The sequence below is a fragment of the Serratia symbiotica (Periphyllus acericola) genome (assembly GCF_964019515.1).
Classification (GTDB): domain Bacteria; phylum Pseudomonadota; class Gammaproteobacteria; order Enterobacterales; family Enterobacteriaceae; genus Serratia; species Serratia symbiotica_D.
Window position 1 is genome coordinate 1,614,801 of record NZ_OZ026452.1, and the last position, 57,671, is coordinate 1,672,471.

Genomic DNA, 57,671 nt, shown 5'->3' on the forward strand with positions numbered 1-57,671 from the left:
TCGCCCAGCATCTGCGTAGCCGCCAGAAGGCGACCTTTTTGGTGGTCAACAAGACTGATGGCCTAGATCCGGACGTGGTCACCGCTGACTTCTACTCGCTGGGCCTGGGTGATGTGTATGCCATAGACGCCTCACACGGCCGTGGTGTCAGACAACTGATCGAGCACGTACTGGTGCCGTTCCTTCCTGAAAAAGAGGAAGAAGTAGAACTGACCCAAGAAGAGGTCAACGCCGCTTATTGGGCCGAACAGAATGCTGAGAACCTCGAAGGGCAAGAGGATGAACTGGAAGATGACTTCAACCCTCAGGATCTGCCTATCAAGCTGGCGATTATCGGGCGCCCCAACGTAGGTAAATCTACGCTGACTAACCGTATCCTTGGCGAGGAACGCGTGGTGGTGTACAACATGCCGGGTACCACCCGCGACAGTATTTATATCCCAATGGTACGTGATGAGCGCGAATATGTGCTCATCGACACCGCCGGCGTGCGCAAACGCGGGAAAGTAACCGAAACGGTAGAGAAATTCTCGATAATCAAAACATTACAGGCGATTGAAGACGCCAACGTGGTACTGCTGGTAATCGACGCACGCGAAGGGATTTCTGATCAGGATCTGTCGTTGCTTGGCTTTATCCTCAATAGTGGCCGCTCACTGGTGATTGTGGTCAATAAGTGGGATGGCATAAGCGAGGAAGAGCGCACACATGTGAAGGAAATGCTCGATCTGCGTCTGGGCTTTGTCGATTTCGCCCGTGTGCACTTTATCTCCGCACTGCATGGCAGCGGTGTCGGCAACCTGTTCGAATCGGTGCTAGAAGCATATGCTTATGCGACCCACCGTGTGAACACCTCAATGCTGACCAAGATCATGCACATGGCCGTTGATGATCACCAACCGCCGCTGGTGCGTGGCCGACGTGTGAAGCTGAAATATGCACACGCTGGTGGGTATAACCCACCGATTGTGGTAATCCACGGCAATCAGGTGAGTGATTTGTCCGATGCGTACAAACGTTATCTGATGAACTATTTCCGCCGCTCGCTGAAAGTGATGGGAACGCCGATCCGCATCAAATTCAAAGAGGGCGACAACCCGTTCGCTGGCAAACGCAATCTACTTACGCCAAACCAACTACGCAAGCGCAAGCGCCTGATGAGTCACCTGAAGAAAAACAAATGATGATTTACTAATAATCATCAGCTTTCGAAAAGTCCAGAAGCCCGCATTGTGTCGGGCTTTTTTGTTATCAAGGACTATTACAACGACGCATCACCGCTCATCATTCAGTTGTACCCATGTGTGTACTCAGTAGGTTTTGCTTTGTTTTGGGTACAAAGATGAGTACTCATTTATGATCAAGCCCGCATTGGGTACAACTGGAGGCCGATTATGCCGAAGCTAACTTAAAGCATGGATTAAAGCGAATGAACGATTTGAAGGGCGCTCGGATGGTGGAGGGTTTTACCTTCGCTATCTCTGCCCTGCCATAGCACAGAGAACGGAGAGACTCCTTTCTGACTGGGCGTAGTGGCTTTTGGCAAACAGGCCAAAGCGCTGGCACGTTACGGTAAAGGTGAGTTGAACAGTGTTTCCGGCACCATGCAGATCAATCAGTGGACGGCGAAGGATGGCAGCACGTCAAGCGGTTATCAGGTGGTGGCGGATTCGATTATCAGTGCGCTAACGGTACGACCAGCAGGCCGTAATGGCCGGTTGGGTAAGCCAGTGATGCGCCACAGCGAGCCAGAGAGCAGCCCCTGCCCGCGCCCCGTGACTGGGATGTTTACCAAAAAACCCGACGACGTGGACCGAACACCGCCGTATGACGAGCCTTTTTGAGAAGGGATGTCATGTAGGGTGCAGGTGATAGAGCGTGATGTTTGGCAAGCGGGCTTAGATGCCAAAAGCTCTGTTTATGCGTCCAGTCATGGGACTTTATGCGGCGGTTTATTTGATTTATCCAAATGGTGTTTTTTGAGATTTTGAGATATAATTTATATATTATTGTTTTAATATTCTATGATTTAATGGTTTTTTTGAGATACTGATAAGCCACTAGTTAAGATAGGTTAACTTTAATGCCACGATTTACACACTTTGATCTTAGCTTGCTCAATCCGAGCTTTGATTCTCCCTTGTTTGATGTCTTGACTGAGCTTGATTTGCTACGACACTTACGGCTTTAGACCGATGTTCATCCGTTATTATTCGTACAGCTCAAGGCCATTTTTCACATGCTGGAAAGCCTGGTGTCTGCTCGTATTGAAGGAAATCACACTACGCTGGCAGATTATGTTAAAAGCAAAGTCGAAGGTAACTGAGTCATCCAGCGACCAACTAAAAGAGATTGGCAACATTGAGAATGCTATGAGATTCATTGATGAGCATCTGAATTCTGTGGGAAGGCGTTGTTGAATAAATCGAACATTTGGCCGGCACGAGGATCAGATCACTCTCCTTCTGTCAAAATAGCGACATTCCGTGGCCCAGCAAAAGTTCAACATCACCAACTGGAAGGCTTACAACAACGCCATTATCACTCGGGGTTCACTCACTTTCTCGGTGTATGAAACGGCACTTCACGCCTGGTACTGCGAGGCAAAACCTTCTCTGCGTGGTCGCCGACAACATTATTCCGATATGGCAATGACCAGCGTAATGGCAATCACCAGCGTATTGATGCTGAAACGGATTTTCGGCCTGACACTTCGCGCCCTCCAGGGCTTCGGCGACTCCATTGTCACACTGATCAAAGTGCCGTTGAACTGCCCGGACGACACCTGCATCAGTAAGCGGGCAAAGTCCGGCCATGTCCCGTTTAAAACCGCAACGCCGGGTGAAATTGCGCACCTCGTTATCGACTCTAGCGGGCTCAACGTGTTGGGTGAAGGGGAGTGGAAAGTAAAAAAATACGGTCAGGAAAAACGGCGGATCTGGCGAAAATTGCATTTGGCCGTAGATACAGAAACACATGAGGTCATCTGTGCTGACCTTTCCTTGAGCAATGTCACCGATACCGAAGCCTTCCCAGGTCTCATCCGCCAGAGGTACCGTAAAATCAAAGTCGCCTCGGCGGATCGGGCTTAGGATACGCGAGTGTGTGATGATGAGTTAAGGGGCAAGAAGCTCAAGGCGTTAATACCGCACAGCAGCGGAGCCCGTTATTGGTCGGCAGACTATGCAGAGCGAAATCAAGCGGTGGCGAACCAGCGCGTTACCAGAGACAACACATTGTGGAAAAGTATCACAGGCTACCACCGACGTTCGATAGCGGCAACAGCGAAGTACAGAGTAAAACAGCTATTTGGTGGTCACCTGTCGCTGCGAGATTATGATGGGCAAGTTGCAGAGGCGCTGGCCATGATCTGTTCACTAAACAAGATGACGCTCGCCGGTATGCCAGAAAGTGTACGCCTTACCTGAAAGCTGCCCATTCAGGGGACTCTTTATTCCAAATCCGATTTCCGATTTATTCAACAACGCCGATACTCACCTGAAGAAAAAAATAATCAGTGCAAGGTGGGCGGTAGTAATACTGCCCCCATATTCTATCGAAAGGGCTGAGAGGTTATAGATTTGACGAATAAATACTGCGCTCAAACAGTCTCATTGGATCGCGAATTTTAGCGGTGGTGATGCTCTTCACTTAACTCTCTATCTAGCCATCAAGTAAAAGGGTTTCTAGCCGTTTGCCGAGTTGAGCCTTTTTAGTGCTTTTCAGCAGCTCGCAGCATGGGCTTTGTGTCACGCTGTAGCCGCGCGCCAGCGGGCTTACCGCTTCAAGCTGGCTACAGGCCATACCGAAGCGCTGGCAGCAAGCATTAAGCTGGCGATCCAGCGCCTGCTGTAAGCGGTACTCCTGCTGCTGCACATGCTGTTGATAGCTGTGAATGTGGTTCTGCGGCTGTATCTGCGCCAACCGTTTCTGGGCGCGTTCGTTGCGCTGCGAGGCCAGGCGCAACTGATTTTGCGTGCCCTCTTCTAGACGGCGTTGTAATTTGAACAGCAGTGTATTCTGGTGCGACAGCCGCAGGTGCGGATGTTGCTGCTGCAAAAGGTGGTGAATGCGCGTGAACTGCTGTTGACGCCGGACCAGATAGTAATCCAGCGCCATTTCCAACCGTTGTTGCTGCGACTTCAACTGACGCACTAGCTCAAGCTGATTGCGGCTGACTAGTTCAGCGGCAATCGGCGACAGAGTCAGCGATGGTCACATCGGTTTCATGGCCGACTTTGTCGCCGATCGGGATCTGGCTGGCGAATATCGCGCGTGCTACGCGTTCATTATTGAAACTCCACAGATCTTCCATCTAACCTCCACCCCGGCGACCGATCAGCACATCACATTCATCACGGCGGTTGGCGGTTTCGATGGCGCGCACGATAAACAAGCACTCAATTGTCCAATACTACATGGCTAAAAAAGGTAATCAAGGGTTTTTGCAAGAAAGTGCTAGAGGCAAACGATTACGCTCTGTATAATGCTACGGCAATATTTTATCCCTTTCACAGCCCACCCTGGTGAGATATTGCCCATGCTACGTATTGTTAAAGAAGCGTTGACGTTTGACGATGTACTCCTGATACCTGCCCATTCGACGGTTCTACCTAATACCGCAGAACTCGGCACGCAGCTGACTAAAAATATCCGCCTGAATATCCCTATGTTGTCCGCCGCCATGGATACCGTAACCGAATCTAGCCTGGCTATCGCGCTGGCGCAGGAAGGTGGCCTAGGTTTTGTTCACAAAAACATGTCTATCGAACGCCAGGCTGAAGAAGTCAGCCGGGTGAAGAAACATGAAAGCGGTGTAGTGACCGACCCACAGACCGTCATCCCAGCAACCACCTTACAAGAAATTAAAACGCTCACTGCTCGCAACGGCTTCGCTGGCTACCCGGTTGTTACCGAAGACAATGAGTTAGTGGGGATCATTACCGGGCGCGACGTGCGCTTCGTTACCGATATGAACCAGCCTGTCACCGCAGTGATGACGCCGAAAGCACGGCTGGTCACGGTGAAAGAAAATGAAGCGCGCGAAATCGTGCTACAAAAAATGCACGAAAAACGCGTTGAAAAAGCGCTGGTGGTGAATGACAGCTTCCACCTGCTGGGCATGATCACCGTTAAAGACTTCCAGAAAGCAGAACGCAAGCCCAACGCTTGTAAAGACGAGCATGGTCGGTTACGTGTAGGTGCGGCGGTTGGTGCGGGTGCCGGTAATGACCAGCGCGTTGATGCGCTGGTCGCCTCAGGTGTTGACGTGCTTCTGATCGACTCCTCACACGGCCACTCCGTAGGTGTGCTGAAACGTATTCGAGAAACCCGTGCCAAATACCCCGACTTGCCGATCGTCGGTGGCAACGTTGGCACCGACGTCGGTGCCAAAGCCTTAGCTGAGGCGGGGGTGAGCGCGGTGAAAGTGGGCATTGGCCCTGGTTCTATCTGCACCACCCGTATCGTCACTGGTGTAGGCGTACCACAGATCACGGCCATTGCTGATGCGGTTGACGCGCTGAAAGGGACTGGTATCCCGGTTATCGCCGATGGTGGCATCCGTTTCTCTGGCGACATCGCCAAGGCGATCGCGGCGGGTGCCTCCTGCGTCATGGTTGGCTCCATGCTGGCAGGTACCGAAGAATCACCGGGTGAAATCGAGCTGTACCAGGGACGTTCGTTCAAGTCCTATCGTGGCATGGGATCGCTGGGTGCGATGTCCAAAGGTTCTTCTGACCGTTACTTCCAAACCGATAACGCCGCTGACAAACTAGTGCCAGAAGGTATCGAAGGCCGTGTAGCCTATAAAGGCATGCTGAAAGCCATCGTGCATCAGCAGATGGGGGGGCTGCGCTCCTGCATGGGTCTGACTGGCTGTGCGACCATCGACGAACTGCGCACCAAGGCAGAATTTGTGCGCATCAGTGGCGCTGGTATTCAGGAAAGCCATGTACACGATGTGACTATCACCAAAGAGTCGCCGAACTACCGCATGGGTTGATTTCAAGGGGGCATGGCTCATTGGACTTAATGTCAACGGCGTATAGGGTACGGCTGGTGACAACTTACTGGGTGGGGCCTTGCCCCAGACGATTTTATTTTTCCTTTATTTTTGTTGCTGGAATTCGTTTTATTATGAAAAAAAATATCCATAAGCATCGCATTCTTATTCTGGATTTCGGTTCGCAATATAGCCAATTAATTGCCCGTCGCGTGCGCGAAATCGGCGTTTACTGTGAGCTATGGGCATGGGATGTGAACGAAGAACAGATCCGTGAATTCAATTCCAGCGGCATCATCCTTTCCGGTGGCCCGGAAAGCACTACCGCAGACGACAGCCCGCGCGCCCCTGAGTACGTGTTTACTGCTGATGTGCCGGTGTTGGGTGTGTGCTACGGCATGCAGACTATGGCGATACAGTTAGGTGGTTGTGTGCAGGGGGCTAACGAGCGTGAGTTCGGCTACGCTCAGGTGGAAGTCGTCAATGAGTGCGCGCTGTTGCGTGGCATCGAGGACATCACCAGCCCGCTGGGCAAACCGCTATTGGACGTGTGGATGAGCCACGGCGATAAAATTACTGCCATCCCATCTGACTTTGTGACCATCGCAAGCACCGATAGCTGCCCGTTCGCCATTATGGCTAATGAAGAAAAACGTTTCTACGGCGTGCAGTTCCACCCGGAAGTGACTCACACCCACAAGGGCAAGCACATGCTAGAACGTTTTGTTCTGGACATTTGCCAATGTGAAGCCCTGTGGACTCCGGCCACCATCATTGAAGATGTGGTTGAACGTATTCGCCAGCAAGTAGGGGAAGACCATGTGATCCTCGGCCTGTCCGGCGGTGTTGACTCTTCCGTAACCGCGATGCTGCTGCACCGTGCCATTGGCACACGACTGACCTGCGTGTTTGTCGACAACGGCTTGCTGCGCCTGAATGAATCTGATCAGGTCCTTGAAATGTTCGGCGACCGTTTCGGCTTGAATATCGTGCATGTGGCGGCGGAGAATCGCTTCCTGAGCGAGTTGGCTGGCGTTGACGAACCAGAAACCAAGCGCAAGATCATTGGCCGCGTGTTCGTGGAAGTGTTCGACGAAGAAGCATGCAAGCAATCCGACGTTAAATGGTTGGCGCAGGGCACCATTTACCCTGACATGATCGAATCCGCCGCTTCCGCCACTGGCAAATCACATGTGATCAAATCGCATCACAACGTGGGTGGCCTGCCACAAGAGATGAAGCTGGGGCTGGTCGAACCGTTGAAAGAACTGTTCAAAGATGAAGTGCGCAAGATCGGTCTGGAACTGGGCCTACCGTACGATATGCTGTACCGGCACCCATTCCCTGGGCCTGGTCTGGGCGTGCGCGTGCTTGGTGAAGTCAAGAAAGAGTATTGCGACCTACTGCGTCGTGCAGATGCCATCTTCATTGAAGAGTTGCACAACGCTGACCTGTATAACAAGGTGAGCCAGGCGTTCACCGTATTCCTGCCGGTACGTTCGGTGGGCGTAATGGGCGATGGCCGTAAATACGACTGGGTTGTTTCACTGCGCGCAGTGGAAACTATCGACTTTATGACCGCGCATTGGGCGCATTTGCCCTATGACTTTCTCGGCCGCGTCTCCAGCCGCATTATCAACGAAGTAAACGGCATTTCCCGCGTGTTATACGACATCAGTGGCAAACCTCCAGCGACCATTGAGTGGGAATGATCCACGAGCGTTTTTCTACGATTAATATCCATTCAAAATAATACGAACCATCTTATTTGTAGTCGTTTTTTTTATTTTTAGCCATTAGTATCTATCAGGTACTATCGGTTATTTTTAACGGTAAGTCCGACTGTATAAGAATCTTTTTGTTAGTATTACAGGCTTTGTTGAATAAATCGAACATTTGGCCAGCACGAGGATCAGATCACTCTCCTTCTGTCAAAATAGCGACATTCCGTGGCCCAGCAAAAGTTCAACATCACCAACTGGAAGGCTTACAACAACGCCCTTATCACTCGGGGCTCACTCACTTGCTGGGGGGATGAAACGGCACTTCACGCCTGGTACTGCGAGGCAAAACCTTCTCTGCGTGGTCGCCCACCACATTATTCTGATATGGCAATCACCAGCGTATTGATGCTGAAACGGATTTTCGGCCTGACACTTCGCGCCCTCCAGGGCTTCGTCGATTCCATTATCACACTGATCAAAGTGCCGTTGAACTGCCCGGACGACACCTGCATCAGTAAGCGGGCGAAGTCCGGCCATGTCCCGTTTAAAACCCCAACGCCGGGTGAAATTGCGCACCTCGTTATCGACTCTACCGGGATCAACGTGTTGGGTGAAGGGGAGTGGATGGTAAAAAAACACGGTCAGGAAAAACGGCGGATCTGGCGAAAACTGCATTTGGCCGTAGATACAGAAACACATGAGGTCATCTGTGCTGACCTTTCCTTGAGCAATGTCACCGATACCGAAGCCTTCCCAGGTCTTATCCGCCAGAGGTACCGTAACATCAAAGTCACCTCGGCGGATCGGGCTTAGGATACGCGAGTGTGTGATGATGAGTTAAGGGGCAAGAAGCTCAAGGCGTTAATACCGCCTAAAAGCGGAGCCCGTTATTGGTCGGCAGACTATGCAGAGCGAAATCAAGCGGTGGTGCACCAGCGCGTTACCGGAGACAACACACGGTGGAAAAGTATCACAGGCTACCACCGACGTTCGATAGCGGCAACAGCGAGGTACAGAGTAAAACAGCTATTTGGTGGTCACCTGTCGCTGCGAGATTATGATGGGCAAAAGGCTGCCCATTCATGGGACTCTTTATTCCAAATCTGATTTATGCAACAAAGCCCCTATTTAGGCGTATGCTGCTATCAAGCGTTTCAAATATGTGCGATATGTCGATCAGTGATTAAAAATGGCTTGCCATCTAATACAGAGTATGTAATAACGCTTCTCGGTAAAACGAGGTACAGTTCTGTATATGTGTGGCATTTTCAGTAAAGAAGTTCTGAGTAAAAACGTTAGCGTTGAATACCACTTCTTCTGTCGATCCTTATCTTAGTGCCTCAAGCAGTAACGACTCTAGTTTGTCTATGTAACGCCTACGGGCGATTTAAACAATCCAAAGGAAATACTCAAGATGGCAAAGATTAAAGGTCAAGTTAAGTGGTTTAACGAGTCTAAAGGTTTTGGTTTCATCACCCCGGCTGACGGCAGCAAAGATGTGTTTGTGCACTTCTCTGCAATCCAAGGGAATGGCTTCAAGACTCTGGCTGAAGGCCAGAATGTAGAGTTCGAAATCCAAGATGGTCAGAAAGGCCCGTCAGCAGTAAACGTTATTGCTGTGTAATCAGCGTAAGCGATATAAAAAGCCCGTGCCTTAATGGTGCGGGCGTTTTTGTTGTGCGCCATTTGGTGATGGCAACGCCGAGCGCTTCGAGCTGATATTGTATCGACCTGATGCCTCCCCTAGACTATTCCCGCCCTTTTTTCTGGAACCCAAGTTATATCTTATCAGTGTCCCCCGTGTCATCAGCCGCGCCATTGCTCTCAACTGCAATGGCGTTGCCACAGTAACCACCAGTTTGACTGTGCCAAAGAAGGGTACGTCAATCTGTTGCCAGTGCAGCACAAGCGTTCAAAGTTGCCTGGAGACAGCGTGGAGATGATGCAGGGGCGTCGCGTGCTTCTTGATGCTGGTTAACCGGCGCCATTACAGTAACGGGTTGTGGAACGTCTGGAACCGTTGCTGAGAGCCGATTCAATGGCATAGCTGGATATTGGTTGTGGGGAAGGCTATTACACCGCTGAATTAGCTGCACGACTGGAGCAGCGGTACAATGTAGCAGTATATGAATTAGATGTCGCCTGATACCGCTAAGCCGCCTGACAGCAGCGCGGACAAGCGGCTGCAAAAGAAGCCAGTGTGCATTGCTAAGGTGGCGATCCGATACGCGGCAGTTTCTTTTTGCGTTGCCTCCAGCCACCGCCTGCCGTTTGCTGAACGCTCAATGGATGCGGTATTACGCATCTATGCGCCATGCAAGGCGGGTAAACTGGCGCGGGCGGTGAAGCCTGGTGGTATTCTGATGACCGTTTCCCCAGGGACTCGCCATATGTATCATTTGAAGGCACAGGTGTATCAGCAGATGCAACTGCATGATGAGCAGGAGGAGCGGCTTGAGGGTTTTGACTGTGAGAGCCGCGAAGCACTGGCTTATACCATGGCGCTGTCGGGGGGGGCAGGCCGCCAATCTGCTACAGATGACGCCTTTTGCCTGGCGCGCCTCGCCAGAGGCAAAGGACTCGCTGGCAGCGAGTCCTTTGCCTCTGAAACGGATTTTGTCATCGCAGTGGCTTTGTTGAATAAATCGGATTTGGAATAAATAGTCCCGTGAATGGGCATCTTTTAGGCAAGGCGTACACTTTCTGGCATACCGGCGAGCGGCATCTTGTTTAATGCATAGATCATGGCCAGCGCCTCTGCAACTTGCCCATCATAATCTCGCAGCGACAGGTGACCACCAAATAGCTGTTTTACTCTGTACCTCGCTGTTGCCGCTATCCAACGTCGGTGGTAGCCTGTGATACTTTTCCACCGTGTGTTGTCTCCGGTAACGCGCCGGTTCGCCACCGCTTGATTTCGCTCTACATAGTCTGCCGACCAATAACGGGCTCCGCTTTTGGGCGGTATTAACGCCTTGAGCTTCTTGCCCCTTAACTCATCATCACACACTCGCGTATCCTAAGCCCGATCCGCCGAGGCGACTTTGATTTTACGGTACCTCTGGCGGATAAGACCTGGGAAGGCTTCGGTATCGGTGACATTGCTCAAGGAAAGGTCAGCACAGATGACCTCATGTGTTTCTGTATCTACGGCCAAATGCAGTTTTCGCCAGATCCGCCGTTTTTCCTGACCGTATTTTTTTACCTTCCACTCCCCTTTACCCAACACGTTGAGCGTTGAGCCCGCTAGAGTCGATAACGAGGTGCGCAATTTCACCCGGCGTTGGGGTTTTAAACGGGACATGGCCGGACTTTGCCCGCTTACTGATGCAGGTGTCGTCCGGGCAGTGCAACGGCACTTTGATCAGTGTGACAATGGAGTCGACGAAGCCCTGGAGGACTTGAAGTGTCAGGCCGAAAATCCGTTTCAGCATCAATACGCTGGTGATTGCCATATTGGAATAATGTGGTGGGCGACCACGCAGAGAAGGTTTTGCCTCGCAGTACCAGGCGTAAAGTGCCGTTTCATCCACCGAGAAAGTGAGTGAACCCCGAGTGATAAGGGCGTTGTTGTAAGCCTTACAGTTGGTGATATTGAACTTTTGCTGGGCCACGGAATGTCGCTATTTTGACATAAGGAGAGTGATCTCATCCTCGTCCCGGCCAAATGTTCGATTTATTTAAAAACGCCGATCTTTACCTGCCATACAAACCGAAACGCCGCACCCGTGGGCAGATAGCTATCGAATCTGGTCTGGAACTGTTGGCAGATAGCTTGTGGCAACAGCAGCCGGAACAGCTAGCCGAGCGCTACGTCAACGCCGACAAAGGTATGACGGACGTAAAAGCTGCCCTTGATGGCGCACGCTACATCCTGATGGAGCGTTTTGCCGAAGACGCCACCCTGCTTTCCAAGGTACGCAGCTACCTGTGGAAAAACGCCCATCTGGCGTCCAGGGTGGTGGAAGGAAAGGAAGAAGAAGATGCTAAATTCCGCGACTATTTCGACCACCGTGAACCTATTGCTCAGGTGCCTTCGCACCGTGCGCTAGCGATGTTCCGTGGCCGCAATGCAGGCGTGCTGCAATTGGCGCTGAATGCCGATCCACAGTTTGAAGAAACGCCACGCGAAAGTCAGGCGGAGCTGATTATCATTAACCACCTTGACCTACACCTGAACAACGCCCCAGCCGATGCCTGGCGCAAAGAGGTAGTCAACGGGACTTGGCGGATCAAGGTGCTGCTGCAATTGGAAAGCGAACTGATGAACACGCTGCGCGAGCGTGCATAAGATGAAGCAATCAACGTTTTTGCCCGCAACATGCAGGATCTGCTAATGGCTGCCCCAGCGGGCATGCGCACCACCATGGGACTCGACCCTGGCATGCGCACCGGGGTGAAGGTGGGAGTAGTGGACGCAACCGGTAAGCTGATCGCCACCGACACCGTTTACCCACATACGGGCCAAGCGGCAAAAGCCGCCGCTAGCGTGGCGGCGCTGTGCAGCAAGCATAAGGTAGAACTGGTGGCCATCGGCAACGGCACCGCCTCACGCGAGACCGAGCGTTTTTATCTCGATCTGCAAAAGCAGTTTAGCGAGGTAAAGGCACAGAAGGTGATCGTCAGCGAAGCGGGTGCCTCAGTTGTATTCTGCCTCCGAGCTGGCAGCGCTGGAATTCCCCCACCTCGACGTGTCGCTGCGCGGCGCGGTGTCCATCGCCCGCTGTCTAAAAGATCCGCTGGCGGAGTTGGTGAAGATCGACCCGAAATCCATCGGCATTGGCCATTACCAACACGATTTCAGCCAAAACCAACTGGCCAGGAAACTGGACTCGGTAGTTGAAGACTTCGTGAACGCCATTGGCGTCGATTTGAATACTGCCTCAGTACCGCTGCTGACCCCCGTAGCCGGCCTGCCGCGCATGATGGCGCAAAATATCGTCAACTGGCGGGATTAGAATGGCCGTTTCAGCAATCGCGAGCAGCTACTGAAAGTCAGCCGCATAGGGCCGAAAGCCTTCGAACAATGCGCTGGCTTTCTTCGCATTAACCATGGCGACAACCCGCTGGATGCCTCCACCGTTCACCCAGAAACCTACCCGGTAGTGGAGCTCATTCTGGCCGCCACCCACCAGAACAGGACTTGATGGGCAATGCGTCGGCGATGCACAACCTGAAAGCCAGCGATTTCACCGACGAGAAGTTTGGCGTGCCAACGATAACCGACATTCTGAAAAAGCTGGAGAAACCGGGCCGTGACCCACGGCCGGAGTTCAAAACTGCAACCTTTGCCGAGGGCGTTGACACCCTCAATGATTTGAGACCAGGGATGATCCTGGAAGGTTTAGTCACCAACTTCACCAATTTCGGTGCCTTTGTGGATATCGGCGTACATCAGGACGGCCTGGTGCATATCTCCTCGCTGGCAGACAAGTTTGTCGAAGATCCGCACACCATGGTGAAAGCCGGTGATATCGTCAAAGTAAAAGTGATGGAAGTCGATTTACAGCGCAAACGCATCTCGCTAAGCATGCGTTTAGAGGAACAAGCCGGTAAAGGTTCAGCGCGCCGTGGCGGCAACCCAGCGGCATTAGCTCAGAATAACCTTAGCTGCACAGCGGCGAAAACGGCCAAACCACGCAGCAGTCCCCCGGCTAGCAAAAGTGCCATGGGCGATGTCCTATCGGCGGCATTCGGCAAAAAACGTTAAATAGGACTATTAGGGCGCCGCGAGTTGCGCCCTTGCCTATAAACTATCTCGCGCTTTTTTTCGACACGCCATCCATAATGCCAATCGGCAAATATATCCCGCTCGCCATTTATACCGGCGTTGTTGAATCAATCGAACTTTTGGCCTGGACGAGGATGAGATCACTCTCCTTCTGTCAAAATAGCGACATTCCGTGGCCCAGAAAAAGTTCAACATCAGCAACTGGAAGGCTTACAACAACGCCCTTATCACTCGGGGTTCACTCACTTGCTGGGGGGATGAAACGGCACTTCACGCCTGGTACTGCGAGGCAAAACCTTCTCTGCGTGGTCGCCCACCACATTATTCCGATATGGCAATCACCAGCGTATTGATGCTGAAACGGATTTTCGGCCTGACACTTCGCGCCCTCCAGGGCTTCGTCGACTCCATTGTCACACTGATCAAAGTGCCGTTGCACTGCCCGGACGACACCTGCATCAGTAAGCGGGCAAAGTCCGGCCATGTCCCGTTTAAAACCCCAACGCCGGGTGAAATTGCGCACCTCGTTATCGACTCTAGCGGGCTCAACGCTCAACGTGTTGGGTAAAGGGGAGTGGAAGGTAAAAAAATACGGTCAGGAAAAACGGCGGATCTGGCGAAAACTGCATTTGGCCGTAGATACAGAAACACATGAGGTCATCTGTGCTGACCTTTCCTTGAGCAATGTCACCGATACCGAAGCCTTCCCAGGTCTTATCCGCCAGAGGTACCGTAAAATCAAAGTCGCCTCGGCGGATCGGGCTTAGGATACGCGAGTGTGTGATGATGAGTTAAGGCGCAAGAGGCTCAGGGCGTTAATACCGCCCAGCAGCGGAGCCCGGTATTGGTCGGCAGACTATGCAGAGCGAAATCAAGCGGTGGCGAACCGGCGCGTTACCGGAGACAACACACGGTAGAAAAGTATCACAGGCTACCACCGACGTTCGATAGCGGCAACAGCGAGGTACAGAGTAAAACAGCTATTTGGTGGTCACCTGTAGCTGCGAGATTATGATGGGCAAGTTGCAGAGGCGCTGGCCATGATCTGTGCATTAAACAAAATGCCGCTCACCGGTATGCCAGAAAGTGTACGCCTTGCCTGAAAGATGCCTATTCACGGGACTCGGACTCTTTATTCTAAATCCGATTTATTCAACAATGCCGAGATGATGACAAAAAGAGAGAGTATTACATTGCTTGGATCATAATACTGATGTGAAAGGGAATTAGTTGAAGGTATGAGAGGTCGGCAGGAGCGATCCCGCCTCCTATTCGAGAGTTGATGATAATTAAATTATTGATTTATATTGCTATGTCTAGGTGGTTAAGTTACCTCTACCAGATCTGGCAGCACTTTGTCAGTAGCCTGAGGCGCAGCCATGCGCCCTTTTTACTGGCGGAGGATCAGGTATATTTCACCGTCAAGGTGGTGCTTCCGAGGTGGTGGAAATGCAAATTAAAGCCCACCAGCGCCCCACTACTACCTTCATCTACGTCTAACGCATGTATGGTGAACTGATAAAGGTGGCTCTCGCCCTGCGGAGGTGTTGCGCCGCTGTAACCGGTTGAGCCGAAGTCAGTACGGGTTTGAATGGCACCGGCTGGCAGCGAAGCCTTACCGGAACCTGTGCCCTGCGGAATATTTGCTACCACCCAGTGCCACCAACCGGAATAGGTTGGGGCATCGGGATCATAAAGGGTGATCACGAAGCTTGTGCTGCGTTAAGGTACGCCATCCCAGGCCAAGTGTGGCGATAGGTTGCTGCTCTGGTAGCCCATGCCATTGAATATCTGTTGTGCGGGCATTTTTGCGCCGTCTTGCAAATCGTTGCTGTAAAAGCGAAAAGCCATAATGCCCTACAGTAGTCGGTAAGAATGGAGCTTTTAAGTTAGGTCGTTTGGCTAGAACAATGCAAGTCCATCGTCGGCAATAGGCTATAGACGAGGGTTATCGGCAGCCGAATCTGTTGCTTCAGCGCACTGCGGCCGCTACCGCCGCAGTCAGACGGCTGAGCGGCTCAGGCTCGATAATGTAGGGAGGCATCAGATAAATCAGCGTGCCGAACGGCCGTAGCCACACTCCGCGCTTGACGAACTCGCGCTGTAACTGCGCTACATCTACCGGTTCGCGCATTTCCACCACTCCAATGGCCCCTAATACCCGTACATCCGCCACTTTTGGCTGTGCAGCCAAGGGCAACAACTGCTGTTTAAGCTGCGTTTCGATAGCGTTTACCTGTGCCTGCCAGCGATTTTCTGCCAGTAGCGTCAAGCTGGCTTCAGCCACCGCACAGGCCAGCGGGTTGCCCATAAAGGTTGGCCCGTGCATAAAGCAGCCAGCGGCACCTTTGCTTATGGTGTTCGCGACCTGGCGGCTGGTCAGGGTGGCGGAAAGTGTCATGTAGCCGCCAGTCAGCGCTTTGCCCAAGCAGAGAATGTCCGGCACCACCCCGGCATGCTCACAGGCAAATAGCTTGCCGGTACGGCCAAAGCCAGTTGCTATCTCATCGGCTATCAGCAGTACCTGATAATGGTCGCACAGTTCGCGTACCCGCTTAAGGTAGGTTGGGTGATAGATGCGCATACCGCCAGCGCCTTGTACTATGGGTTCGAGGATCACTGCGGCCACCTCGTCAGCGTGCTGTTGCAGCAACGCGGCGAACGGCGCAATGTCTTGTTCATTCCACTCTTCATCGAAGCGGCACTGCGGCGCAGGGGCGAACAAATGCTGGGTGAGGAAGCCCTGATACAAGCTGTGCATCGAGTTGTCGGGATCGCACACCGACATCGCGCCAAAGGTATCGCCATGATAACCGTGGCGCAGGGTCAGCATATACTGCCGCCGTTCTCCGCGTGCCTGACAGTATTGCAGCGCCATCTTCAACGCCACTTCTACTGCCACTGAACCTGAGTCCGCCAAAAATACGCATTGCAACGCCTGCGGCGTCATCGCCACCAGCCTAAGGCATAGCGCGATGGCGGCGGGGTGGGTAATACCGCCGAACATCACATGCGACATTTTCTCCAACTGCTGCGTGGCAGCCAGGTTCAACTGTGGGTGGTTGTAACCGTGGATCGCTGCCCACCAGGAGGACATGCCATCTACCAGACGCCGCCCATCAGCCAGATGCAACTCAACGCCAGCGGCTGCTTCAACCGGATAGCAAGGCAATGGATGGCTCATAGAGGTGTAGGGGTGCCAGATATGGTGCTGGTCGAAAGCCAAGTCGGACTGGGTGACAGACATGATTGTAAACCAATTTTAATTCATAATGGTTGACAGTATATCCACAATATTTACACTGACGACACTTTTGACGACACTTTTTCGTTTTGGAGACGCCATAATGACTGATCGCATTCACTGGACAGTGGATCTTGCCCAGGCCCTGTTTGATAAACCGTTGCTTGAGCTGTTATTTGAGGCGCAGACAGTACACCGCCAGCACTTTGATCAGCGCCAGGTTCAGGTCAGCACGTTGCTGTCGATCAAGACGGGGGCCTGCCCGGAAGATTGCAAATATTGCCCGCAAAGCTCGCGCTATAAAACCGGCCTGGAGTCAGAACGTTTGATGCAGGTGGCACAGGTATTGGAGGCCGCCCGCAAGGCCAAGGCGGCCGGTTCTACCCGCTTCTGTATGGGGGCTGCGTGGAAAAACCCCCATGAGCGCGATATGCCGTATTTGCAGCAGATGGTACAGGGGGTGAAAGCGCTGGGGATGGAAACCTGTATGACGCTGGGCATGCTGGAGGGTAGCCAAGCCGAACGGCTGGCGCAGGCCGGGCTGGATTATTACAACCATAACCTCGACACCTCCCCGGAGTTTTACGGCAGTATCGTCACTACCCGCAGCTATCAAGAACGCTTGGATACGCTGGACAAGGTGCGTGATGCGGGCATTAAAGTGTGCTCCGGTGGTATTGTCGGATTGGGCGAGACAGTACGCGATCGCGCCGGGCTGCTGGTGCAACTGGCTAACCTGCCAAAGCCACCGGAGAGCGTACCGATCAACATGCTGGTGAAAGTGAAAGGTACTCCACTGGCGGACAATGAGGACATCGATCCGTTCGATTTTATCCGTACCATTGCTGTGGTGCGCATCATGATGCCAGCCTCCTACGTGCGCCTCTCTGCGGGGCGCGAACAGATGAACGAACAGACTCAGGCAATGTGCTTTATGGCTGGAGCCAACTCGATCTTCTACGGTTGTAAGCTGTTGACCACGCCTAACCCGGAAGAAGATAAGGATCTGCGGTTGTTCCGCAAGCTGGGGCTGAATCCGCAACAGACTGCCACTGAGTACGGCGACAATCAGCAACAGCAAGTATTGACTGAGCAACTGATGCATGCCGATAGCGCTCAATTTTACAACGCGGCGTTGCGATGAGCTGGCAACAACGCATCACGCAGGCACTGGATGAGCGACGGCAAAGCGCGACTTACCGCCAGCGGCAGGTGAATAGAGGCGGTAATGGTCGCCAAATTCAGCTTGGCGGTGAACATTATTTGAATTTTTCCGGCAACGACTATTTGGGCATGAGCCAGGATGCACATGTGATCGCCGCCTGGCAGCAGGGAGCGCGGCAGTATGGTGTGGGCAGCGGTGGCTCCGGCCACGTCACCGGTTTTTGCAACGCGCATCAGGTGTTGGAACAGCAGTTGGCGGAGTGGCTCAGCTATCCGCGTGCGTTGCTGTTTATTTCCGGCTATGCCGCTAATCAGGCACTGCTGGCGGCATTGATGCAGGCGGGCGATCGCATTCTGGCCGATCGTCTTAGCCACGCTTCGCTGCTGGAAGCGGCCAGCCAGTCGCCAGCTCCGTTGCGCCGTTTTCGTCATAACCACCCGCAGTCGCTGGCTAATCTGTTGGCAAAACCCTGTGCAGGGCAGCGGTTGGCGGTGACTGAAGGGGTGTTCAGCATGGACGGCGATCGCGCACCGCTGGCGGCGCTACATAGTCTGACCCGTGCGGCAGGGGCCTGGCTAATGGTGGATGATGCGCACGGCATTGGCGTGTGCGGCGAGCAGGGACGCGGCAGTTGCTGGCAGCAGGGGGTGCGGCCAGAACTATTAGTGGTGACCTTTGGCAAGGCGTTTGGTATCAGTGGGGCGGCCGTGTTGTGCGACGAACCCACCGCAGAATACCTGCTACAATTCGCCCGCCACCTGATTTACAGCACCGCGATGCCGCCAGCGCAGGCCTGCGCCCTGCGGGCGGCGCTACGGCGTATTCAGCAGGGCGACGCATTGCGCGCCTGGTTGCAGGACAATATCCTGCGCTTTCGACAAGGGGCGGCTCAGTTGTCGTTGGCGCTGACAGCGTCCGATACCGCCATCCAGCCGCTGTGGGTGGGTGATAATCAGCGCACCCTCGATCTGGCGCAGCATTTGCGTGAGCATGGCCTGTGGGTGAACGCCATCCGCCCGCCCACGGTGCCACCGGGTGACGCACGTTTGCGCATCACCCTGACAGCCGCCCACCAGCCACAGGATATTGATCGCCTACTGGAGGTCTTGCATGGGGTCAACGTTTAAGAGGGTGAACAAGCAGGCAGTGGCATCAGCCTTCAGTCGGGCGGCTGGCAGCTATGATGCGCTGGCGACGGTGCAGCGTGAAGTCGGTGAGCGTTTGCTGGGGATGGGGAAAGATCTACCGGGCGTGCAACTGCTGGATGCAGGTTGCGGCACCGGCTATTTCAGCCGCCGTTGGCGTGCGCTGGGGAAGCAGGTCACAGCGCTCGATCTGGCACCGGGCATGCTGGCGTTTGCCCGCCAGCAGCAGGCAGCGGATCACTATTTGTTGGCGGATATTGAGCAAGTGCCTTTACCTTCTGCAGTGATGGACATTTGCTTCAGTAGCCTGGTGGTGCAGTGGTGCAGCGATCTGTCGGTGGTACTGACAGAACTTTATCGGGTAACGCGTCCTGGTGGCGTGATCCTGTTTTCCACGCTGGCGCAGGGTTCGCTTCGTGAATTGGGCGATGCTTGGCAGCAGGTAGATGGCGAGCGTCATGTGAACGATTTTCTGCCACTGGCGGCTATTGATGCTACCTGTGCAGGCTACCGTCACTGTCTTGAGGCGCAATGGCGAACCCTGAACTACCCGGATGTGATGGCGCTGATGCGCTCACTGAAGGGCATCGGTGCGACGCACTTGCATCAAGGGCGCGAAAGCGGGCTGGTGTCGCGCCGACAGTTTGCCGCGTTACAAGCGGCCTATCCGCGCATTCAGGGACAATTCCCGCTTAGCTATCATCTCATATATGGTGTGATTTACCGTGATTAAACGTTACTTCGTCACCGGTACTGACACCGAAGTGGGCAAAACCGTGGCCAGTCGTGCGCTGCTACAAGCAGCTAACCAGGCGGGTTACCGCAGTGCTGGCTACAAGCCGGTGGCCTCTGGCAATGCCATGACCGCCGAGGGATGGTGCAATGGTGATGCGCTGGCGCTACAGGCCAACAGCAGCGTGGTACTAAGCTACGACGAAGTGAATCCTTACGTTTTTACCGAACCAACCTCGCCACATATCATCAGCGCCGCTGAAGGTCGGCCAATCGAACTGGCGCGGCTTTCCTCTGGTTTACGCCATCTGGAACAGCGAGCCAACTGGCTGCTGGTTGAAGGCGCGGGTGGATGGTTCACGCCGTTGTCGCTGCAATACACTTTTGCTGACTGGGTACGTAGGGAACAACTGCCCGTGATTTTGGTGGTGGGTGTCAAGTTGGGTTGCATCAACCACGCGTTGCTGAGTGCGCAGGCGATTTGGCAAGCGGGTTTGCAGTTGGTTGGCTGGATCGCTAACGATGTCATTGTGCCCGGCAAACGGCATGAGGAATACCTGGCAACGTTGTGCCGTATGCTGTCAGCGTCGCTGCTGGGCGAGATCCCCCATTTGCCTGATGTTCAGCGCCATACTCTGGGGCCGTATTTAGATATCAGCCAGTTGTAATCCTGCTGGGCAGCCTGGGTTTCCTCATTGAACTGCCAGAGCAGCATTGCTTAATGGGGTTCCCAGTGGGGATATATCCTATCGCGCTGCTGATGTTCGCTGGATGTTGGGGGCAGTAAGGCGGGAAAAGTTAACGCGGACACGGCCTACATACTTCCCAAGTTGTACGCATCGTTATTAGGCAAACGATTTGGCTGCTTGCAACCTGCCGGACAGGGCTTGAAAATGACTTCACAATTAGGAGTACTAGTATTAATTGGCATAAAAAAAAGGATATTTTTATAAAAAATAACTAAAAAGATCGTTTAGCTGTTCGGAAAAGTAAAAAATGATATTTCTGCAACTCCCGTCATGGGCGGGGTGGTAAGAGTTATCCACTATTCCTGTGGACAACCATGTGTATTAGGTTTAGAAAAGCAGCTTAAAGCGAGAGGGGACGCGGGTTTTATACGCTTTTGCCGCCATTCTCGGCTCTTTAATGAAGTTTTTATATATCAACTGGTTATTTAAAATAAAGCCACTGACTATTGATCGGATTTTTATGTACGAGTTATATCCCAGAACTATCAATAGGGTAATTTGAGATAAATTCTGTGGATAAATCTATCACTGATACCAAAAATGTTATCGCAGGATCACGCTAAGGGGGTAGCCACTCCTGGCTGATGCACGCTAAAGTGGCAACTTCCGCTCGAGTCTGGTTTTATACCCATAATCATAAGCACTAGCGTAAATTACCGCCGCTTTCCATAATCAACAGGGTGGGTTACTCGAGACCTCCACCGACGATCACTTGTACGTGCACATCTTCACAAGGCAGCTGAACCAATGAGTAAAATTTTCAAACTTCATTCGGATTTTAAACCGGCTGGCGATCAGCCGGAAGCAATCCGTAAACTGGAAGCAGGGCTGGAAGATGGCCTGGCTCACCAGACGCTGCTGGGGGTCACCGGTTCAGGCAAAACCTTTACTATCGCTAATGTGATCGCCGATCTAAATCGACCCACCATGGTGCTAGCACCCAACAAAACGCTGGCAGCGCAGTTGTATGGTGAGATGAAAGGGTTCTTTCCTGAAAATGCGGTGGAGTATTTTGTTTCTTACTACGACTACTACCAGCCAGAAGCTTACGTACCCAGTTCAGATACCTTTATTGAAAAAGATGCCTCGGTGAACGAACATATCGAGTAAATGCGGCTTTCCGCCACTAAGGCGTTACTTGAACGCCGTGACGTGGTGGTGGTGGCTTCCGTCTCGGCGATCTACGGCCTGGGCGATCCAGATCTGTACCTTAAGATGATGTTACACCTGAACCAAGGTATGATCATCGATCAGCACGCCATCTTACGCCGGCTGGCGGAATTGCAGTACAGCTGCAACGATCAGGCTTTCCAACGCGCCACCTTCCGCGTGCTCGGCGAGGTGATTGACATCTTTCCAGCAGAGTCGGAAGATCTGGCGCTGCGCGTTGAGTTATTCGACGATGAGGTGGAACGGTTATCGCTGTTTGATCCGCTCACAGGGCAGATCGAACAGGTGGTGCCGCGTTTTACTATTTACCCAAAGTCACACTATGTAACGCCGCGCACGCGGATACTCCAGGCGATGGAAGAAATCAAAACCGAGTTGGCCAAGCGTCGCAAAATGCTGTTGGCTAACAACAAGCTGCTGGAAGAACAGCGCTTGAGCCAACGTACTCAGTTTGATCTGGAAATGATGAATGAACTGGGTTACTGCTCAGGCATTGAAAACTATTCGCGCTACCTGTCCGGGCGCAGCGCAGGTGCGCCGCCGCCTACGCTGTTTGACTACCTGCCAGCACACGGCCTGTTGGTAGTGGATGAATCTCACGTCACTATCCCGCAGATTGGCGGCATGTTCAAAGGCGATCGTTCGCGCAAGGAAACCCTGGTGGAGTACGGTTTCCGATTGCCGTCGGTGCTGGATAACCGCCCGCTGCGCTTTGAAGAGTTTGAGGCGCTGGCACCGCAGACCCTCTATGTATCCGCCACACCGGGTAAATATGAGCTGGAGAAATCCGGTGGTGATCTTATCGATCAGGTGGTGCGCCCCACCGGGCTGCTGGATCCGGAAGTGGAAGTGCGCCCAGTTACCACCCAAGTGGATGATTTGCTCTCGGAGATCCGTAAACGGGTAGCGCTCAACGAGCGTATGCTGGTAAACACGTTGACCAAGCGCATGGCAGAAGAACTGACCTACTACCTAGAGGAACACGGTGAGCGCGTGCGCTACCTGCACTCAGATATCGATACCGTGGAACGCGTTGAAATCATTCGTGACCTGCGCCTGGGTGAATTTGACGTGCTGGTGGGCATCAACCTGTTGCGTGAGGGGCTGGACATGCCTGAAGTGTCTCTAGTGGCAATTTTGGACGCAGACAAAGAAGGCTTCCTGCGCTCTGAACGCTCATTGATCCAGACTATCGGCCGGGCGGCGCGTCACATCAATGGTAAAGCGATCCTGTATGGTGACCGCATCGCTGACTCGATGGCCAAAGCGATAGGTGAAACCGAGCGGCGGCGCATTAAGCAGCAGGCGTACAACGCAGAAAATGGCATCGTGCCACAGGGGCTGAACAAGAAGATTGGCGATATCCTGCAACTGGGCCAGAAGCCGGGCAAGCGTCACAAGGGTAAAGGTAAAAGCCAGGCCAGCGAAAATGCCGCTCAGTACCAAAGCCTTACGCCAGCAGCGCTAGAGCACAAAATCCGTGAGCTGGAAGCGCAGATGTACAGCCATGCGCAAAACCTGGAGTTCGAGCAAGCCGGCGTACTGCGCGACGAAATCCACCACCTGCACGAGCAATTTATCGCCCGTTCGTGACAGCGATGCGGCAGCGTTTGCCTTTGTACGGGTAACGAAATTTCTTATCGCACCCAGCAAAATTGATGTTGTAAGGTGTGCGGCTTATTTGACGACGAGCATCGACCATGACCCCACATCTGCCCAAAGATCCGTTGCATGGCGTTACGCTGGAACAACTATTGAATAAACTGGTGTAAAGCTATGGCTGGCCAGGGCTGGCTGAGCGCATTCGTATCAATTGCTTCAGAAGCGATCCGAGCATCAAATCCAGCCCGAAGTTTCTGCGCCGTACCCCCTGGCTGCGTGGGCGCGACGGCACATCAGACGCGGGCGGCTAGCCCTACCAATGCTTGATCCAACGCCTGGCGCAACAGTTGGCGATCATGACGATGTGGGATGTTGCTGGCCTCCAACGGTTGCTGAATCAACAGCCGCTCTCGTATCTGACGAGTGTCAACGCAGGGGCCGACGATCAGCGCATCGATCATTTGGCGGCCAATTTTTTCCTCCATCAGCACCAGTTTGTCTTTCAGCGGTAGCGACGCGGCGGCAACGCTCAACTCGCGGCCCAAGTTGTCGATATAAATCATATTGGCGCTGCTGCGGCGCAGGGCTCGGGTGAGGTCATCCAACAATAACAACGGCATCAGGCTGGTCAAGAAACTGCCTGGCCCAATCAGGATCACATCGGCTTGGGCAATGACCTCCGGCGCTTCACGCGTGGCCGTGACCTGCGCTGACAGCATCAATTCCCGTGGCATGTTGATCAACTGATCGATATTCACCTCGCCGTAGACGTGGTTGCCTTCGTGGTCATATGCCACCAGATCAACCGGCTGCTCGGACATTGGGATCAAGGTGGCGTCTACTTTCAGCAGGCTGCGTACCAGATTGATCGCCTTCAGCGGACGTACACTGAGGTGATCCAGCGCTTTCAGCATCAGGTTGCCGAGGTTGTGGCCAGAGAGTTCACCGTTACCGCTGAAGCGGTACTCGAACATCGCCGAGGCCACGCTGGGTTCGGCAATCAACTGGTTTAGGCAGTTGCGGGTATCGCCCCAGGCAATACCGCCTTCTGAGCGGCGTATGCGGCCAGTGGAGCCGCCATTATCAGTGGTGGTAACGATGCCGGTTAGGCGGGAGCCCAAAGACGACAGGGCAGACATCAGGCGACCAAGGCCATGACCACCGCCTAATGCTACTACCCGATCAAGATCAGCCAGGGTTCGATTTCGCATAAATTTCCTTACAAAGGCGCTGACGGCCCGCATAGCCTAGCCTATCTGTGTGGTGAGGGTCAATTCGTCTGTACAATTAGCGTTTACTCAAGCTTGGCAAGATCTAGCACGTGTAAAAACGCTGTATAGACAATTGTATAGTGACATTGGCTATCACCGCTGTTAAGCGCTAGACTTCTGCCGAGAATCTCGGTTTCATTCCGCTCGCATAGACAGCGACGATTGCAATCAAAACTCCTGGCCTTTGATCCTACGCTATTCTTTCAAGAAAATATGGCGCTTGATGGCGCTTGGGCTGTGGCGAAGGGAGCCACAAGGGTGCAGAGTGGAAACGCTCGTATCTCCCGACTTAGGAAAGGTGTGATAGTGCCGCAACTCACAGATGCTTATGAGCGTAAGTTTTACTATTTGCGCTTATCGATCACTGGCGTGTGCAATTTCCGTTGTACCTACTGTTTGCCCGGCTGTTACACACCTACCGCCAGCCCTAAATCTTTTTTAATCGCCGAATGAAAACCGACGCGTCAGCCGCGCGTTTGCAGAACTCGGCACCGAAAAGGTGCGTTTGACCGGTGGTGAACCGTCACTACGCCGCGATTTTACCCAGATTATTGCTGCAGTGTGTGAAAACCCGGCGATCCGCACACTGTCAGTCACCACCAATGGCCACCGAATGGCGCGCGATGCTGCCAGTTGGCGCGATGCCGACCTGACGGCGATCAATGTCAGTATCAACAGCCTTGATGCCCGCCAGTTTCACCTCATTACCGGTTAAGACAAGCTCCGCCAGGTGATGGATGGCATTGATGCTGCTTTCAGCGCCGGGTTCAATCAAGGTTAAAGTCAAGACAGTGTTAGTGTTGATGCGTGATGTTAACCATCAGCAGCTTGGTGCCTTTTTGCATTGGATTAAGCCCCGTCCAATCCAACTGCATTTTATCGAACTGATGGAAACGGGCCAAGGAGGCGCTCTGTTCCACCAATGCCATATATCCGGTGAAGTGATTCGCCTGCAACTGGAGCGGCTGGGTTGGCGGCGTCAGCCGCGTGGCCGAAGCGATGGCCCGGCGCAGGTTTTCAGCCATGCGGACTATCAGGGGGAAGTTGGGTTGATCATGCCCTATGAAAAATACTTTTGTGCCAGTTGCAATCGGTTACGGGTCTCCGCTGTTGGCAATTTGCACCTATGCCTGTTCGGCGAGCAGGGCATCCGCTTGCGCGATCTGCTGGCGGATGATGACCAACTTGCTGCATTGAAGGATCGTATCGTGCGCAGTCTACTGAGCAAAAAGCAGAGCCATTTCCTGCATCAAGGCAAAAGCGGTATAACCCAGAACCTGTCATTTCATTTATCGCGGGTTAGGATATGTCTCGTCATTGACCGTAGCACCACCGCAAACCCGAGAGAGTAGGGCCACTTGAACCATCGCCGATGCACCACATCTAGCCACATTTGAAGAAGCAATAAAAGATGACACAACTAACCCACATTAACGCTGCCGGCGAAGCCCATATGGTTGATTTTACACCAAGGCGGAAACGGTACGTGAGGCGCGCGCCGAAGCCTTTATCGAGATGTTGCACGCCACGTTGGCCATGATTATCGACGGCAGCCATTACAAGGGCGATGTGTTCGCTAAGGCGCGCATCGCTGGTATTCAGGAGGCCAAACGCACCTGGGAGTTGATCCCGCTGTGCCATCCACTGCTGCTCAGCAAGGTTGAGGTACACCTGGAGGCGCAACCGCAACACCATCGGGTGCGCATTGAAACCTGCTGCCGACTGAGCGGCAATCAGCGGTTGTTCACACACGGTGACCATTGGGTGTTGGCGCTGGAGCTAGGCAAGCTGTTGATGGCGGCAGATCATCCACTGCGCGCTGGCGATGAGGTGGCGTTCTTTCCGCCGGTAACAGGGGGATAAGCATGGAGAATACCCGTATCCGCTTTGGTGAAGCCCCGTTCAGCATTGGTGATGAATATCAGTGGTTGGCGCAGCGCGATGATGATGGCGCGGTAGTGACCTTCATCGGCAAAGTGCGCAACCACAATCTGGGCGCGAATGTTAGCGCACTGACGCTAGAGCACTACCCAGACATGAGCGAAAAGACGTTGGCGGAGATCGTGGCACAAGCGCGGGGCCGTTGGGGATTACAACGCGTGACGGTGATCCATCGTATTTGCGTGTTGTTCGCAGGTGATAAAATTGTGTTTGTTGGCGTGACTAGCGCGCACCGCAACATGGCGTTCGCCGCCAACGCATTTTTATTATAGACGACCTAAAAACCCGCGCGCCATTCTGGAAGCGTGAGACCACCAGCCAGGGTGATCGCTGGGTCGATGCGCGAGCCAGCGATCATCGGGCGGCGGGATCTTGGCGGCGCGGTTAAACAGCGGCAACAAAATCACCCTTTCGTGCCATAGTTTCTGTGGTAAGCTTATCACAGGCTAGACCTGTTTTCCCGCTACACTTTTCATTTCATGTCGGCAATGTGAAATTCATTGGGAATATAGGGTATAAAGAAACATTTAAAATCTTATTCCACACGCAAAAGGTGATCGCAATGGATCAATATCCACGCTATAACGGTTCTATCGTTGAACGTGCTAACAGTAGCATTCAAGCTTATATGGTGCAGGTCTATGGCTGGATGACATGCGGCCTGCTGTTGACGGCGTTCGTATCTTGGTACGCGGCTCAAACGCCCGCCATTCTCAACTTTATCTTTTCTAGCCAGATCACTTTCTTCGGCCTGATCATCGCGCAATTGGCACTGGTGTTTGTGATTTCCAGCATGGTCAATCGTCTCAGCGCTGCACTGGCTACCTCTTTGTTTATGCTCTACTCGGTGCTGACCGGGCTGACGTTGTCGAGCATCTTTATCGCCTACACCTACAGCTCGATCGCCAGTACCTTTTTGGTCACCGCTGGCATGTTTGGCGCGATGAGCCTGTACGGATACACCACCAAGCGAGACCTGAGTGGTTTTGGCAGCATGCTGTTTATGGCACTGATCGGCATCGTGCTGGCATCGCTGGTGAATATCTGGTTAAAAAGCAGCGCACTGATGTGGGTGATCACTTATATCGGGGCGGCGGTATTCGTCGGCTTGACCGCTTATGACAACCAAAAATTGAAGGCGATGGGCGAGCAGTTAAATACTGATGATCACGACAGCTTGCGCAAATACGCTATTGTCGGCGCACTGAAACTGTATCTTGATTTCATCAACCTGTTCCTGATGTTGCTGCGCATTTTCGGCAATCGTCGCAATTAGCGCTTTATCGATATTGCTATATGGCCTGCGGTGTGATGCGGTATCAGCATCACACCGCAATTAAAAATAGATTGATGTGCTGTGAGCGTGTAAAATTGCCGCTTGTAGTTCGACTTCTGTTATAATATTTTCCATGTGGTGCACCGCAGTTTGTGCCAATCGCTCGTGGTCATATTTAATGCCCCGTCTGAATTATCCTCCCAAGATACTGCGCCCAACCCTAATAGGTAAGGGAGGATCTGGAGCCTTTCTCTTTATGTCATTTAAAACCCTCGGCTTAAGTGTTGAAATATTGCGCGCTGTTGAAGAACAGGGCTATCGCGAACCTACGCCAATTCAGCGTCAGGCTATTCCTATGGTGCTGGCAGGGCGTGACCTGATGGCCAGCGCCCAGACCGGTACCGGTAAAACCGCTGGCTTTACTCTGCCGTTGTTGCAGTTGCTCAGTCAACATGAGCAGCCGGCCAAAGGCCACCGCCCGGGGCGTGCGCTGATCCTGACGCCCACCCGTGAGTTGGCGGCGCAGATTGGCGAAAACGTCGATGCCTACAGCAAATACCTGCGCCTGCGTTCATTGGTGGTGTTTGGCGGCGTGAGTATCAACCCGCAGATGATGAAACTGAGGGGCGGCGTCGATATCCTGGTGGCAACCCCAGGTCGCCTACTGGATTTGGAACATCAGAACGCCGTCGATCTATCCAAAATTGAAATTCTGGTATTGGACGAAGCTGATCGAATGCTGGATATGGGCTTTATCCATGATATCCGCCGTGTGTTGGCCAAACTACCGGCCAAGCGTCAAAACCTGCTGTTCTCTGCCACCTTCTCCTACGATATCAAGGCGCTGGCTAATAAGCTGCTGCACAATCCGGCATCAGTTGAAGTGGCGAGCCGTAACACTGCCTCTGAGCAGATCGAGCAGAGCGTGCACTTCGTCGATAAGAAGCATAAGCGGGAACTGCTGTCGCAGATGATTGGTGCAGGTGATTGGAAGCAGGTGCTGGTATTCAACCGCACGAAGCACAGTGCTAACCATTTGGCTGAACAGCTTAACAAGGAAGGTATCACCGCGGCGGCGATCCACGGCAATAAAAGCCAGGGCGCGCGTACTCGTGCACTCGCCGATTTTAAAGAGGGAAAAATCCATGTGCTGGTCGCTACCGATATCGCGGCGCGTGGTCTGGACATCGACCAACTGCCACATGTGGTGAACTACGAATTGCCTAACGTGCCGGAAGACTATGTGCACCGCATTGGTCGTACTGGCCGCGCTGAGCGTACCGGTGAAGCGATTTCACTGGTGTGCGTGGATGAGCACAAACTGCTACACGATATTGAACGCCTGCTGAAGCGTGAGATCCCGCGCATTGCCTTGCAGGGCTACGAACCGGATCCAACAATTAAAGCTGAGCCGATCATCAACGGTCGCCAGGGGCGTGGGGCTATGCGTGGCGGTGGCAATAGTGGTCAGCGTGAAAATCGCAGTGGCGGCAACGCTCGGGCACAGGGGGAAGGCCAACGCCGCTCTGGTGCGCCTTCGCGCGATCCTCACAGCCGCAAGCCAACCGAATAAGCTTTAGTGCTCATAGAATAGCCGCCAAAATCTGGCGGCTTTTTAGATTGTGGTGGTGTCTGACAATGGCCCGTGAGCGCATGGCGCGGGCCGGGGGGGTCTGATGGGCCATGTTAAAATGGCCCCAGCCCTTTATGTCGCGTCCCCAGAGCCGGTACTGCGCGTTGTCGGGGTTCTGCATAGGCTTGGGCTTACCCTGCCCCTCCGGCTTAATTACGGGCTTTTAGGTCTGCGAGGCCGGGACGAGGATCAGATCACTCTCCTTCTGTCAAAATAGCGATATTCCGTGGCCCAGCAAAAGTTCAACATCACCAACTGGAAGGATTACAACAACGCCCTTATCACTCGGGGTTCACTCACTTTCTCGGTGGATGAAACGGCACTTCACGCCTGGTACTGCGAGGCAAAACCTTCTCTGCGTGGTCGCACACCACATTATTCCGATATGGCAATCACCAGCGTATTGATGCTGAAACGGATTTTCGGCCTGACACTTCGCGCCCTCCAGGGCTTCGTCGACTCCATTGTCACACTGATCAAAGCGCCGTTGGACTGCCCGGACGACACCTGCATCAGTAAGCGGGCAAAGTCCGGCCATGTCCCGTTTAAAACCCCAACGCCGGGTGAAATTGCGCACCTCGTTATCGAACTCTAGCGGGCTCAACGTGTTGGGTGAAGCGGAGTGGATGGCAAAAAACACGGTCAGGAAAAACGGCGGATCTGGCGAAAACTGCATTTGGCCGTAGATACAGAAACACATGAGGTCATCTGTACTGACCTTTCCTTGAGCAATGTCACCGATACCGCAGCCTTCCCAGGTCTCATCCGCCAGAGGTACCGTAAAATCAAAGTCGCCTCGGCGGATCGGGCTTAGGATACGCGAGTGTGTGATGATGAGTTAAGGGGCAAGAAGCTCAAGGCGTTAATACCGCCCAAAAGCGGAGCCGGTTATTGGTCGGCAGACTATGCAGAGCGAAATCAAGCGGTGGTGAACCAGCGCGTTACCGGAGACAACACACGGTGGAAAAGTATCACAGGCTACCACCGACGTTCGATAGCGGCAACAGCGAGGTATAGAGTAAAACAGCTATTTGGTGGTCACCTGTCGCTGCGAGATTATGATGGGCAAGTTGCAGAGGCGCTGGCCATGATCTGTGCATTAAACAAGATGCCGCTCGCCGGTATGCCAGAAAGTGTACTCCTTGCCTCAAGGATGCCTATTCAGGGGACCCTTTATTCCAAATCAGATTTATTTAACAAAGCCGTTCATAACATGAAAATTCCCCCATTAGGGAGTAACAAACTGCTGTAAAAACGGAAAAAATAAGCATTTGGTTACAGGGTAACTGCTTCCGCTGCTAGGAATTTTTATATATACTAGATAAATTAACAGTTTATCAGCCGGAATAACCACAGCATGACTGCGGAAGGACATCTTATATTCTCTGTCGCTTGCGCGATCTTCGCCAAAAAGGCCGAGGTGACATTAGAACTGACCACTGGCGACTGGTGGCACATTATCCCGGCCGCACTGCTGACTTCGCTGCTGCCCGATATAGACCATCCCAAATCGGTATTGGGCCAGCGCCTGAGTTGGATCGCCATTCCCATCGCACGCGCCTTTGGCCACCGAGGCTTCACCCACAGCCTGCTGGCGATAACCGGTGGTATATTGCTATTCCGGTTGGAGTTTACACGCAGTTGGCCAATCCCTCCTGACGTACTGCATGCCATGATCATCGGCTATTTCAGTCATCTCCTGGCCGACATGCTAACCCCCGCAGGCGTGCCGCTACTGTGGCCCTGCCGCTGGCGTTTTCGCCTACCGCTGCTAAATTCTCATAAAGGTAATCAATTGGAACGCGCCATGTGTCTCTGCCTGGTGGCGTTTGCTCTCTATTGGCAAGGCGGGTGCATCATTCCAATACAGTCGTATTTTGGGCAAATAAAAATATTAGATTTTAATCATACAAAATGACAAATAAATCACCAATGCGCATATTAATAATACAATAATTCGAAAAAGTTATATCCAATTCAATTTGGATATAACTAAGCCATGCAACAAGCTGTTAGGATATTTTCATCGCTACATATGGGCGCTAGTGGTCATTGTTATGGCTTTGTTAAATAAATCGGATTTGGAATAAAAGAGTCCCGTGAATGGTCATCCTTCAGGCAAGGCGTACACTTTCGGCATACCGGTGAGCGGCATCTTGTTTAATGCACAGATCATGGCCAGCGCCTCTGCAACTTACCCATCATAATCTCGCAGCGACAGGCGACCACCTGATGCAGCTGTCGTCCGGGCAATTCAACGGCACTTTGATCAGTGTGACAATGGAGTCGTCGAAGCCCTGGAGGGCGCGAAGTGTCAGGCCGAAAATCCGTTTCAGCATCAATACGCTGGTGATTGCCATATCGGAATAATGTGGTGGGCGACCACGCAGAGAAGGTTTTTCCTCGCAGTACCAGGCGTGAAGTGCCGTTTCATCCTCTCAGAAAGTGAGTAAACCCCGAGTGGTAAGGGCGTTGTTGTAAGCCTTCCAGTTGGTGATGTTGAACTTTTTCTGGGCCTAGGAATGTCGCTATTTTGACAGAAGGAGAGTAATCGGATCCTCGTGCCGGCCAAAAGTTCGATTTATTCAACAACGCCGCATGGAGCGTGAAAAAAATCTTTGGCGGTCTCGCAGCAAAAAATTGCTATTATACGGCGTCATTATTTAGAGCCTATCCTATTAGAGTAGGCGCACATCGTTGCAGCCAGTTTGCACAAGGCAGCGCGCAACAACTGCAGCGTACAGGGAGTCAATGAGGGTGATGAGTACTCCCCAGATCCAACATGGCAAATAAAATCGTAATGGGATAAGTTCTTATCAGCGCTCTTTGAGAGAGCGCTCCAATCAAACTCTTGCGCACTGTGCATTGCAAGAGGCAAAGGAGTGCAATACAACATGGTCTAATAATGCAAGCACTCGCGTGATGAATCAACATCCCTAAAGCTCTACGAGGAAGATCTATGGATCAAGCCGGTATCATTCGCGATTTGCTTAGTTGGCTGGAAAAAATTTGGATTACCCCTTGTCGCTGGACAACGGGGCGACAAGGGGTGATCCAAATGGCATCTACAGCGGATGTTCAAAGACATTACCGGTACGCCCTCGGAGCTTATATCCGAGCCAGAAGGCTGTCTAAAACCGCTGTTTACACCACCGCGCTAATGCCAGCAGGCCAGTGGCGCCTAGCTTGGGCCTGTTTGATTTTATCCTGATGGTCTATGGCTCGTGTCAGCCAATGCTCAAGTTGAGGCGTCACAAGGGGCACGACATAGAGCACTTTTATCCAGAAGGTGATCGACAGCCACCCCCAACACTGACTGATGATCAACTTTGACTATTTAATCCCGACCAGTCGCTCATGCTATGCGGGTATCTCCAGATGAGTAATATAGCCCGCGTTTTCGACGATCCAGCCGGGAGCCAGCCACGGGCTTTGCTGATGATCAAGGCGCGACAGCGAACAATTGCGTAGGTGCAAGCGGCGTTCCGCATAGGCTGTCAGCCCCAGCACCGAACTGATCAGGCATCCCAGGGCAATGCCGTGGCTGACAATCAACGGCTTGCTGCCTGCTGGTAACATCAGGCAACTTTCCAGTGTAGCACGCATCCGTTCGCACAGTTCTTCCATCGATTCACCTTGAGGGATACGTCCAACAGGAGTATTATCAACCATCTATTTGCACCACTGTTCTTCGTTCTTCCTACGGCGTCAGGCGGACGATCAGGCGTCGCTCCAAAACCCCCATATGCAGCTCACGCAAGCGTTGATCGTTAATCACCGTGCAGCCGCAAGCGGTGCCGATAATTTGTGCCGTGCGGCGAGTGCGTCCCAGATCGCTGGTGATCACATGCGTGATACCCACCGTGCTTGACACGTCTGGCGACCAGATGAGCCTGGTGTTCACCCTTGGCAGTTAACGGGCTGTCAGACTGTCCCTGGATGCGGCGAGCCGCATTCCACTGCGTTTCGCCATGGTGGAAAAATATACCTGTAACATTGTTAGTTTCCGTTTTACTCCGTAAAACTTGAATTTATCAGCGCCGGGCGGCCTGTTGTACCACCGCCAACATATCGACTAGAAGGATATCAGATCCGTTACGTACCATGTTGTCGCTGCAACAACCAGCCCGGCAAAGCTCCAGGCTATTCAATTAGCCTTTGACGATACCTTTGGCGCAGGCCACTGCCATACTGAATCCGTCGATATCGCCAGCGAGTGATTGAAGCACGTAAAATGCAGCCAGGAGCCGATTTCTGGATCGGCGTGGAGGCTGGAATGGAGGAGAACATCACGTTTTCCTGGATAATAATAGAAAACCTGCATACCCAGGGTGAGTCACGTTGCACCAGCTTGATGCTGCCCGAAACCATTTTACAGGGTATCCGCGTTGGTAGCGAAGGTGGAGATCAACAGCAGCTCCGAAGTGAAACGTCAGGGCGGTGCGATAGGCATATTTACTAACGTGCAACTGAGTCGCACTAGCGTCTATAGGCTCTACTGCTGGCATTGGTGCCATTCCACAACCCGATTTACCAGCAACACAGGCAGTAGCCCAGGCTATTGCGCCTGATCCAGCAGTTGTTGCTTCAGCCACTATTTCAACTCTGGCGAGGCTGCCTTCAGGCTGTTCGAACCACAGGTGATGGTGGCTATTTCCGCCCCCAGTTCATTTTTTATCTCACGCTAGCTTATTTCGCCGCGCATCAATTCCTGAAGAATCCGTACCCGGGTACCCAGCGCAGTTTGCTCATCCGACGTTAGTAGGAGCTGCATCAGCGGCTGTTGCAATCCTTGTGCAAATGCTTGCTGCAACAGCGCAACGCAGCGTAGCCAATCCTCATTGCCTTGTGGTGAAAGAGCAGGGTCATTTAGCGATCATTGCGACCTAGTAGCCACCATACTACTATTATTTAACTGGTACAGCAGCATACCATAGGGCAGTCAAAATCAATAACGCCGCTGCCACTCGTCGTCGGTCAGCACTTTTGCTGGCTGGTGGCTCAGATAGCGGTAAAACACATCGTAGGCCAGCACGTTCTTAACATAGTCGCGGGTTTCAGAAAATGGGATACTTTCGACAAACGCCACCGCATCAACCCGTACCGCGCTGTTGCCAAGCCAAGTATTCAACCGCGATGGCCCAGCGTTGTAGGCCGCCGTCGATAAAATACGGTTGCGGCCAAACTGCTGATACAGGTACTCCAGGTAATGCGTGCCGATGGTGATATTGGTCTGAGGATCAAACAGTTGGCTCGCACTAACATACCCCGGAATAGTGAACATCTGCACTGTGTGCTGTGCTGTGCGCGGCATCACCTGCATCAGCCCGGCGGCACCCACGGGAGATTGTGCTTTCGGATTCCAGGCGCTCTCCTGCCGGGCGATGGCCATCGCATAACTCGGTGTTATCCCCTTGTCATCGGTGGCGCGGCGAAACTCCTGCGGCCAAGCCAGCGGAAAGCGCTCTTGCAGATGGCTCCACAATTTACCAACGATGGTCGCCTGCACGCTGAGATCAGCCCATTTTTGATCAAAAGCATAGCGAGCCAGTGCTTCCTGCTCAACATGGCTGCGGCTAGCAACAAATGCACTCCACTCGCTGCGCGCCAGATTATCCATATTCCAATATATCAGCTCGCGCACCCGGGCGATTTCTGGCGCGTCCATCAACGTTGCGTGCGGCTTGGCCGCAACCGCTACCATCACCGGATAAGCAATATTCAGTCTTTGCGCCGCCACCATAGGGTAGAAGCCACGTTCGGTCATGAGGTTACGCAGCATCCCTTCGCCTTCACTGCGTTTGCCTGCATCCAGCAGCATGTTGGCGCGCCAGTAGCGCCATTCATCCTTATTGCGCAACTCCACTGGCAGACGCGCAAGCCAGGTAGCCACACCCTGGTGATCACCATAGCCCAACGCCATACGTACCCGGCGCTCTAACAATGCAGGCGACTGGCTGCGCAAAATAACCTGATCGCGCCACCGAGCCTCTTCATCGGTGGCATCACCGCCCATCAAGCGCCACGCCACTGCTTCTTCCAACGCCATACGTCTGCTGTCGCTCATTTTTTGCAAACGCGCGAGGAGCGGGAGTATCGTACGGGCGTTTTGTGCATCTTGCTGCGCCAGGTGTTCAAAAGCGATAGCGATGGCATCGCGGGTGAAATCGGTTGGCACTACATTGCGGGAGAAAGCCTCAAGCGTGGTAGGATCATTCTGCAAACGCACCAGGGCATTGCCCATGGCCTGATAATCTGACGGTAATTGGCGATATAGGCTGTTGACAAGCATGCTGTTACCCTCTTTCAACGCCAGTTTCATGCGTTCCAAGGTATTTAACGGCGTTTGCTTACCCGCACCGCGCCACACGCTGAACAGTTTGTCACACGCCCCCGGCTGTGTTTTACCACTCAGCCACAGCTCATCGGCACCGCGCCATGCCGCAGACTGATCGCCGGTCGCCCATTTGGCGTAGTAATAGTTGCAGCGTGCCACCACCGGTTTAGATGCCTGTGGGCTGAACGTTAACAGAGTGCGCCAGTCCTCACGGCGTGCCAGCTCATTGACAAAGCGCGGTACCAACGATTTCACCAGCGGCAGCGTCGGGTTTTGCTTGATAAAAGTGTTTAATTCAGAAAACCCAACCTGGCTGAGATCCTGCGTCAATGCCCAGTATTCCAGATAGGGATAAAGCGGATAATTTTGCAGAGTTGGCATCAGTTGTGCCACCACGGCTCTCTGATTGCTGTCCCATGCCTGTTTGATTTGCTGGTAGCGTTGACGTTGGGCATTCAAAGAATCTGCCAGCGTCACGCCGGAAAACGCTGTCAAGCATAGCCCTACCGCCAAAAACCACCGTTTGTCCACCTTGATCATATTTGTTTTTTCCTCGCTGGTTATGCTGCCAAGGGTGAGCTTAGCACTGCGACAGCGACCAACAGATTGCTGAACCCATCCCCCCGAAAAATGGGCTGCCCTGCCGCATTTGGGCGCTCAGTGAAAATAATACCGGGCTTGGCCCCCCGCAAGCAGAGACTTTCCATAGACAGCGCAGACGCTTATCCATTCAATACTACTGTAGTAGAAGAGATGTGCCGTCAGGCGTTGTTGAATAAATCTGATTTGGAATAAAGAGTCCCCTGAATGGGCAGCTTTCAGGCAAGGAGTACACTTTCTGGCATACCGGCGAGCGTCATCTTGTTTAGTGAACAGATCATGGCCAGCGCCTCTGCAACTTGCCCATCATAATCTCGCAGCGACAGGTGACCACCAAATAGCTGTTTTACTCTGTACCTCGCTGTTGCCGCTATCGAACTTCGGTAGTAGCCTGTGATACTTTTCCACCGTGTGTTGTCTCCGGTAAGGCGCTGGTTCGCCACCGCTTGATTTTGCTCTGCATAGTCTGCCGACCAATAACGGGCTCCGCTGCTGGGCGGTATTAACGCCTTGAGCTTCTTGCCCCTTAACTTATCATCACACACTCGCGTATCCTAAGCCCGATCCGCCGAGGCGAATTTGATTTTACGGTACCTCTGACGGATGAGACCTGGGAAGGCTTCGGTATCGGTGACATTGCTCAAAGAAAGGTCAGCACAGATGACCTCATGTGTTTCTGTATCTACGGAGTCGACAAAGCCCTGGAGGGCGCGAAGTGTCAGGCCGAAAATCCGTTTCAGCATCAATACGCTGGTGATTGCCATATCGGAATAATGTGGTTGGCTACCACGCAGAGAAGGTTTTGCCTCTTAGTACCAGGCGTGAAGTGCCGTTTCATCCCCCCAGCAAGTGAGTGAACCCCGAGTGATAAGGGCGTTGTTGTAAGCCTTCCAGTTGGTGATGTTGAACTTTTGCTGGGCACGGCATGTCGCTATTTTGACAGAAGGAGAGTGATCTGATCCGCATGCCGGCCAAAAGTTCGATTTATTCAACAACGCCATCTGAACCCTAAAATAGGTGCCGACTGGCAGAAAAAGGGTCAACAAAGCCACAGACTGGTGCCAAGAAACTCCGCGATATACTGGCCTTTTAATGTTGGCCTGGTAGTTTGGTTCGTCATAATGTTGTCATCCTGCAAAACGAGGGGTATGTTAGGGTTCGGTATCACGCAGCCTGTGGGTACAATTTTTTCATCTCGTCTAATTATTAGATCAAGGGAGGTGATTAAATTATCGTTAATGAAAATAAATGAGAAATAGCGAAATAAAAATGTGTGTGATTCGTCATAAATATGAGCGAGTTTATATTATTTTGTGTTCTTTCTGAGCGATAAAGCAGTGATTAGGCCAATGGCTATCCGTTAGTAGCTAATCGTATGGCGGTTGGGGAGAGGGTATTTTCGATTTTTTCTGATGGTGGCGGCAGGAAAATTGCAACAGACTGCGTGATGAGTCGGTATGATACTAGACAGTTGTCGGCAGGCTACTTACAATCGTTTTTATCGAGATGGGCGCATTATGTTTAATAACAGTGTGTATCACTTGGCGCGATGCGTATTTGCAGCCGCTACCCATAGATGTACGCCTTGCTGTCATGAGGGGACTGAAGAATGTCATTTGAAGTATTTGAGAAATTGGAAGCAAAAGTTCAGCAGGCGATTGATACTATAACCTTGTTGCAGATGGAAATTGAAGAGCTGAAAGAAAAAAATATCGCTCTGACGCAGGAAGTTCAAGCAGCCTCCGGTAACCATGAATCTTTGCTGCGAGAGAACAAACAACTGAAAGAAGAGCAGCTTGTATGGCAAGATTGCCTACGCACCCTGCTGGGGAAAATGGAAGAAGTTTGATCCTTGGTGGTCACACAAAAACGAAAAGGGCGCGCACTAAGCGCCTTTTTCGTTGCTGTGGCTTACTCAATATAAAGGGGATCTTCGGAAAGGATAATACCGGTGTTGTCGGCGTACAGATGGTCGCTGGAGAAGAAAGTGACGCTACCGAAGTTAACGCGGATATCGCTTTCACCTACGTCCCCGCTAACTGCGCCTATCGGGATTGCCGCCATTGCCTGAATGCCGATTTCCAGCTCTTCCAAATCATCCACCTGGCGCACTACACCATAAACCACTATGCCTTCCCATTCGTTCAGGGTGGCTAGGCGCGCCAGTTCGGCGTTGATCAGCGCACAACGCACGGAACCACCACCGTCTATCAACAGCACTCGGCCCCGGCCGTTTTCTTCAAGCAGGTCAAACAGCAGGCCGTTATCCTCAAAGCATTTTACCGTGGTGATCTGCCCACAAAATGAAGTACGCCCGCCAAAATTGGAGAAAAGAGGTTCAGCAACATTCGCCTCTTCATGATAGATGTCGCAAAGTTAGGAAGTATCGTATTTCATAGGAATTTTCATCGGTTTGCCGCTGGAATGTTCATTATATTCCTTTATTCGCCCTGTTGGCAAAATCATCAGTTTTTAACTGAGTGCCACGCCGATGGCGAACAGCAAGTGGGTTAGCAGCGCCGCCTTGACCATGTGCTCCAGCATCGGTCTCATGCCGACTGGCGTTGGGTCGCGTAGTACACGCAGGGCATGACAAACCAGCAGCGGGATCGCCAGTAAGAACAGCCAGCCCCACGGACTGTGCAGATTGCACAGGGTGAACAGGGCAAAGCACAGCACTGCTCAGCAGCAGCACGTGGTAGACGCGCGCCCTCTGTGGCCACAACTGCACCGCCAAAGTGTTTTTGCCGTTCGCGCGATCGATGTCGATATCGCGCAGGTTGTTGATGTTGAGCACCTCTGTTGCCAGTAGACCACAGGCGGTGGCCGACAGCATCATCACGTTGTTAAAGCTATGCGTCTGTAGGTAGTAGGTGCCCGCCACGCTCAGCCAGCTGAAGAACACCAGTACCGATACGTCTCCTAGCCCTAGGTAGCCGTAAGGCCTGGTGCCAACGGTATAAGTGATGGCGGCGATGATCGAAAGCACAAGGCCGATAATGTCGCTGGGCTGCTCTTAGGCCACGGCGATCAGTGAACCGCCAGCGATGGCGATCAACATCACTGCTATCACCAGCGCCCGTTTCACCTGCGCATGGGTGATCATACCTTTCTGCATGCCGCGTAACGGCCCGATACGATCATCTTTGTCACTGCCTTTTAACGCATCGCCATAGTCATTAGCCAGGTTGGAGAGAATTTGCAGCAGGCCAGCAGTCAGAACGCCAGCAATGCTAAGCCGGGCTTCAAGCTGTTATGCCAGGCGGCGATCGCAGAACCAACGACAATAGAGGCGAAAGTCAGCGGTAGGGTGCGGGGGCGTAAACTTTCCAACCAAGCGGTGATCGGAGTGGGGATTGATACGTTCATGTTTCGCTTCTATCAGTAAATTGCTGTGTCTGTTAGAAATAGTTGTGGGAGGCATGTCTCCCACATAAATAACTGACAGGACAATGATTGAGCGATTATAGGATAAAACGACTCAAATCTTCATTCGCAACCAGTTCATACAGATGACTACGCACATAATCCGCATCGATTGTAATAGTTTGACCGTTAATTTCACTCGCATCGTAGGAAATATCCTCCATCAGACGTTCCAGCACGGTGTGCAGACGGCGAGCGCCGATATTTTCGGTGTTTTCGTTAACCTGCCATGCAGCTTCAGCGATGTGTCGGATGCCATCGGTAGTGAACTCGATGTTGACGCCTTCGGTACCCAGCAGCGCTTTATACTGCTCGGATAGTGAGGCGCTGGGTTCGGTCAGGATACGCTCAAAATCTTCAGTGGTCAGCGCCTGCAACTCAACGCAGATGGGCAGGCGACCTTGCAATTCTGGGATCAGATCTGACGGGTTGGCGGTCTGGAATGCGCCGGAGGCGATGAACAGGATGTGATCGGTTTTCACCATACCGTGCTTGGTGGAAACGGTACAGCCTTCCACCAACGGCAACAGGTCACGCTGCACGCCTTCACGCGATACGTCCGGCCCGGAACTTTTGTTACCACGCTTGCAGATTTTATCGATCTCATCAATAAACACGATACCGTGTTGCTCGACTGCCTCGATCGCCTGCTCTTTCAGCTCTTTTGGATTAACCAGCTTGCCGGCTTCTTCTTCCACCAGCAGCTTGAAAGCTTCTTTGATCTTCAGTTTGCGCGGCTTCTGCTTTTGGCTACCCAGGTTCTGGAATATCGACTGCAACTGGTTGGTCATTTCTTCCATGCCCGGAGGTGCCATGATTTCCACGTTCATCGGGGTGGCGGCCAGATCGAGTTCGATCTCTTTGTCATCCAGTTGACCTTCGCGCAGTTTCTTACGAAATGCCTGGCGGGCGGCTGACGGCTCCTTATGCTCTTCCAACTGGCCCCAGTTGTTCTTGGCTTGTGGGATCAGCACATCGAGAATGCCTTCTTCGGCCAGCTCTTCGGCATGGGCATGGTTCTTCTCGATCGACTGTATGCGTACCATTTTGATTGCAGCGTCGGTCAGATCGCGGATGATAGAGTCCACTTCTTTACCCACGTAGCCCACTTCGGTGAATTTGGTCGCTTCAACCTTGATGAACGGTGCGTTGGCCAGCTTCGCCAGACGGCGGGCGATTTCGGTTTTACCGACACCCGTCGGGCCGATCATCAAAATATTTTTTGGTGTCACTTCATGACGCAGCATATCATTGAGCTGCATCCGACGCCAGCGGTTGCGCAGGGCAATGGCGACAGCGCGTTTGGCCTTGTGTTGGCCAATGATGTGGCTGTCCAACTCGCTGACGATCTCGCGCGGGGTCATTTCAGACATGGTATTTGATCCTTACGCTTTGGAAGGCAATTCTTCAATAGTGTGGAGATGGTTGGTGTAAATACAGATGTCGCCAGCAATGCCGAGCGATTTATCAACGATTTCGCGGGCGTTCAATTCAGTATTTTCCAACAGCGCTCGCGCCGCAGCTTGGGCATATGGGCCACCGGAGCCGATGGCTATCAAATCGTTCTCAGGCTGAATTACATCACCGTTGCCCGTGATAATCAGCGAGGCGTGTTCATCGGCAACGGCTAGCAGTGCCTCAAGTTTGCGCAACATGCGATCAGTGCGCCAATCTTTCGCCAGTTCAACGGCGGCTTTCACCAGGTGGCCCTGATGCATTTCCAATTTTTGTTCAAACAACTCAAAGAGTGTGAAAGCGTCAGCGGTGCCGCCAGCGAAACCAGCAATCACTTTGTCATTGTACAGGCGACGTACTTTTTTGACGTTGCCCTTCATCACTGTATTACCCAAGGTAGCCTGGCCATCACCGCCGATCACTACCTGGCCGTGGCGACGAACGCTTACTATTGTTGTCACGAGCAGATCCTGGTTGAAGACAGAAAGAAAGCCCTCATAGTCTCTGCATCAGCAGAGACTATGAGGCATGTTGAGAGCATAAATGGGGGAGAATTGGCGCTTTTCAACCCCCCACTGCGCCGGTAATACAACTTGACATGCTAACACAGTGCAGGCGAGCGAGAGTCTTGTCTACCGTTTCGCGGCTGCTGTAGGGGCCAAGCATAACACGATTCCAGCCATCACCCGTGGTGATGTGGCTTTCGATACCTTCAAGCGCCAAGCGTGCGCGGAAGGATTCAGCCTGATCGGTAGCGCGGAAGGAGCAGCACTGCACCATCCATTTTTGTTTGGATCCCATCTTGGCTTCCTGCTTAAGTCTGTCCTATTTCACTGCCAGCTTCGGTTCAATCGGATGCTGAGCCGGTGCGCTGGTCACTCCATTGTTAAATAGATTGCGTGGTGGGGCGACCTGCTGTTGCTGATGGCTATTGCTACGCGCAGTAGCTTGTGAAGGGGCGTTGTACGGCACTTCATTGAGTTGTGTTGGACGCTGTTGCATATCAGCCTGCATTTGTTCCAGCAGTTTGCTCTGCTCAGCGGTATGCGGGGTTTTGGCGTTCACTTCACCGCTGGCTGTAGGTTCGGTTGGGGTTTGCACGCCAATCTGGCGGTCTTCCAACTCCTTGATGTATCGCCAACGCTCTTCAGGTTTTGGTGGTAGGCTATTGCCTGGACGGTTGTTGGGCGTTGGCAGCAATGGCATGCTGTTCGGCTTGTTGTGCGTGATGAAATAGAGGCCACCAATAAAGATCACAAGCAGGGCAGCGGCTAGTGCCAGCACGTTTTTGGAGACCTTGGTAGAGCCACGTTTTTTACGGCTAGACGGTTTGTGCCTAGCTCCTGCCACGTGTCCACGGCTTACATAGTATTTTTGTGCCACTATTATTCCGCTGTGTCATGATTAGGGGATAAGTCTAACATGTTACTGAATCCTAATATATTTGACTAGTGTTTAGGGGCAGCGTTGCTGCCACGGATAATCAACTCGCTGTCCAATAGCCGAGAGCCACTCGCTACCTTTTGCCCATGGAGTTGCTCCAACAGTAGTAACATCGCCTGTCTGCCGATCTGGTAGCGTAGCTGTACCACTGTGGTTAACGGCGGATCGCAATATTGTGCCAGTTCGATGTCGTCAAAGCCGACGATTGATAGATCTTGCAGCACCCGCAAGCTCATTTTTTTCGCTTGTGACAGTACGCCTATCGTGATCATATCACTATGGCAGAAGACCGCCGTAGGCGGTTTAGGCTGAACCATCAACGCCGCCAGCGCCTGAGCGCCTGCTTCGTAGGTAAAGTCACTTCGGGTAATATAGCTGCTTTCGACGCTAATGCCATTGCGACGTAGCGCTTGAATGTAACCTTGTAGCCGATAGTGGCTTAGCGAAATCTGTTCCGGCACGGCGATACAGGCGATCTGCCGATGGCCTAACTGGTATAAATAATGAACGGCCTCGAAGGCGGCGGTCAGGTTATCTATATGTACTGTTGGTAATTCCAACGCGGGGGAAAATTCGTTGGCCATCACCATCGGTGGTAGATCGCGCTGCTCTTCCTTGCTAACGTCAAAAGGCAGGTTGGAGCCTAGTAACAGCATGCCGCCTATCTGTTTGATGATGAGGTTTAAGAAGGTGTATTCCTGTTGATGTTGGTGTGCGCAGTCGCCGATCAGCACCAAATAGCCCTGTTGCGTAGCAGTGTGCTCGATCCCCTGGATCACATCGGCGAAAAATGGATTGCAGATGTCGGGAGTAATCACTAAAATAGTGCGGGATTCCTGGCGTTTTATAGTGCGTGACAGGCAACGAAAGGAATAGCGCAAGGCCAGCACGACCTATTCCACTTTCTGACACGTCGATGTTGACAATTTTTCCGGATTTATTGTCAACATCGGTAATTTTTTCTTATTTTTCAAATATTATCTCCTTGCGTCAGCCCCACGTCTAAGCGAATACTGAGTTGCTGTCGGGCGGTAGAGTTATTGTCCAGCATCATTTGCGCTTTAATATTCTGTACGCCGCGTCAGCCATACTGCTAAGGGCGAAGGTGAGCAGGATGCAGACTCCGTTACCTATTCCCCCCGTTGTTAGAATCCCACCATGGTCAGCCGCTATTTTTAACTTTGCAGCGCGTGCATTGGGTATTTAAGGGTAAACATAAAGCATCGGTATGGGGCATTAACGGCATGTATCTCGGGCCGACGGTGCGGGTTCACAACGGTGAAGACATCAAACTTATTTACAGTAACCGCCTGCCAGAACCGGTGACAATGACCATCAGTAGTCTTCAACTACCGGGTTCCCTGATAGGCGTTGCACAGCGCATGATGTCGCCCAATGTCAACTGGTCGCCAGTGCTGCCGATACGCCAGGGTGCGGCTACCTGCTGGTATCACGTAAGCACGCCGAACCGTATGGCACCGCATATTTACAACGGCCTGGCTGGCCTATGGGTGGTGGAGGATAAAGTCAGCAAGGCGGCTACCGTTGCCGCAATACTGCCGCGTTAACGATTTCCCGCTGATCATTCAGGATAGGCGCTTCGACCGGTTTTCTAGGCCGGAATATAACCCACCATCGCAAGGGGATTCGTCGGCGATACACTGTTGGTTAACGGCGTGCAAACCCCCTATGTCTAGGTATCGCGCGGCTGGGTACACCTGCGCCTGCTCAACGCCTCCAACTCACGACGCTACATCATGCAACTCAGCAATGGTCAGCCGCTTAATGTGATCACCAGTGATCAGGGCTTCCTACCAGCACCGGTGGCGGTAAAAAACATGTCTCTGGCACCGGGATAACGCCGTGAAGTGCTGATCGACATGTCGAAAGGCGAGGAAGTGACCCTCACCACCAGTGAGGTTGCGGGTATTATCGATCACCTGTGCGCCTTGTTTGAACCCTCGAACCTGTTGGTGTCCAATCAGGTGCTGACGCTGCGGCCAACCGGGCTGCTACCGTTGGTGACTGATAACCTACCCATGCGACTGTTGGCAGATCACCTGCTGGACGGCAGTGCCAGTTGCACCCGTGATTTCCGCTTGGGCGGCAATGTGGCCGGCATTAACGGCACTGTCTGAGAGATGAAACGTATCGACGGGCAAACCTAGCAGGGCGCTTGGGAACGCTGGAATATCCATGCAGATACGCCGCAGGCGTTCCATATTCAGGGCATGAAATTCCTGATTAAACGCGTTAATAGTATGCCGCCGATGGCGGAAGATCGTGGCTGGAAGGATAACGTCTGGGTCGATGGTGATGTCAAACTGCTGGTTTACTTCAACCAGTCAACCTCGTAACATTTCCCGTTCATCTATTATAGCCAGACGCTAGAGCTGGCGGATCGTGGTAGCCGCCGGACAGTTGATGGTGCAGCCGACGCAGTAATATTTCTTTACCGCGCCTCTTAGCGAATCAGGACGAGGCGGCGCGTTTTCTACTACGCCAAATTATCAGTAGGGTGCCTAATAGACCGAACATTAGCAACGCCAGCTGCAGGATCATTAACCCGGTCATCACCACGCTTTCGTAACGTTTCACCCATGGAAGCTGACTGAAAACGTAACCGAGGCCAACCAGAACGCTAACCCAAATGGCAGCACTCAGCCAGTTGAACAGTTGAAAACGCGTGCTGCTTAAGATGGAAATACCGGCCATGGTCAGCAGCAGGGTACGGACAAAGCCAAGGAAGCGGCTGATCAACAGCGCCACTAACCCGTGGCGGTTGAACAGGCTATGCGCACGCTGGTGATTTGGCAGGCAGATGCAGTAGCCAGCCTTTCACCAGGTCAGTATAGCACAGCCAGCGCCCTTGCAGATAGCTCAGCCAACAGCCGAGACCCGCAGCGACGCTCAGAATGAATAATGTGGACGTAAAGCCCATTACGCCTTTGGCGATCAGCGCACTAGACAGCAGCAGCAGGCTGTCACCGGGCAGAAAAGCGGCTGGCAGTAATTCATTTTACAAAAATAGGGTGGTGAAAAGCACCGCGTAAACCACCCAAGTCACGCTGGGATCGGCAAGGGCGGTAAAGTCCTGATGCTAAAGTGCTTGAATAATCGTTCGTAATACATACATTTTATGTCCCGTTGTATGCTGGTTACGCTGATAACCGCGTTCCCCAGTATCTATCTGTCTAGTGTACTGCTAATAACTCACGCAGACCTTAAAAAAGATGAATAAAGTTGGCTTTGAGTAATCGGCCAGCCAGTCAGCGCGCATTGGCGATGCGTTCGAAACCCGCCGCCAGATCGGCGATTAGGTCGTCAACGTTTTCAAGGCCGATATGTACGCGCACCAAAGTACCAGAAAAATCGACACCGCCCGCCGGACGGACTGCCGCCAACTTCTCTGGCTAATTGATCAAGATCAACGACTCATACCTCCCTCCACCCAGGAGTAAGCCATACTAAAGTGGCTGAAGTTATCGAGATAGGCGGCTAATTGTCTCTCATTCAGGCGATCTTTAAGCACTAAGGAAAACAAGCCATTGCAGCCTCTGAAGTCGCAGAGGTAGAACTCATGGCCTTTCAGCTAAGCAGTGCCGGATCATTGATCACAGCGACCTCAGGCCGACCAGTCAGCCAATTGGCGACTTCAATACTGCTCTACTACTCTGCCCATGCTGCTTGAGCTGCACCCACCATTTGCCCCATCAGATAGGAATATTCACTCAGTGGATTCCAACAACGCGCGTTGGCAACGGCGGTGCCGAGCATGTAATAAGCGTAGCCGATAATGTATTTGGTGCTTGACTGGATGGAAATATCAAGATCGAAATCTAATGCTTTGAACAGCGCACCCGTCGCCCAGGTATTGTCGATCATGATCACCACCTCCGGTGCCATGGCATGAATGGCCTGTACCATAGCAGGAATATCCTGTACTTCCATAGTGATAGAACCGGGAGATTCAAGAAACACTACGCGCGTGTTGGGCTGGATCAGTTCGGTGATACCAACGCCGATCAGCGGATCGAAATAGGTCGTGGCCACCTTCATGCAGCCAAGAATATGGGTGCAAAAGTCTTGCGTGGGTTCGTAGGCAGAGCCGATCATCAGCAAGTGATCACCGGCACCAACGAAAGACAAGATGGCGTTGGAAACCGCCGCAGCTCTGCAAGGATAGAGCACACAACAACTGCCGCCCTCCAGTTCCACCATCGCATCCTGTAAGGCAAAGTGCGTCAGGGTGCCACGGCGGCCATAGAATAACTCGCCGTGGGCGCGGTTGGCAGTGGCGTGCTTCTTAGCTGCCACGGTTCTAAAAACCAATGAGGAGGCGCGTTGGGTAATGGGATTCACGGCCCCCTGGGTGTAGCGTTTGCTGCGGCCAGCGCCGATAAGCGTAGTTTCGATATGTTTTGACGTCATGATACTTGACCCACTGGTGGTTGCTGCACGCTGCCCTTTTGTACTCACTCTTAACGTTAGCACGTCACACAATAGCCATCCAGACGTTTTAACATCTAGTAATGTGCTAGCTATAATCCGCTGTTCAACGTTGCTGAAATTTTCCAGATTATTTAGTAAATAATAATGAGAACTACTATCAATCCCTGATTGGTTTGATATGATCAGCACGCTGATAATTCTTTCATTTCGATCGGTAACAAGTTTGGAAGCACAGCGTGAAAACGGCTGGCAAGAGTTTAAATCAAGGTTCGCCCAGCATGGGTCGAGGACAACGGGGTAAGGCTTTCGGCCACGCTCTGATCGCTTCAACGGTATTGGTGATTGTGCTAGTAGGTAGCGTACAGGCTGCACCAGTAACACCTCCCACCGTTACCGAAAGCATTGTTCCGGGTTCCGTGCCAGAGAACATCACTCCGCTACTCCTCTGGATCCAGCGCCAACTATTCAGCCACCAGCAACCGCTAACATGGATCTTTCTGTCTGGGGCATGTACCAACACGCCGATATCGTTGTGAAAGTGGTGATGATTGGCCTGGTGCTGGCGTCTATCGTTACCTGGGCTATTTTGTTCACCAAAGGCAGCGAGCTGTTCCGTGCCAAGCGCCGCCTGCTCCGCGAGCAGTGGGTATTGGCTGAGGTGCGTTTGTTGGATAAAGCATCCGAGCTGGCGCAGAGTTTCTCGGAACAAAGTATTAGTGCAATGTTGCTAAACGATGCGCAGAACGAGCTAGCGCTGTCAGCAAAATCCAACGACAACAGCGGCATTAAGGAACGCGCTTGTTTCCGTCTTGAGCGCTGCCTAGCAGCCTACAGCCGTGACATGTGCGCTTAAATGAAGGTCTGGACGACAATGGCGAACTGCATGAAATCAACGTGACGCCGTTTATCTACGGGATGTTGGTGCTGTTGATCATCTTTATCGTGGCCGCGCCGCTAGCAACGGTGGATATTCGCGTCGACTTGCCAGCATCTTCCGCCAAACCACTGCTACGGCTAGAGAAACCAGTGTTTCTATCGGTGAAAGCGGATAAACAGCTCTATGTCGGCGATCAGCCGGTCAATGTTGATCAATTGTTGTTGGTACTGGATCAACGCACTCAGGCGAACAAAGAAACCACCATTTTCTTCCAGGCAGACAAGAGCGTGGACTATGAAACGCTGATGAGCGTGATGGACACCTTGCGTAAAAGCAGGTTACCTGAAAGTCGGGCTAGTGGGCATGGAAAGTACCTAGGCTATAAGGCGGTTCAGGTGTCGCTTCAATGAGCTGTATACAGCGTCAGAGCGGCACAATCTTCACCCAAAAACATCAAACATTAAAGATAAGTCTGCTTTGGATGGCATTCACACACTGATGACATCTATGAGCAAGCAAGGCTATCGCCTGATTTATTCAACAAAGCCACTCGAGACTGCAAAACGGGTTCTCGACCAGAATTACACTGTAGTGGATCACAAAATCAGGACACCGGGATAGCTTGTTTCCACCGTTCTTCATATACGCAAGGTGGGTACGCCACCATTTTTTGTGTTAGGACGAAAAACATTTTAATAACGGTTTATCCAGTCGTTGATATCACGTACCGCATGACAAAAATCAACATAACCTCTTTTGGGTAGCCATTCGCTTTTGAGACTGTGAAAGACTCTTTCCATTGGCGAATTGTCCAGACAGTTCCCTATGCGACTCATACTTTGCATCACACCCTATCGCCAGAGTAACTTTCTATATTTGTAGCTTTTATACTGACTACCCTGCTCCGAATGAAACAACAGCCGCCATTACGTTGTCGCGTTTCCAGAGCATTACGCAAAGCCCTGCACACCAAATCAGCATCGGCGGTTACTGCCAAGGCTCTCCAGATGGCTTGGGGACTACGTGGTCGCCCTGAGGGTGTGATGTTCCATAGTGATCAGGGTAGCCACTATACCCGCCGTAAGTATCGCCAGATGTTGTGGCGCTAGCGGATAATACAGAGTGCGAGCCGCAGGGGTGACTGCTGGGATAACAGCCCGATGGCGCGGTTCTTCCGCAGTCTGAAGAGTGAATGGGTACCGACGACGGGCTACGGGAGTCTGGCAAAAGCACAATCATCCATAATCCACTATATCACGGGGTACTACAGCGTTTTTCGCCCCCACGGGTATATAGGCGGCTTAACGCCAAATGAATCTGAGCGACTGTTCTACGAACAGTCAGGTCGCGTAGTCAAAATTAGTTGACCATTACATCCTTGCGGCAGCATGGACGGAACGATTTATTGCCTGACCAAGCGACCGAGAACCGGCACTGCTTCGAAGTCGCTACGGAAGGGGTTGATGTCCAAACCGCCACGGCGGGTATAGCGGGCGAAAACGCTGAGTTTCTCCGGCTGGCAGTATTGCTTGATGTCGTTGAAGATACGCTCGACGCACTGCTCGTGGAATTCGTTATGTTGGCGAAATGAGATCAGGTAGCGCAGCAGGCGCTCGCGATCGATTTCCCGGCCTTGGTAGTGAATGACCACGCTACCCCAATCCGGTTGATGAGTTACCGGGCAGTTGGACTTTAACAGATTGGAGGATAGCGTCTCTGTTACCCATTCTGCCTGTGCGCTGGCCGCACCGTGCAGATATTCCGGTTTGAAAGCATAGTCATCAATGGCGATATCCAGATCATCAATATTGACACCCGGTAGATGATCGATCTGCGTTGAATAGCTATCCATCCCCGGATAGAGTTTAACCCCGACCAAGCCGTTGACCGCCTGCGACAGATCTTTTTGCATCACGGTGTTCACCGTTTCCACACTGTCGAAACGCGTTTGATTAAAACTGTTAAGGTACAACTTGAAAGATTTAGATTCGATCAAGTTGGTGGAGTAGTGTGGTAAGGTAAATTCCCCTACCCCCACCACCGGTTTGCCTTTGGCGTTGAGCCAGGAAAGTTCGAAAGCAGTCCACAGATCGAAGCCACTGGACGGCAGGTTATGTTCATTCACACCGATCAGATCCCTACCATGAGCGCGGGGCAGGGCTTCGAGTAACGCTGGAGCATAGTGATCTGGATAGTCCGAGTGACTGCCAAGATGAGTGATTTTATCTTGTTTTTTGATATGCATATTCATTGTGCCTTGTGTGATCGGTACTGGATGTAACCGTTAAACGGGTTTCGAGCGGCTTGACATCCTCCCCCGCCCTATTCTATGTAGCTTATCTTGATCATGATCTCTAAAGAAATAAGCCAAAGAGCGCGCTGACCGATCGGCTACTACGATACCTTTATGTATCAAGTGATCAAAAAATAAGATTATGATTTTATGTCATTTTTTGCATCTCTGATAAATGGCCCATTGACATCCTCCCCGGCCTAAAGGACGGGGAGGATATCAATATTTTCCTGTCAGCCGACGATACACACAATAATTTTATGCAAGGAAATATTAACTATTTGAAAATAACCATCGACGATGGAAATAAAGCGGACGCAGTTTTTTAATTACTGTCTTCGGGATATTGACCTACCGTCATCTTAAGGGGGATGCGCTGACTATTACGCAGCACTATTACCGGGATTTCGGTACCCGGCCGGATCTCCGCTACTTGATCCATGCTCTCCAGCACCGACACCGCAGGTTTGTTGTCCACGTTGATAATAATGTCATTGAGTTGAAAGCCAGAGTTGCCCGCTGGGCCGTTTGGCGTGATCTCGGTGACAATAATGCCTTGTAGGCGCTCGATGCCGGAATTGGACGAGCGCAACGGGATAATCTCTGTGCCCTGGATACCGAGGTAACCTCAAATGACGCGGCCATCGCGGATCAGCTTACCCATAAATTTTAGTGGCCAGTTTGATCGGAATGGCGAAGCCGAGACCTTCCGGCATTTCGTTATCGGTGATTTTGTCGAAGGTCAAGGTATTGATGCCGATCAGTTCGCCCACTGAGTTCACCAACGCGCCAACGGCATTGCCACGGTTAATCTAGGCATCGGTTTGCAGAAAAGTCTGGCGGCCAGTGGCGCTGAGAATGCCTTGGGTGACCGTTTTCCCAAGGTTGTAGGGGTTACAAATCGCCAACACCACGTCACCAACGTGGGCGATACGGGTGTTGTTGATCGGAATCATCGGTAAATTGCCAGGGTCGATCTTCAACCCCGCCAGATCGGTTAATCTGTCGGAGCCGACCAGCAGAGCTTCATCGTAGCGGCCATCCTGTAGCACCACAGTAATCTGCTGTGCATCCTTGATCACGTGGCGATTGGTGATGATATAGCCGAGTTCGTTCATGATCACGACTGAACCCAACGACAGCATATTGGCGGTACCGCTTAAGTTGCGATTATTAATATTCACCACCGAAGGCGCGGCACGGCGCACCGCCTTATTGTAGCTCAACTGTGTTTCGTCGCTGGTATTCTCAGGCTTTTCTGCAAATAGGCTGTGGGAAGAACGCAGCATAGGCAGCGCGACCAGCAGCAGACCAGCAACGATAAGACCAATAACGACAGAACGCAGCAGCTTAGCAAACATGGCGTTTTAATGGATGAAGTTAATGATGCACGGAGACGGAGGATAACATGAGTTAACCGAGCGCAGAATGCTACCGCACCCGGTTTTTAAACACATTATCGCAGTAGCAAATAAATACGCTCGTTGCCACGTACGACATTGAGCGCCATGATCGGCGGCTTGGCCTCCAGTATCTTGCGCAACGCTATGATGTTGTCAACGCGCTGGCGGTTGGCACCAATGATCATATCGCCTTTTTTTAGGCCGATCCGCGCTGCTATTGAACTTTGATCGATGTTATCTACCTTAACGCCCTGCTCGCCGCTCGGCAGTGTGCCATTGCTGAGGGAAACCCCCAGCAACGCCGGTGACAACGTTTCAGCGTTGGTTGAAGAACTTTCATTATTGTCTAGCGTGACCGAGACCTCCTGGGATTTGCCATCTCGCAGTAGGCCTATTTTGATCGTTTTACCCGGTGTGGTAGTGCCAACTTTAGCGCGTAGCTCGGCGAAACTGCTGACTGGCTTGCCATCAATAGAAACCAGTATGTCGCCAGCCTTGATACCGGCCTTAGCGGCGGCGGATTTTGGCAGCACTTCGCTGACAAAGGCACCACGCTGGGCATCAGTATTGAAGACTGTGGCCATGTCAGGTGTCATTTCGCTGCCTTTGATGCCTAACATACTGCGCTTCACTTGGCCGAATTCGATCAACTGTTGGCTGAGGTTTTGCGCCATGTTGCTTGGAATGGCGAAGCCGATACCGACGTTGCCGCCGCTTGGTGCCAAAATGGCAGTATTTATGCCGATCAGCTCGCCGTTGAGGTTAACCAGCGCGCCGCCAGAGTTACCACGGTTGATTGAGGCATCAGTCTGGATAAAGTTCTCCAGGCCTTCCAAATTCAGACCGCTGCGGCCCAGAGCTGAGATGATGCCGGAGGTGGCGGTCTGACCTAGGCCAAATGGGTTGCCGACGGCCACGGCGAAGTCGCCAACGCGCAGCTGATCGGAATCCGCCATTTTAATGGCGGTCAGGTTTTTTACCTCACTAAGTTGCAGTAGGGCGATATCGGATTGTTCATCGCGGCCAACCAGTTTGGCATCCAGCTCACGGCCATCATTTAGCTGTATGTAGATTTTGTCGGCATTGTTGATAACGTGATTATTGGTCAGTACGTAGCCTTTGGCGGCATTGATGATTACGCCAGAGCCTAACCCTTCAAACGAGCGAGAACTGGGGCGTTGATCAGGAAAATCGTGGCCAAAGAAACGTTTTAATTCTTTAGGCAACTGCGGCTGATATTGCACTTGAGTGCCTTCAACGTGCACGCTGACCACGGCGGGCAACACTTTTTCCAGCATGGGTGCCAAGCTTGGCAGCGGCTGGCCCTGCACAACAACGGGCATTGCTGCGCTGGCTACCGGTAAGGAAGTGAGTATCAGGCCAATGCTTATGGCCAATGCACTAAGAATTAAAGATTTTTTCTTCATTGATAATAACTCTCTCAATACCTGCCGATAAATATGAATGAAGCCACAACAGCACCGATCGCCGATCAACGCGAACGCGAACGCGAACGCGAACGCGAACGCGAGGTATAAGACCAATAATTTGTATAAAAAGTTCAATAAATTATTGCATCATTCTATCATGATGATAAGAAAAGAACGCGGTAGGCAAAGGGCGAAACCCCTAGCCAAGTTACATGGGTAAGAAGCTTAGTCACGACGGGGTACTTGGCCACGCAACAGGCCAGATGCGCCTTCTGAATAGTCACGCGGTATTTCTACCGGTGCTTGATCATTGTCTGCTTCAGCTTCGGTCAACTGATAGCGGAACGGGTTTTCCTGGTTTGGCAAGTCAGGCAGCAAGTTGTTGGAGCTCTTTGCCATATGTTGATACAACTGGCGGTAATCGCGCGCTGTGTTATCGAGCAACTCTGCGCTGTATGCAAAGTGACCGACCATTTCCTGGCGGTATTTTTCCAGCTCGGTTTTGCTCTTATCCAGTTCGTGCTGCAAAACTTGTTGTTGACGTAGTTTACGATTGCCAAAACGCATCGCAACCGCACCGATGACGATGCCGACCACTAAACCAACCAGCGCATACTCCCAGGTCATAATGACTCCTTTTGTGACTTCGTTGTTCCGAAGGGATTTTTCACTTAATAATATCCACTATAACCGTTAACCTTGTCCGAGTGGAATTCTTAAGCGTATTTGCAGGTTCTTTTAGCATTACCCGGATCGGGAATTTGTGGCGATAATAGCGCGAAATAGCCTCAATTCCCTGCCAATTTTGGCTAAATAATTTCTTATGTCCGAATAATTTCAATCCGTGGCAGTTCAAAAAGTGCGGGGGATCACGTTCATAGGGAACATAGAATAGATGCAGGCACAATCACCGCTATCCTGTTACCAGCAGGCGCTGAATACGGGGAAATATCAGGCCGATGAGGTGCAACGCCAGGCTGTTGCTCAATTGGAGCGTATTTACCAGGCGCTGCAACAAGCACCAGCGGTGAGCATGCCAACCGGCTGGCTGGGTAGTAAACTCAGCCGCTGGTTGGGGAAAAGCAGTGAAACGGCCCAACAACGCACGATACAGGGGCTGTATATGTGGGGCGGTGTCGGGCGTGGTAAAACCTGGCTGATGGATATGTTCTTTCACAGCCTGCCGGGGGATCGCAAACTACGACTGCATTTCCACCGCTTTATGCTACGTGTGCACGAACAATTGACCGAGTTACAAGGGCAGGAAAACCCGCTGGAAAGCATTGCCAATGGGTTCAAGTTGCAAACTGATGTGCTGTGCTTTGACGAATTCTTCGTCTCCGACATCACTGATGCCATGCTGCTGGGCACGTTGTTACAGGCATTGTTCGCGCGTGGCATTACGTTGGTAGCCACCTCCAATATTAAGCCAGATTCTCTGTATCGCAATGGTTTACAGCGGGCGCGCTTCTTGCCTGCTATCGATCTGATTAATGAGTACTGCGACGTGATAAACATCGACGCCGGCATCGACTACCGCCTGCGAACCCTAACGCAGGCACAACTGTATTTGATGCCACTTAATGCGCAGACGCGAGAGACTCTGGATAGAATGTTTATCACGCTGGCGGGCAAGGCTGGGGAAGAGGCACGGATGTTGCAGGTCAATCATCGGCCTTTGCAGGCGATCCGCGTAGTGGATGGAGTGCTGGCGGTGGATTTCCATACCCTGTGTGAGGAAGCGCGTAGCCAGTTGGACTATATTGTGTTATCGCGTCGGTACCGTAGTGTGATCCTTTACAATGTGCAAGTGATGGGGCCGAGAAAAGAAAACACCGCCCGTCGCTTCTTGGCGCTGGTGGATGAATTCTATGAGCGCCACGTTAAACTGGTGATCGCTGCTGAGGCTTCAATGTTTGAGATCTACCAAGGGGAACAGTTGAAGTTTGAATATCAACGCTGCCTATCGCGTTTGCAGGAGATGCAGAGTGAGGAGTATCTCAAGCTGCCGCACCTGCGATAAATTTAACTTAACGGGATATCTGTGGGTCATGTTGCTCGCCACCCTTCACGTGCTCGATGTACGCGCCGGTAGCTGTGCGTTGTCCAGGGGATAAAAAAATCCATTCAAAAACTATTCGATCTTTGTGATCGACTTCTCTATAATATTTCTACCCCACGTTACAACAAAGTTTTTTCCCAAAACTTTTATAGTGTCGGCAAATGGCTATTCGAAGGGATAGGTTTGCTGGACTTGTATGGTCGTGTGAGCCTCAACTTTTTTCGAGCGTTTGGGTGTCCACCAACGTGTAACTAATTATTGGGTAAGCTTTCTAATGAAAACTTTTACAGCTAAACCAGAAACCGTAAAACGCGACTGGCATGTTGTTGATGCAGATGGTAAAACTTTAGGCCGTCTCGCTACCGAACTGGCTCGTCGCCTGCGCGGCAAGCATAAAGCGGAATACACCCCGCATGTGGATACCGGTGATTACATCATCGTTCTGAATGCAGATAAAGTTGCTGTAACTGGCAACAAGCGTACAGATAAAGTTTACTACCGTCACACTGGTCATATCGGTGGTATCAAGCAAGCGACCTTTGAAGAGATGATTGCCCGCCGTCCTGAGCGCGTGATTGAAATCGCGGTTAAAGGCATGCTGCCAAAGGGTCCGCTGGGTCGTGCCATGTTCCGTAAACTGAAAGTTTACGCGGGTACTAAGCATCATCACGCGGCACAGCAACCGCAATTTCTGGACATTTAATCGGGATTAATGGCAATGGCTGAAAATCAATACTACGGCACTGGTCGCCGCAAAAGCTCCGCAGCTCGCGTCTTCATCAAGCCGGGAAACGGTAACATCGTTATCAACCAGCGCAGCCTGGAACAGTACTTCGGTCGCGAAACTGCCCGTATGGTCGTTCGTCAGCCGCTGGAACTGGTTGACATGGCAGGTAAATTGGATCTGTACATCACCGTTAAAGGCGGTGGTATCTCCGGTCAAGCCGGTGCTATCCGTCACGGTATCACCCGTGCACTGATGGAGTATGACGAAACTCTGCGTTCTGAACTACGTAAGGCTGGCTTCGTCACTCGTGACGCGCGTCAGGTTGAACGTAAGAAAGTTGGCCTGCGCAAAGCACGTCGTCGTCCTCAGTTCTCCAAGCGTTAATCTTTACTGCTTCAGCAGTGTGGGTTGCGCAAAATCAGGTGCAGTTCGCTGCACCGGGTTTTTATGCGTCAAAATAGGCCTATCCCTACTAAAATTCTTGTAATATCAAAAAATAAAATTGTCGCGTGGCTCCCATAAAACAAGCAGAATCTGGTAAACTTCCCCCCCACTTTTGCACCTGTTTGCCGTCAGTTTACCTCCTAGGTCGGTTTTATGGCCAGGTTGATTGCGGGCTGCCGGTATGTGGTGTGAAAGATGAAGATGAATGTGAGCTAGCTATCCGCAGTATTTTTAAATAACTTGGAGGTTCTCATGGTTGTCGCTGCCAACAAACGTTCGGTAATGACACTGTTCTCTGGCCCGACCGACATTTTTAGCCATCAAGTACGTATCGTACTCGCGGAGAAAGGTATCAGCGTCGAGATTGAGCAGGTCGAGATGGATAACCTGCCGCAGGATTTAATTGACCTCAATCCTTACCAAACATTACCGACACTGGTCGATCGCGAACTGACCCTGTATGAATCCCGCATCATTATGGAATACCTTGATGAGCGTTTCCCACACCCGCCACTGATGCCAGTTTACCCGGTCGCTCGCGGTGAAAGCCGGTTAATGATGCTACGTATTGAGAAAAACTGGTACTCGCTGATGAACAATATTGAGCAGAGCAGCGGCCAGGAAGCGGAATCCGCTCGTCGCCAACTGCGCGAAGAACTGCTGGCGATCGCACCGATCTTTGGCCAAACGTCCTACTTTATGAGTGAAGAGTTCAGCCTGGTGGATTGCTACTTGGCCCCGCTGCTGTGGCGCTTGCCGCAGTTGGGCATTGAACTGAGCGGTGCTAGCTCCAAAGAACTTAAAGGCTACATGACCCGCGTGTTCGAACGTGATGCGTTCCTGGCTTCTCTGACTGAAGCCGAGCGCGAAATGCGTCTATAGACTCGGGGCTAAGTATTATGGACATCTCTCATATGACTCCGCGCCGTCCGTACCTGCTGCGGGCATTATATGATTGGCTGCTTGATAACCAATTGACGCCGCACCTGGTAATAGATGTTACTTGCCCTGGTATTCAGGTGCCGATGGAGTTTGCTCGCGATGGTCAGATTGTATTGAACATCGCGCCGCACGCAGTCGGCAATCTGGAACTAAGCGATGACGAAGTGCGCTTCAACGCGCGATTCGGCGGTATGCCGCGTCAGGTTTCGGTACCGATGGCTGCTGTGCAGGCGATTTATGCGCGTGAGAACGGCGCGGGTAGTCTATTCGAACCGGAGGCTGCCTACGCAGTAGAAGGTACTATTGAAAGTCTGGACAATAAGACTAACCCTGTGGAAAGCCTGATATCGGTGGTTGACATTAACCACCCAGAGACGAGTCATTGCGACGAAC

General features: G+C 52.2%; 32 protein-coding genes, 33 pseudogenes and 1 riboswitch (2 of these 66 cut by a window edge). Of the genes and pseudogenes, 41 read left to right on the forward strand and 24 right to left on the reverse strand.

The window, feature by feature from the left end; genetic code table 11:
* The 6 genes and pseudogenes from der to AACL06_RS08825 all read left to right on the forward strand — a co-directional run.
* Nucleotides 1-1,184 carry the 3' portion of a ribosome biogenesis GTPase Der gene (der, locus tag AACL06_RS08800; RefSeq protein WP_339036866.1) on the forward strand. Its footprint begins 304 nt before the window's first position, so only the last 1,184 of its 1,488 coding nucleotides appear in the window; its start codon lies beyond the left edge, outside the window; the stop codon is at nt 1,182-1,184.
* A 348-nt stretch (nt 1,185-1,532) separates the two neighbouring features.
* Nucleotides 1,533-1,844 (forward strand): single-stranded DNA-binding protein, encoded by a 312-nt coding sequence (locus tag AACL06_RS08805; protein ID WP_339036869.1) that lies wholly within the window; start codon nt 1,533-1,535, stop codon nt 1,842-1,844.
* 239 nt (nt 1,845-2,083) lie between these two features.
* Nucleotides 2,084-2,402 (forward strand): annotated as a pseudogene (locus AACL06_RS08810) (Fic family protein); the annotation flags it as partial.
* An 11-nt stretch (nt 2,403-2,413) separates the two neighbouring features.
* A complete protein-coding gene (locus tag AACL06_RS08815) occupies nt 2,414-2,575 on the forward strand; it encodes a hypothetical protein (protein ID WP_339036871.1) in 162 nt (53 codons plus the stop codon).
* Nucleotides 2,508-3,428, forward strand: a pseudogene (locus AACL06_RS08820) (IS5 family transposase). The gene AACL06_RS08815 and the pseudogene AACL06_RS08820 overlap by 68 nt, the downstream one beginning before the upstream one ends.
* Nucleotides 3,412-3,579, forward strand: coding sequence for a hypothetical protein (locus AACL06_RS08825; protein ID WP_339036872.1), 168 nt, complete (start codon nt 3,412-3,414; stop codon nt 3,577-3,579). Before AACL06_RS08820 ends, AACL06_RS08825 begins: the two are co-directional and overlap by 17 nt.
* 84 nt (nt 3,580-3,663) lie before the next feature.
* On the opposite strand, the pseudogene AACL06_RS08830 reads toward AACL06_RS08825, so the two are convergent.
* Nucleotides 3,664-4,396 (reverse strand): annotated as a pseudogene (locus AACL06_RS08830) (exodeoxyribonuclease VII large subunit); the annotation flags it as partial.
* A gap of 144 nt (nt 4,397-4,540) precedes the next feature.
* On the opposite strand from AACL06_RS08830, the gene guaB reads away from it, so the two are divergent.
* From guaB to rlmA, 7 genes and pseudogenes are all read left to right on the forward strand, one after another.
* Nucleotides 4,541-6,004: an IMP dehydrogenase gene (gene guaB / locus AACL06_RS08835; RefSeq protein WP_339036873.1), complete on the forward strand. Its 1,464-nt coding sequence runs from the start codon at nt 4,541-4,543 to the stop codon at nt 6,002-6,004.
* Nucleotides 6,005-6,138: 134 nt separating this feature from the next.
* Nucleotides 6,139-7,716 carry a glutamine-hydrolyzing GMP synthase gene (guaA, locus tag AACL06_RS08840; protein ID WP_339036875.1) on the forward strand — a complete coding sequence of 526 codons (1,578 nt, stop codon included), beginning with the start codon at nt 6,139-6,141 and terminating at the stop codon, nt 7,714-7,716.
* A 164-nt stretch (nt 7,717-7,880) separates the two neighbouring features.
* On the forward strand, nt 7,881-8,042 hold the full coding sequence (locus AACL06_RS08845) for a hypothetical protein (protein ID WP_339036715.1): 162 nt from the start codon (nt 7,881-7,883) through the stop codon (nt 8,040-8,042).
* Nucleotides 7,975-8,835 (forward strand): annotated as a pseudogene (locus AACL06_RS08850) (IS5 family transposase). The gene AACL06_RS08845 and the pseudogene AACL06_RS08850 overlap by 68 nt, the downstream one beginning before the upstream one ends.
* 148 nt (nt 8,836-8,983) lie before the next feature.
* Nucleotides 8,984-9,101: pseudogene (locus AACL06_RS08855) on the forward strand (DUF2627 domain-containing protein).
* Nucleotides 9,102-9,142: 41 nt separating this feature from the next.
* Nucleotides 9,143-9,352, forward strand: coding sequence for a transcription antiterminator/RNA stability regulator CspE (gene cspE / locus AACL06_RS08860; protein ID WP_006709457.1), 210 nt, complete (start codon nt 9,143-9,145; stop codon nt 9,350-9,352).
* Nucleotides 9,353-9,508: 156 nt separating this feature from the next.
* Nucleotides 9,509-10,388, forward strand: a pseudogene (gene rlmA / locus AACL06_RS08865) (23S rRNA (guanine(745)-N(1))-methyltransferase).
* Between the two features lie 23 nt (nt 10,389-10,411).
* Here the strand turns inward: rlmA and AACL06_RS08870 are convergent.
* Nucleotides 10,412-11,342 (reverse strand): annotated as a pseudogene (locus AACL06_RS08870) (IS5 family transposase).
* 77 nt (nt 11,343-11,419) lie between these two features.
* Here AACL06_RS08870 and AACL06_RS08875 point away from each other — a divergent pair.
* Together AACL06_RS08875 and AACL06_RS08880 are read left to right on the forward strand one after the other, a co-directional pair.
* Nucleotides 11,420-13,438 (forward strand): annotated as a pseudogene (locus AACL06_RS08875) (Tex family protein); the annotation flags it as partial.
* 193 nt (nt 13,439-13,631) lie between these two features.
* Nucleotides 13,632-14,562: pseudogene (locus AACL06_RS08880) on the forward strand (IS5 family transposase).
* A gap of 301 nt (nt 14,563-14,863) precedes the next feature.
* Here AACL06_RS08880 and AACL06_RS08885 read toward each other — a convergent pair.
* A pseudogene (locus AACL06_RS08885) lies at nt 14,864-15,310 on the reverse strand (YbhB/YbcL family Raf kinase inhibitor-like protein).
* A 121-nt stretch (nt 15,311-15,431) separates the two neighbouring features.
* The gene (gene bioA, locus AACL06_RS08890) at nt 15,432-16,706 is read right to left on the reverse strand and encodes an adenosylmethionine--8-amino-7-oxononanoate transaminase (RefSeq protein WP_339036882.1); all 1,275 of its coding nucleotides are present in this window, start codon (nt 16,704-16,706) and stop codon (nt 15,432-15,434) included.
* Between the two features lie 100 nt (nt 16,707-16,806).
* Here bioA and bioB point away from each other — a divergent pair, with 100 nt between their 5' ends.
* The 6 genes and pseudogenes from bioB to AACL06_RS08920 all read left to right on the forward strand — a co-directional run bounded on the left by bioB (nt 16,807) and on the right by AACL06_RS08920 (nt 23,577).
* Nucleotides 16,807-17,847 (forward strand): biotin synthase BioB, encoded by a 1,041-nt coding sequence (bioB, locus tag AACL06_RS08895; RefSeq protein WP_339036883.1) that lies wholly within the window; start codon nt 16,807-16,809, stop codon nt 17,845-17,847.
* On the forward strand, nt 17,844-18,995 hold the full coding sequence (gene bioF, locus AACL06_RS08900; RefSeq protein WP_339036885.1) for an 8-amino-7-oxononanoate synthase: 1,152 nt from the start codon (nt 17,844-17,846) through the stop codon (nt 18,993-18,995). The genes bioB and bioF overlap by 4 nt, the downstream gene beginning before the upstream one ends.
* Nucleotides 18,979-19,746, forward strand: coding sequence for a malonyl-ACP O-methyltransferase BioC (bioC, locus tag AACL06_RS08905; protein WP_339036888.1), 768 nt, complete (start codon nt 18,979-18,981; stop codon nt 19,744-19,746). The genes bioF and bioC overlap by 17 nt, the downstream gene beginning before the upstream one ends.
* Nucleotides 19,739-20,413, forward strand: coding sequence for a dethiobiotin synthase (gene bioD, locus AACL06_RS08910; protein ID WP_339036890.1), 675 nt, complete (start codon nt 19,739-19,741; stop codon nt 20,411-20,413). The genes bioC and bioD overlap by 8 nt, the downstream gene beginning before the upstream one ends.
* An 828-nt stretch (nt 20,414-21,241) precedes the next feature.
* Nucleotides 21,242-23,257, forward strand: a pseudogene (uvrB, locus tag AACL06_RS08915) (excinuclease ABC subunit UvrB).
* Nucleotides 23,258-23,364: 107 nt separating this feature from the next.
* A pseudogene (locus AACL06_RS08920) lies at nt 23,365-23,577 on the forward strand (VF530 family DNA-binding protein).
* On the opposite strand, the gene yvcK reads toward AACL06_RS08920, so the two are convergent.
* Complete coding sequence (gene yvcK, locus AACL06_RS08925) at nt 23,560-24,477, reverse strand: uridine diphosphate-N-acetylglucosamine-binding protein YvcK (RefSeq protein ID WP_339036892.1); 918 nt, start codon at nt 24,475-24,477, stop codon at nt 23,560-23,562. The pseudogene AACL06_RS08920 and the gene yvcK overlap by 18 nt on opposite strands.
* A 222-nt stretch (nt 24,478-24,699) precedes the next feature.
* A riboswitch (molybdenum cofactor riboswitch) is annotated at nt 24,700-24,854 on the forward strand.
* On the opposite strand from yvcK, the pseudogene moaA reads away from it, so the two are divergent.
* The 8 genes and pseudogenes from moaA to AACL06_RS08965 all read left to right on the forward strand — a co-directional run bounded on the left by moaA (nt 24,844) and on the right by AACL06_RS08965 (nt 31,305).
* Nucleotides 24,844-25,889, forward strand: a pseudogene (gene moaA / locus AACL06_RS08930) (GTP 3',8-cyclase MoaA). Its footprint overlaps the riboswitch before it by 11 nt.
* A gap of 59 nt (nt 25,890-25,948) precedes the next feature.
* Nucleotides 25,949-26,268, forward strand: a pseudogene (locus AACL06_RS08935) (cyclic pyranopterin monophosphate synthase MoaC); the annotation flags it as partial.
* 63 nt (nt 26,269-26,331) lie between these two features.
* Nucleotides 26,332-26,400 (forward strand): MoaD/ThiS family protein, encoded by a 69-nt coding sequence (locus AACL06_RS08940; protein ID WP_339038379.1) that lies wholly within the window; start codon nt 26,332-26,334, stop codon nt 26,398-26,400.
* A gap of 2 nt (nt 26,401-26,402) precedes the next feature.
* Nucleotides 26,403-26,866 (forward strand): annotated as a pseudogene (gene moaE / locus AACL06_RS08945) (molybdopterin synthase catalytic subunit MoaE).
* A 174-nt stretch (nt 26,867-27,040) separates the two neighbouring features.
* Nucleotides 27,041-27,754 carry a Bax inhibitor-1/YccA family protein gene (locus tag AACL06_RS08950; RefSeq protein WP_339036895.1) on the forward strand — a complete coding sequence of 238 codons (714 nt, stop codon included), beginning with the start codon at nt 27,041-27,043 and terminating at the stop codon, nt 27,752-27,754.
* A 256-nt stretch (nt 27,755-28,010) separates the two neighbouring features.
* On the forward strand, nt 28,011-29,327 hold the full coding sequence (gene rhlE, locus AACL06_RS08955; protein WP_339036897.1) for an ATP-dependent RNA helicase RhlE: 1,317 nt from the start codon (nt 28,011-28,013) through the stop codon (nt 29,325-29,327).
* A gap of 286 nt (nt 29,328-29,613) precedes the next feature.
* Nucleotides 29,614-30,534: pseudogene (locus AACL06_RS08960) on the forward strand (IS5 family transposase); the annotation flags it as partial.
* Nucleotides 30,535-30,744: 210 nt separating this feature from the next.
* Nucleotides 30,745-31,305: a metal-dependent hydrolase gene (locus tag AACL06_RS08965; RefSeq protein ID WP_339036899.1), complete on the forward strand. Its 561-nt coding sequence runs from the start codon at nt 30,745-30,747 to the stop codon at nt 31,303-31,305.
* 313 nt (nt 31,306-31,618) lie between these two features.
* Here AACL06_RS08965 and AACL06_RS08970 read toward each other — a convergent pair.
* Together AACL06_RS08970 and AACL06_RS08975 are read right to left on the reverse strand one after the other, a co-directional pair.
* Nucleotides 31,619-31,885 (reverse strand): annotated as a pseudogene (locus tag AACL06_RS08970) (transposase); the annotation flags it as partial.
* Nucleotides 31,818-31,979: a hypothetical protein gene (locus tag AACL06_RS08975; RefSeq protein WP_339038489.1), complete on the reverse strand. Its 162-nt coding sequence runs from the start codon at nt 31,977-31,979 to the stop codon at nt 31,818-31,820. The pseudogene AACL06_RS08970 and the gene AACL06_RS08975, both read right to left, overlap by 68 nt.
* 367 nt (nt 31,980-32,346) lie before the next feature.
* On the opposite strand from AACL06_RS08975, the pseudogene AACL06_RS10710 reads away from it, so the two are divergent.
* Nucleotides 32,347-32,532 (forward strand): annotated as a pseudogene (locus AACL06_RS10710) (MDR efflux pump AcrAB transcriptional activator RobA); the annotation flags it as partial.
* Nucleotides 32,533-32,747: 215 nt separating this feature from the next.
* On the opposite strand, the pseudogene gpmB reads toward AACL06_RS10710, so the two are convergent.
* Nucleotides 32,748-33,384 (reverse strand): annotated as a pseudogene (gpmB, locus tag AACL06_RS08985) (2,3-diphosphoglycerate-dependent phosphoglycerate mutase GpmB).
* An 88-nt stretch (nt 33,385-33,472) separates the two neighbouring features.
* On the opposite strand from gpmB, the pseudogene AACL06_RS08990 reads away from it, so the two are divergent.
* Nucleotides 33,473-33,939, forward strand: a pseudogene (locus AACL06_RS08990) (DUF84 family protein).
* A gap of 42 nt (nt 33,940-33,981) precedes the next feature.
* Here the strand turns inward: AACL06_RS08990 and trpR are convergent.
* From trpR to AACL06_RS09005, 3 genes and pseudogenes are all read right to left on the reverse strand, one after another.
* Nucleotides 33,982-34,203: pseudogene (gene trpR, locus AACL06_RS08995) on the reverse strand (trp operon repressor).
* 132 nt (nt 34,204-34,335) lie between these two features.
* On the reverse strand, nt 34,336-36,264 hold the full coding sequence (gene sltY, locus AACL06_RS09000; protein WP_425336908.1) for a murein transglycosylase: 1,929 nt from the start codon (nt 36,262-36,264) through the stop codon (nt 34,336-34,338).
* A gap of 278 nt (nt 36,265-36,542) precedes the next feature.
* Nucleotides 36,543-37,259 (reverse strand): annotated as a pseudogene (locus AACL06_RS09005) (transposase).
* A gap of 674 nt (nt 37,260-37,933) precedes the next feature.
* Between AACL06_RS09005 and zapB the strand changes: the two are divergent.
* A complete protein-coding gene (zapB, locus tag AACL06_RS09010; RefSeq protein ID WP_339036901.1) occupies nt 37,934-38,173 on the forward strand; it encodes a cell division protein ZapB in 240 nt (79 codons plus the stop codon).
* A 62-nt stretch (nt 38,174-38,235) separates the two neighbouring features.
* Here the strand turns inward: zapB and rraA are convergent, their stop codons facing one another.
* The 6 genes and pseudogenes from rraA to cytR all read right to left on the reverse strand — a co-directional run bounded on the left by rraA (nt 38,236) and on the right by cytR (nt 43,598).
* Nucleotides 38,236-38,691, reverse strand: a complete 456-nt coding sequence (gene rraA / locus AACL06_RS09015) for a ribonuclease E activity regulator RraA (RefSeq protein ID WP_339038383.1) — start codon at nt 38,689-38,691, stop codon at nt 38,236-38,238.
* 105 nt (nt 38,692-38,796) lie between these two features.
* A pseudogene (locus AACL06_RS09020) lies at nt 38,797-39,693 on the reverse strand (1,4-dihydroxy-2-naphthoate polyprenyltransferase).
* Between the two features lie 95 nt (nt 39,694-39,788).
* Nucleotides 39,789-41,123: an HslU--HslV peptidase ATPase subunit gene (gene hslU / locus AACL06_RS09025; RefSeq protein WP_339036903.1), complete on the reverse strand. Its 1,335-nt coding sequence runs from the start codon at nt 41,121-41,123 to the stop codon at nt 39,789-39,791.
* A gap of 12 nt (nt 41,124-41,135) precedes the next feature.
* On the reverse strand, nt 41,136-41,666 hold the full coding sequence (gene hslV, locus AACL06_RS09030; protein WP_339036905.1) for an ATP-dependent protease subunit HslV: 531 nt from the start codon (nt 41,664-41,666) through the stop codon (nt 41,136-41,138).
* Between the two features lie 103 nt (nt 41,667-41,769).
* Nucleotides 41,770-42,588 (reverse strand): annotated as a pseudogene (ftsN, locus tag AACL06_RS09035) (cell division protein FtsN).
* A gap of 65 nt (nt 42,589-42,653) precedes the next feature.
* Nucleotides 42,654-43,598 (reverse strand): annotated as a pseudogene (cytR, locus tag AACL06_RS09040) (DNA-binding transcriptional regulator CytR).
* 164 nt (nt 43,599-43,762) lie between these two features.
* Here cytR and ftsP point away from each other — a divergent pair.
* A pseudogene (gene ftsP / locus AACL06_RS09045) lies at nt 43,763-45,093 on the forward strand (cell division protein FtsP).
* Nucleotides 45,094-45,120: 27 nt separating this feature from the next.
* Here ftsP and AACL06_RS09050 read toward each other — a convergent pair.
* Nucleotides 45,121-45,784 (reverse strand): annotated as a pseudogene (locus AACL06_RS09050) (DedA family protein).
* Nucleotides 45,785-45,917: 133 nt separating this feature from the next.
* A pseudogene (gene metC, locus AACL06_RS09055) lies at nt 45,918-47,079 on the reverse strand (cystathionine beta-lyase).
* Nucleotides 47,080-47,336: 257 nt separating this feature from the next.
* On the opposite strand from metC, the pseudogene AACL06_RS09060 reads away from it, so the two are divergent.
* Together AACL06_RS09060 and exbD are read left to right on the forward strand one after the other, a co-directional pair.
* Nucleotides 47,337-47,944 (forward strand): annotated as a pseudogene (locus AACL06_RS09060) (flagellar motor protein MotA); the annotation flags it as partial.
* Nucleotides 47,944-48,355, forward strand: a pseudogene (gene exbD / locus AACL06_RS09065) (TonB system transport protein ExbD). The pseudogenes AACL06_RS09060 and exbD, both read left to right, overlap by 1 nt.
* A 226-nt stretch (nt 48,356-48,581) precedes the next feature.
* Here the strand turns inward: exbD and AACL06_RS09070 are convergent.
* Nucleotides 48,582-48,986: pseudogene (locus AACL06_RS09070) on the reverse strand (DDE-type integrase/transposase/recombinase); the annotation flags it as partial.
* On the opposite strand from AACL06_RS09070, the pseudogene AACL06_RS09075 reads away from it, so the two are divergent.
* Nucleotides 48,958-49,344: pseudogene (locus tag AACL06_RS09075) on the forward strand (integrase core domain-containing protein); the annotation flags it as partial. The pseudogenes AACL06_RS09070 and AACL06_RS09075 sit on opposite strands and share 29 nt — an antisense overlap.
* A 35-nt stretch (nt 49,345-49,379) precedes the next feature.
* Here the strand turns inward: AACL06_RS09075 and queF are convergent.
* The 4 genes and pseudogenes from queF to zapG all read right to left on the reverse strand — a co-directional run bounded on the left by queF (nt 49,380) and on the right by zapG (nt 53,730).
* Complete coding sequence (gene queF, locus AACL06_RS09080) at nt 49,380-50,222, reverse strand: NADPH-dependent 7-cyano-7-deazaguanine reductase QueF (RefSeq protein WP_339036907.1); 843 nt, start codon at nt 50,220-50,222, stop codon at nt 49,380-49,382.
* Nucleotides 50,223-50,595: 373 nt separating this feature from the next.
* Nucleotides 50,596-51,631 (reverse strand): annotated as a pseudogene (gene degS / locus AACL06_RS09085) (outer membrane-stress sensor serine endopeptidase DegS).
* A gap of 95 nt (nt 51,632-51,726) precedes the next feature.
* Nucleotides 51,727-53,100, reverse strand: coding sequence for a serine endoprotease DegQ (degQ, locus tag AACL06_RS09090; RefSeq protein WP_339036909.1), 1,374 nt, complete (start codon nt 53,098-53,100; stop codon nt 51,727-51,729).
* Nucleotides 53,101-53,328: 228 nt separating this feature from the next.
* Complete coding sequence (gene zapG, locus AACL06_RS09095) at nt 53,329-53,730, reverse strand: Z-ring associated protein ZapG (RefSeq protein WP_339036911.1); 402 nt, start codon at nt 53,728-53,730, stop codon at nt 53,329-53,331.
* Between the two features lie 268 nt (nt 53,731-53,998).
* Here zapG and zapE point away from each other — a divergent pair, with 268 nt between their 5' ends.
* The 5 genes from zapE to sspB form a co-directional block, all read left to right on the forward strand.
* Entirely contained in the window at nt 53,999-55,126 is a 1,128-nt protein-coding gene (zapE, locus tag AACL06_RS09100) for a cell division protein ZapE (RefSeq protein ID WP_339036914.1), read from the forward strand.
* Between the two features lie 313 nt (nt 55,127-55,439).
* Complete coding sequence (gene rplM / locus AACL06_RS09105; RefSeq protein ID WP_339036915.1) at nt 55,440-55,868, forward strand: 50S ribosomal protein L13; 429 nt, start codon at nt 55,440-55,442, stop codon at nt 55,866-55,868.
* 15 nt (nt 55,869-55,883) lie between these two features.
* The gene (gene rpsI, locus AACL06_RS09110) at nt 55,884-56,276 is read left to right on the forward strand and encodes a 30S ribosomal protein S9 (RefSeq protein ID WP_339036916.1); all 393 of its coding nucleotides are present in this window, start codon (nt 55,884-55,886) and stop codon (nt 56,274-56,276) included.
* 312 nt (nt 56,277-56,588) lie between these two features.
* Nucleotides 56,589-57,218: a stringent starvation protein SspA gene (gene sspA, locus AACL06_RS09115; RefSeq protein ID WP_339036919.1), complete on the forward strand. Its 630-nt coding sequence runs from the start codon at nt 56,589-56,591 to the stop codon at nt 57,216-57,218.
* Nucleotides 57,219-57,235: 17 nt separating this feature from the next.
* Nucleotides 57,236-57,671: the 5' portion of a ClpXP protease specificity-enhancing factor gene (sspB, locus tag AACL06_RS09120; protein WP_339036921.1), read on the forward strand. The gene runs 47 nt beyond the window's last position; only the first 436 of its 483 coding nucleotides appear in the window; its start codon is at nt 57,236-57,238; the stop codon falls past the right edge of the window.

Bases quoted from the DNA above. Each gene is read 5' to 3' on its own strand.
- bioF (WP_339036885.1), top strand. From the start codon at position 17,844: ATGAGCTGGCAACAACGCATCACGCAGGCACTGGATGAGCGACGGCAA.
- guaA (WP_339036875.1), top strand. From the start codon at position 6,139: ATGAAAAAAAATATCCATAAGCATCGCATTCTTATTCTGGATTTCGGT.
- hslU (WP_339036903.1), bottom strand. From the start codon at position 41,123: ATGTCTGAAATGACCCCGCGCGAGATCGTCAGCGAGTTGGACAGCCAC.
- zapB (WP_339036901.1), top strand. From the start codon at position 37,934: ATGTCATTTGAAGTATTTGAGAAATTGGAAGCAAAAGTTCAGCAGGCG.
- AACL06_RS08950 (WP_339036895.1), top strand. From the start codon at position 27,041: ATGGATCAATATCCACGCTATAACGGTTCTATCGTTGAACGTGCTAAC.
- cspE (WP_006709457.1), top strand. From the start codon at position 9,143: ATGGCAAAGATTAAAGGTCAAGTTAAGTGGTTTAACGAGTCTAAAGGT.
- queF (WP_339036907.1), bottom strand. From the start codon at position 50,222: ATGCATATCAAAAAACAAGATAAAATCACTCATCTTGGCAGTCACTCG.
- bioB (WP_339036883.1), top strand. From the start codon at position 16,807: ATGACTGATCGCATTCACTGGACAGTGGATCTTGCCCAGGCCCTGTTT.
- sltY (WP_425336908.1), bottom strand. From the start codon at position 36,264: ATGATCAAGGTGGACAAACGGTGGTTTTTGGCGGTAGGGCTATGCTTG.
- zapE (WP_339036914.1), top strand. From the start codon at position 53,999: ATGCAGGCACAATCACCGCTATCCTGTTACCAGCAGGCGCTGAATACG.
- guaB (WP_339036873.1), top strand. From the start codon at position 4,541: ATGCTACGTATTGTTAAAGAAGCGTTGACGTTTGACGATGTACTCCTG.
- AACL06_RS08965 (WP_339036899.1), top strand. From the start codon at position 30,745: ATGACTGCGGAAGGACATCTTATATTCTCTGTCGCTTGCGCGATCTTC.
- sspA (WP_339036919.1), top strand. From the start codon at position 56,589: ATGGTTGTCGCTGCCAACAAACGTTCGGTAATGACACTGTTCTCTGGC.
- rhlE (WP_339036897.1), top strand. From the start codon at position 28,011: ATGTCATTTAAAACCCTCGGCTTAAGTGTTGAAATATTGCGCGCTGTT.
- zapG (WP_339036911.1), bottom strand. From the start codon at position 53,730: ATGACCTGGGAGTATGCGCTGGTTGGTTTAGTGGTCGGCATCGTCATC.
- rplM (WP_339036915.1), top strand. From the start codon at position 55,440: ATGAAAACTTTTACAGCTAAACCAGAAACCGTAAAACGCGACTGGCAT.
- degQ (WP_339036909.1), bottom strand. From the start codon at position 53,100: ATGAAGAAAAAATCTTTAATTCTTAGTGCATTGGCCATAAGCATTGGC.
- yvcK (WP_339036892.1), bottom strand. From the start codon at position 24,477: ATGCGAAATCGAACCCTGGCTGATCTTGATCGGGTAGTAGCATTAGGC.
- bioC (WP_339036888.1), top strand. From the start codon at position 18,979: ATGGGGTCAACGTTTAAGAGGGTGAACAAGCAGGCAGTGGCATCAGCC.
- rpsI (WP_339036916.1), top strand. From the start codon at position 55,884: ATGGCTGAAAATCAATACTACGGCACTGGTCGCCGCAAAAGCTCCGCA.
- bioA (WP_339036882.1), bottom strand. From the start codon at position 16,706: ATGTCTGTCACCCAGTCCGACTTGGCTTTCGACCAGCACCATATCTGG.